The organism is Halalkalicoccus paucihalophilus (genome assembly GCF_001593955.1).
Lineage (GTDB): Archaea > Halobacteriota > Halobacteria > Halobacteriales > Halalkalicoccaceae > Halalkalicoccus > Halalkalicoccus paucihalophilus.
The window spans coordinates 114,349-170,662 of record NZ_LTAZ01000017.1; the positions used below are offsets into that span (position 1 = coordinate 114,349).

The window sequence follows — 56,314 nt, forward strand, 5'->3', positions numbered from 1 at the left end:
ACCTCGCCGTCTGTCATTGGAGCAAAGCGCCACTCACAGATGTCGTCATGCTCGAGAAGATACGAGTAGAAGTCCTCGCCATGTTCCGAGGGATCGAACTCCGTCACGACAGCCTCACGGGGATTCTCCTCGAAGTCCATCTTCACCTTCAGTGGGTACGTGCCTTTGTCCGAAACCCGGAGCAATGCCGTTGAGTATCCCAATTCACGATTGCCCGGCTCCGCATTTCGAATGAATCTGGCTTCGTCCGATGTGAGGCCGATCTCTTCGGCCCACTCGTCGCTCATATCCTCCTGATGGAAGATCTGTGTGGGCATATTCTCGAAGAGGACTTGGGCGTTGTCGGTCAGATGTGTGTTACCGTCGGCATCCTCACCGAAGAAGTCCTTGAACGACTGGGTCGCAACGCCCAGCGAGAGGTCCCAGTGACGTCCATGGCGGAACTTCTGATTCAACGATTTCTGGGCCAGCGAGTCCCGAAGCATATAGTGAAACTCGTCCATGAAGATGACCGACGGGATATCGATGGTTTTCACCATTTCGTAGAAGAGGTCGTAGACGACCTGCATCGTCAGCCCGATCGATGTACTGGCCTCCTGTTGCTGCATATCCACGTAGAAGAACGTCGAATCCTCGAGGTCGATGTCGGTCTGCTTGGTGAAGTGTTCGTACTCGCCGCCGGGCAGGAACGGCTGGATGTCGTTGTTGATGATGTCGACGGCCGTCACTTCCCGTTCCTCGACCTTCCGGTCGGAGGGTTCCTGACCGGGCTTTGAACGGACCCACTCTTCTGGGTTGTCGGTCATCTCATCGATAATCTCGATTGCATCGAGTGGCGTTGGGCAGTCACCGGAGTAGCCCTGTTCCCGACGATAGTCTGCCGAGTGGGTCTGTGGATCGTCTTCAATGCCGTAGCGTTCAGCGGCTTCTCGGATCGCCATGCGCCAGATGCCCTTCTTCTCGGCGAAGTCGAGGCCTTCGTCGGCGTAGTACATCTCGACGAAGTCCATACAGCCCTCAAGCCAGTGCTTGTACGGTGCCCCCCTCCCGATGGTCGCGAGCTTCTCTTCGGGGGTGGCCTCGATATGAAACGGGTTGATCCCAGTGTCGCCGCCCACAACGAGGCGCTCACCGTCATGCACGGTCGCGAGGTTCGCGTACTCCTGGAGGGGATCGATGATGATCGTCATGAGATCGTCGCGATAGACTGTGTTCAGTCGCCCCAGAATCTCCGTCGCAGTCGTGGTCTTCCCACCGCCCTTCTTCGTGAAGATCCCGAAGTCAAAGCCGGTCTTCCGGTTCCAGAGGTCCAAGTACAGCGGCTCGTTCGTGTGCATATTGATCCCGAATTCGACGCCATTCGGTTCGTGCAGGTTTCGGGAGGTCCACGGGAACTCGCGAGCGACACCGTCGGCGAACATCATGATCGGCTCCTCGAGCTTGTCGTCGCATGCAGGCGCGACTGACTGCCAGCCTTCGAAGTGATGAGCTGTCTCCTGACGGGCTTCGGCCCCTTCATCGTTCATCATCGAGTTGATGTGGTCGATGGTGCGACCGAGCGCTTCGGGGTCGTCGCTGCGCAGTTCGATGTGAGTGTTCGTCTCAAAGAGGTCGTACTCAGAGTCTTGGTTCGCCTCGACCATCTCCTGGGCCTCGTCGTGCTGTTTCCGGTACGTTTGGAGAAACATCGGGAGACGCGAATCCTCGGCTTTCTCCTTTTTATCCTTCAGTTGGTCTTCAGTGTCCGAGAGTTCGATTTCGGCGTGCTGTTGGTCGATCGGGTTGATGTGCGTCGCAACGTTGACCGCGACGCCGGGTTCATGCTCGCGAAGAATCGGCTCGAGAATGCCCATCTTCGGGACGGCCGGCCATTCGCGGATCGAGAGTGTCTTGCTGTAGACGGCGTTGTCGATCGTGATCCAGTTCTCGTTGCCCCGGTAAATGCTGTCCTTAGGACCAACGACCGTCTGGTAGTGGTCGACCAGCTGTTCTTTGGTGAGAATGACGTCGGCGACCGGGTTGTCGTTGATCTTCGCAATGCGCTGGGCAAACGAATTGGCAGCGCTCTTCGCCGTATCGACGATATTGTCGTCGCTGGCTACGTCGAATTGATCACTACGATCGGGGACAGTATGGTGATCACCGTCGTCCCCCTGGCCGCCTATCTGGGATGTCTCACTGGGCGCTTCAGGTTCAACAGTGCCGTTGAACTCGCCAAGCGGCCCGTTAGGGAGGTCGCGAAGGTGATCGTGGTCGACACCGTACATCGCCGTTCCCTCACTGGAGGTCGGCTTCGGTGAGAGCCGGACGACGTCGCCAAAGTCAGCGTTCGCGTAGGCATTGGCCGCCTGATAGTGATCGGCGAAGACTTGCGAGAGCTCCGTCGAGGAGAGAATCCGTGTGCTGATGTCCTCGATCGTCCGGAGGTCCAACTCAAGCGTCTCGAGTTTGTTCTCGAGACGTTCGACCATCACTTGCGTGTGGTCGCCCTCCTGGCGAAGATCACGGAGCTCTTTGTGCTTCCAGAGCCGACCTAACAAGGGGACGTTCACCATCCCGCCGCCCGCCTCAACGTTATCCCCCGTGACGACGTCCTCCGGCTCGATCTTGACCGTGACGTAGTAATTGCGCTTCAGGGTAGTGACATCGTACAGATCGATCACATCCTGGCGCTCATCAGCGAGGTCAGCGCCGACCAAGAGACCAAGATCCTCGCGATTGATCTCTCCATTGCGAGCCTTCCGGTAGGCCGTATCGATATCGCCGTGTTTCGCAGCGAGTTCATCAAGCAGTTCCTGCTCGCGATCATCGTAGGTACCCATCCGGTCACCATAGTCGACGGCGCGCATCTTCGAGGTGAACTGCGTCCGAGCGGTAACCGATGAGTCGATGACGTTCGCGAGCCGTTCGACACGACGTGTCCAGTGGCCTTCGTCGGCGACGGCCATCGCTGCTGGGCGAATCTTGATTGCGCCGATCACGCCGCCGTCTGCTGTCTCAATCGCCGGCGAATTGTGGAATGGACGAGCGATCTGGACGGCATCCTGCGAGCGCTCCTCCTCGTCGACACCGATTCCACGGACGTTTCGGATGATTGGGAGCCGAACGATACGACCGGGAAGTGTGTCGTTAGTGGGCTGTTCCTTCGTACTGCCATTTCGTGCACTAAGCATAGTGTGTTGTCGAGTATGATGGGTAATGCGTCGGCGCAGGTGTTCGTGGACCGAGAGGTGATTCGGCGTGTGAAACGAGGCGATGATCGAACCGACGAACATGCAGACTGCAAGCGCGTAGACCGGACTTCGGTAGCCTGGTGGGACGTACATATCCGCGGCAAACCACGTCATTGCGGCTGTACCACCGCCAGCGTAGATCGCGACTTTCGAGATGCCAGCGATTCGTTGGCCGGTTAATCGATTGGGAAGGACTTTGCGTCTATCCGCTGCGCGTTGCTGATCAGTTCTGGTGCTCACGATGAATCAGAGCTATTGCTTCGAAGGCGACGATAGCGCTCACGCCGTCGGGCGTCGATACTGCCGGCATCTCGTTGACTGCGAGGAGGCCCCGATCGTCGAGGTGTGGTTGATCGAGAGTGAGACTGCGAGTAGTTCGTCAGTCGTGACTGAGTTGATGAACCGCCATCAGTTGCCGCCTGGCCACGGCGAGAGCGCGTTGTTGACTTCGCGGCCGTGTCCCGTCGTTGCTGGCGCTTGCTGTTGGATCGACCGCGAGTGAATCGCGAGACGGGATTGATGTAGCCGCCACCGCGTTTCAATCGAGAGGTATCCCCGCGTGACGGCAGGACCCGCCGGGCCGTGTTCATGCCTGCCGACAACACTGAGCCCTTCGTGATGATCGCGACCAACGATCCTCCAAGGAACGACGTCTGGATCGTCAGCGGCAGGACGACCGCGAGGATGATCACACCGATCGTCACCGCCATGTTCGCGAGCGAGCCCGCAGCGCCCATGCCGAAGTCAAACCCAACGTGGTAGCCGATCGAGAGTAGGAGTGCTGTCGGCCAGTTCATCACGAGCAGGCCGATGTACTGCCAGAACAGCACCGAGAACGCTGCTTTCGACGTTCGCGGTCCAAAGTACATCCCGACGAGGATGATCGGGAGGATCGTCGGCATGAGAAATAACACTGCGTGGCGGATCCCGTGGATCAACGCCAACATCAACCCGACATTCCAACTCGCGAGATAGACTCCGAGACCGACCGCCAGTGGCCCGGCGTTCAGTTTGATGTTCTCCTCGGAGAAGGGATTATTCGGATCGCCACTGGCGAGGATCTCCTCACCCTGTGGGAGGAACCACATCGTCACGGCATCCGAAACGTGGTGAAGCAACGACGCGACGTTCCAACTCAGCATTACTAATGCGCCCGCGCCGAACATTGCCAAGAGAACTGACCAGACGCGTTGGCCGGTCATCGGCGAAAACGGCACGACAAAGAGAGTGAAGAAGATGAAGCCGATGATCATGAACTGAAACGCCGGGGGCAAGATCATCTGCAGGTAGACCTCTTCGTAGAGGTCGCTGTACGTATCGCCAACGGGCTGGCCGAGGATGCCGTGCCACCCATCGTTTTCGGGTGTCGGCGTCCCCAACATGTCGTTGATCACTTCGTCAACGATGTAGACGGTCGCTCCACGGAGCTGATCACGGAGCCACTCGGCGAGATCCTTGGCGTTTTCTTCGGGCGAAAGACTTGGCCCGATGCTACCCGTTCCTCCACCGCCACCAATTTGGGGTGTGCCACTGCCGTTCTCGGCGCTAGTTCCGTTGGTAGTATTGGTCGCGTTGTCCTCGGAGTCGTTGTTGATGGCCTCGAGGTCGACGTCACCTTCGTCGACGTCGATCGGGAGCTCTTCCAGATCCTCTGCTGTTACATTCGACTCGTCGTCATCCCCGTTTGAGGTGGTACTGTCACTCTCGTTGTCGTCGGTTAGATCACTTGCGTCGGTCTGAAGAACGATTCCGTCAGTATCGAGCGTAGCAGTCGTCTCTGAAGCAGCAGCGACAGGGCCAGCTATCGAAGTCATGGCAAGGCCCATGACGAGGACGATCACGACCAGCCGACGCGGGTTCAGTGGTATATTCATGGACGATCGGTCCGGGTAGCGAATCGCGAGGTTCGATAGACTGTGGTTAGTTGAGGACAGTTGAGCAGCTCTGACCACCGGCGCCGGCGATTTCGAAAGTCATTCCGAAGAACTGGGTGCCGACGACGAAGGCGATCGCTGCCCCGAACGACAGCAGGATCATCCCCAGCCCGATCGCGCTTTGACCGGCAAAGATGGGCGTGAGCGCCCACATAGCGACGCCGATCAGGAAGGCGAGAAACAACAGCATCGTGCCGTAGTTGATTAGCATCGTCTCGATCGAGATCAACAACTGTCCGGCGGGATCATCGCAGAACTCCTGGGCTGCAGCAGGTGTGCTCGCGATAACTAACAGGAGTCCAATGGCGGTTCCTGCCGCAAGGTACGCTGTTGGAACCCGTGTCGGACCCTGTAGCAGGTCCATCACGCGTGTGGTAAGTGGTTCTAGCAGTCTGTGATCGTCTGTCGGCTCGTCTTCGGAAAGGGTGTCGTCTGTCGATGACATGGAATTTCGAAGTCAGTGTGGTTCGTGTGGAATACTCTGGTTAGGGTTCGCTATTCGCCCTCCTTCGCTATTGTATCAGTATTAGTTTTCTATAAGTCTAGTACAATAGTCAGCAGTGATAAATCTTTGCTAAGACTAATAGGGCCGCGAACGAATGGCTCTGCAGAGCTCTGGTATCGAATCCATACTCACTCTTGATACAATGAAATCCAAATATCAACCACACTCCGACGACGAACCTAAGATTCTCCTCCCGGATGGCGGCCAAGCGGACGCTTCCGATGAGGACGAAATGAAATCCATTCTGATCGAAGTTCCACTCGAACAGTACGAAGAACTCTCGGAAACGAAAGAGACGAACGGGTTTACGTGGCGCGGGATGTTGCTGCACGCCCAGCGCTGTCTTCGGCGGGAACAGGAAACGGAGCGATAGCTCGCGCTTGAGTCGTCTTGCAGCCACGTTTCTCGCTCTATCTCATACAAAGATTAATATTAGAGTATTATTAGAACTAGAACAGCAATGGGATTTCTGAGTTCAACGAATGCCGGTGCCGCGAAAGTCATCGGGCTTGGAACAGTCGTCCTCGCGATCTTTGTCGTCGGCCAGTGGGGGATCCTTGCAGCCCTCTTTCTGGCTACTGCTGGTGGGGTTCTGTTTCTGGGCGCGGGTGATGAACTGCCTCGATTCAGTATTCGCAATTTCGGCTTGTTCGTGTTCTACTGGCTGTTTCTCCTCTTAGGAATTGGTGTTGGGATCGACTAACGTAGCGAACAGGACTCGATAGTAGACGATTCACAGACTCGATATACAATGATCTCACGACGGCAATTCGCGAAATTTCTCGGGAGTATCGGGACGCTGGTCTCCCTCTCCGGGTGTATCGGAACCCGCTGGTGGGAAGACGATAATGACGAGGGACGTCCCACCGGTCGTACCGATACCGAATCAGAGAAGAACACGTCTTCTGAGGGACCTGCTGATACTAGCAACGCTAGCGAACACGACACTGATGACAAGCGAAAGAACGCGAGTGAGACGACCAGTGAGGATAACACGGAACGCCAGCAGTATCCCGACGAGAATGCTACCCAGATCAATCGTAACGAGTACAACGAGACCTACGGGGAGTACGAGACCACTGCTCGCGATCCGAGTGCCGTCGAGATAACGGCCGATGCACAGCAGCCGACCGATGGCTCGTTGCTCGTCTCTGGTACAGTGGTGAACGTCAGCGACCGAGCAGTCGACGTCGTCGATATCGAGCTGGTCTTCTACGGAACGAACGACGCGTATCTCAGTGCCACACTCGTGACCGTCCGTGATCTCGAGTCGGGTGAGAGTCGCGAGTTCGAGACGCGACCAACCACTGGAACGATAGAGGGGAATATCGAACGAATCGAAGCGAATCGAACGGTCTACGACGTTACTGACTGAACGGGACGTCCCACTGATTCTGCTTGGTAAAGATGTTGTGCCAGCCGAACTCGTTCATGCGCTGGCGACCTGGAAACGATGATTGTTCGATCCCGGTCTCTGGATCAGGATGGGCACACCGGTTGCCCTCAAGGTAGATCCCATCGGCGGGAGCACCCCGGATCAGGACATGTGGCGTGAAGCCACCACGGTTATGATTGATGTACGGCTCAGGCTCGTACGGTCCAGCGTTCGCACCGTTGTGGTGGCGCTGGTCAACCACTCGCGTCGGCCGGATGATCGAGTTGCGGACAAGCATCGTTCCTCCCGCCCGCCATTGCCACCGCAGCGCGGATTCATCGTTCGCGCCACTCTCGTTCTCGCCGATCCTGTGCATATCGATCGGGTGGCTCGATGCGTGGGGACCGAAATCACACTCGATCGCGAGATAGCCTGCATCCGCGGTGCCGTACCCACAGATCGCATGGCGATACGCGTCAAACGCACACCGATAGATCGTCGGTGTCCCGCGATTGACGTCAATCGGATACCCAGCGGAGGTCATCATGCAGTTGTGCAGCGCGGAATAGAGAATCGACGGTGAGGCCGGTGACTCCCGACTGCCGACCATGATCCCAGTTGAAAAGCCCCAGAGTTCGCAGTTATCGAACTGACTACTGTCGGCTTGCATCGACACACCACGGGCATACCAGTCACTACGCCACCGTTCGCGTTCGGGGCGTGTCTCACCTGGTGCGAATGGAATATATCCGGGAATGACCGGTGAGGCAGTGTAGTTCCAGTGGGGACCGCGGATCGTCACGCCGGTGAGGCGACCGCCTTCCTCGAGTGTGAAGAGGGCGTTGCTCATCGCCGGTGAGCCACGACCTCGATCCGACGTTGCGAGGAGCGCACCCGAGCCGTCGTCCGAACGGCCCGACGCCACCGTTACATGGCGAAGTGTGAGGTTCCGGTCGCTTAGATCAATGCTCGCATCGCTCGGGATCCAGATAACGCGTCCCCCACCGCGAGTGATTTCCGCTTCGAGAGCGGCGGCTGACTCAACAACGACGTCAGCGTCCTCACGACGGACGTCTTGAAACGTGGGGCCGCCACTGAGGCCAGTTGTCGAACCGCTTAGACCGAGCAATTGGAGACAGCCAGCGCTGCCAGCGAGTGTTCCACCGGCTGCTGTCGCTGCCATCTGTTTGAGTAACTGGCGCCGATCCAGTAATGAGGAAGACGCCTCGCTGTTCATATTATATCAATATAATATTATACTAATAGCATATGTGCTCTGCGATTGGGTCCAAGTAAGACATGGATAGTGACAGTAGTGTACTACTTCTGACCTTGTGCAACAAGCACCTCTAAGACACGATTGTTGCACAAGGTATGCGATAGTCGGTTTATCGGAAAGAGCAGTTACGAACGGCACAACAATCTTGTATACAGGGCAGTATACAAAACACATGAGCAAGAGTATTCGCGTCAAAAACGATACCCACGCAGCCCTGTCTGCACTGAAAGGGGACGATGAGACATTCGACGAGTTGCTGTCGCGTCTCATTGAGGAACGTCGTGAATCAGTGCAGGACGGGGCTGGACTCTGGAAAGGAACTGATGCGGCTGAGAGCGCCCGCAAAGCACGTCGAGAGATGAAGGAAACCGTCGGCACTCGATGACACTCTACGATAGTAGCGTTCTTATCGAGTATCTCAACGGCACCACAGCTGCGGTCGACTACGTCCAAGACCATCTCGATGAACGTGCGATTGCACCACCGTTAGTGCTCTTTGAGATCTACCAAGGAGAGGTATTCAAATCAGGAGCAGCGGATTTCGATGCGGTTGACGAGGCACTTGAGTGGCTGACCATTATCGATGAGACAGCTGCCAGTGCACGATGTGCGGCTGAACTCCAGGTTGAACTGCAGCAAACCGGGGCGACGCTTGCTGCTCGCGATGCGTTCATCGCAGGGAGTGCGCGAGCGTATGGTGAACGACTCGTCGTCGGCGATGCTGATTTCGACGTGGAGGGAATTACTGACCTACTTGCTGTCGATTTTGTGTGATCTATACTACATCGTCGGCATAGTCCTCACACAGGTGTTTCTGATTTCGGAGCTCTCCTTCAGCACGTACACCATTGTGGTCGGGTGCCACTCGTCGTTGCCGAGGTAGAGTTTCCGGTCAGTCGTGTAGTAGTCCTGATCTCGCGTCAGTAGGCGTTTCGCCTGGACTCTTTCGCAGGTCTGCATCTGCTTTGGAACGGCATAGTTCAGACTACATTCGGCAACTGTTTTGAGAACGTGCTGGCTGTCGAACTCGCGGTCCATCACCATCTCACCGGCGTGAACAAATCGGCTATGAGTGTTCACACAGCGATGAGAACAGTCACAGTAACGGGTACACTCCGTTCGAAACCGCAGTGCGGACCTGCTGGTATCGGGATCGCTACCGCTCGACTGCCAGCCCCAGCACCGACCGTGGCAGGTGGTCCCGGACGGCGTCCACGGCGTCCGCGGGTTCGTCAAGTGAGACCAAGGGAACGGTGTGAACCGGCACGCCCACCATCCGCTCGATAACGTCGGGGTTGGTCCGCTCCGCGACGGTTGCCTCTTCGTACTTGTTTACCACGACGGCCCGGACCAGCACGTCGCGGCGTTCGAGTGCCTCGACGGTAAGCGCCGTGTGATTGAGCGTACCAAGTCCCGAGCGGGCGACGACGACTGCAGGCAGATCGAGGTCGGCCACCAGGTCAACGACTTCCTTGCCCTCGGTGAGTGGTACCCTGAGTCCGCCGATGCCTTCGACGACGCCGACGTCGGCGGTCGCGAGTTCGCGCTCACAGCCAGCGCGGATCTCCGCGTAGGAGATCGAGACGCCCTCCTGCTCTGCGGCGACTGCCGGCGCCAGGGCGGGTTCGAGCCGTTCGAGACAGACCGCGGCCCGCTCGTCGCCGCAGGCCTCGGCAATGAAGCCGGCGTCGTCGTCGGGCGGATAGCCCGTCTGCGCAGGCTTGATCCCGCAGGCGTCGAGACCCTCCCCGCGGAGCCACCCGACGAGGCCGGCCGTAACGACCGTCTTGCCGACGCCTGTGTCCGTCCCGACGACAGTAAACGACCTCATATTAGTCCTAGTGCCGAGCCCGCTGTCTGAAAGGCGGCGAGACAGGCGTCGACGTCCTCGGTGGTGTGGGTCGCCATGGGAGCGATCCGGATGCGACTCGTTCCTTCCAGTACCGTCGGTGGGCGAATCGCCGGCGCGATCACGTCGTGCTCGCGAAGGCGTTCACCCAACGCGAGCGCGTCCGCCCGATCGCCAACGACGACGGGGAGGATCTGGGTGTCGCCCCAGACTTCGTAGCCCATGGATCCGAGACCGTCGCGCAGTCGGTCGACGTTCGCCCAGAGCCGCTCGCGCTGGCGTTCGTCCTCCCGGGCGACCCGCAGGGCTTCCCGCGCGGCGCTGGCCGCCGGCGGTGCCAGCCCGGTCGAGAACACGAACGTCCGCGCGGCGTTCAGCAGATGCTCGACGAGTACCTCACTTCCGGCGACGTAGCCACCCTGGCTCCCCAGAGCCTTCGAGAGCGTGCCCATTTGTATGTGGACGCGGTCTTCGAGACCCTCACGCTGGACGATACCGCCACCGCTCTCGTAGAGGCCCGTCGCGTGAGCCTCGTCGACCATCACCCACGCGCCGTACCGCTCTGCCACGTCACAGATGTCGGCGATGGGGGCGACGTCGCCGCCCATACTGAATACCGAGTCCGTGAGCACGAGCCACTGCTCGTTGTCGCCGCCCTCGCGTTCGCGAAGCGCCATCGCCGCGGCCAGTGCCTCGGGATCGCAGTGGTCATAGACGACCGTCTCGGCTTCCGAGAGACGACAGCCGTCAATGATACTCGCGTGGTTGAGTTCGTCCGAGAAGACCACGTTCGGGTCGAGCGCCGTGATGGCCCCGACGTTGGTAGCGTATCCCGAGGAGAACACCAGCGCGCGTTCGGCGCGTTTCGCGTCCGCGAGGTCGCGTTCGAGCGCCCGATGGACACCGGTGTCGCCGGTGACGAGCCGGCTTGCGCCGGCGCCAGCCCCCACCTTGCGGGCGGCCTCAGCGGTCGCCGCCTGGACGCGCTCGTCGTGGGCCAGCCCGAGGTAGTTGTTCGCGGCGAAGACGATCTGCTCGTCGCCGTACTCCGGTTCGCTCCCCTTTGGGTCCGGGGCCATCTGGGCACGGGCAGTCACCGTGTCAACCGGCTGGAGGTCACGGTACAGGTCGTCGCTCTTCCGGGTAGCGACCCACGTGTCGGGGTCGAAGCCGTGGCTCGTGTCCGCTTCTGGCCCCGCGTCGGTCGAGGGCACCTCACCGCTCATCCTAGAAGCCCGGCATCAGCTCCGCCGGACCGAAGACGCCGTACTCACCGGCTCGGTTGCGCCGGACGCCGGATTTCAGGTAGCCGAGCGCCGGCCCGTTGACGTTCGCCTCCATGCTGGTGACGTCGTCCAGCTGGAAGGTGTTTGTCCCCGTCTCGCCGTCGAAGGTCCGGCCGGTTACGCGAACCGTCGTGGTCGTGGGCTTCTCGTCCGAGCACACGTCGAGGATACCGCCGACGGTCACGTCTTCGGCGTCGCAGATATCGGCCCGCTCAAGCAGGACGTCGTCGGCGTGTTCCATGTCGTGGAATTCCAGGACGCCGTCGTGTTTCTGGATGACTTCCTCGATTTCCTCGTCAGACAGCTCCCGGGCCGTCTTGATGTCGTAATCGGGCAGGTGGGCGATGTCCTCACGGACGGTGCCGCGGTTGTCCTCGTAACCGCTTTTGAGCCCGACGCCCCACCAGATTTCGACTTCCTCAATCTCGATGAACGACTGGGCGGCGAGTGCAGCCGCGCCCGTCAGAAAGCCCGGGGTCGCGCCGGCCCCGCAGATGAACGTGATGCCCGACTCCTCGAAGGAGTCGGTGCGCTCGTTGAGCATGTCGATGACGCGCGAACGCTTGAGTACGTCAATGAGCACGCCCTCGTAGTCGGCCTCGACGAAGCGGTCGGCAACGCGCGGAATGAAGTCGTGTTCGAAATTCGGCAGAGCGATGAGTACCGCGTCGACGTGCTCGCTTTCGGCAATCACGTCATCGATGGGCGTCTCCGTCGGTTCGGCCTGTCGGGAGGTCGCGACGCCCTCGTCACGGCCGGTCTGCTTGACTGCCGCCGCGCCGCCGTCGGTTCGTGTCTCGCCTTCGCTCTGGGGCTCGCTCGCGATGTTGCCTTCGGTTGCGGTAAGCAGTTCGTCCACGTCGAGACCCTCGTGGTCGACGGCGACGCCGTGACGGTCGCAGGCCACGACAGGCGTGAGGCTCTCCTTGTGCTGTGAGACTTCGAGCGTTCGTCGGCCGATACCACCCGTTCCGAGTACCGCGAAGTTGACATCATCCATGGCTGTAGTGTGTCGTGTATCGCTATCGAATTCGTGTTTCGTCCGGTTGATCGTGTGTTGTTCAGTCACCCATCTCGGCGTTGCTGGTGGCGGTACCCGCAGCTGTCTGTGGGTTGTCGTCGTCATCGTCAGCGCGGGCTTTCACTGCCCCGACGTCGAACTCGTTGGCGTCCATGTTGGGCCGCATGCCGGCCGCCTCCATCATCTTGATGTCGTCGCCCGGCGACTGGCCATCCGTGGTGAGGTAATCGCCCGTAAGGATGCCGTCCGCACCCGCCTCGAAGGGCAGATGCTGTTCGTCCTTCGAGAGGTTAACCTCGCGCCCGCCCGTTAGACGGACCCGCGCGTGGGGGTGCAACAGCCGGTAGACCGCGATGGTCCTGATTATCTCTTCGGTGGTGATGTTCGCGGAGTCGCCGAACTGCTCGCCCAGCGGCGTCCCCGCAACGGGGTTGAGGACGTTGACCGGCAGCGAGGAGATGCCTACGTCTTGGAGTGCGATGGCCGCTTCCACTCTGTCAGTGGGCGTCTCGCCCATGCCCAGGATGACGCCTGCACAGAGGTCCATGCCGGCCTCCTTGGCTATTTCGAGGGTTTTTACCCGGTCCTCAAAGGAGTGCGTTTCGACGATCTCCGGGAAGAAGCGTGGGGAGGTCTCGATGTTGTGGTTGTAGTGGTTGATGCCCTCCTCGGCGAGGATCTGGGCTTCTTCCTCGGTGAGAATGCCGAGGCTAGCGTCGACCTCCACATCGGTTTTGTCGCGCACGAGTCTAATGGCCCGGAGGACTTCCTCCCACTCACCGGGACGCTGTTCCTTGGAGACCCCCTTCTCGGCGACGACGATGCCAAATCGCTGCGCTCCGTCGCGTTCGGCTCGCTTTGCAGCCGTGAGTATTTCCATAGGATCCAGAAATCCATACGTATCGATTCCAGTATCAAAATGGACTGACTGCGCGCAGAACCCACAATCCTCGGCGCAGTTACCCGCTTTCGCATTGACGATCGAGCAGGCATCGACAGTACCGTCTCCAAATCGTGACCGCACATAATCCGCGGCTACTGCTAGGTCTTCAACAGGCTGTGCTAAAAGAGCTAATCCGTCTCGGCGGGTTAGCTGTTCACCTTCTACCACGCTCTGTACTGCAGTATTAATTGTCGTGTTGTCGATCTCGTCAACCACGTTCTGAAATCAGTTGACGAGAAGAAAAAAGTTAGCATGTAATTGATTAAATAAATATCTCTATATCTTATAAGTCTCTCCGTGGAATCGAAAAGCGGGCTGTGGTTGCTGGTGACGGCGACACTCATCGACTGGATCTCTCACATATGGTGATGGTCAAGGACAATCATATCGCCGAATTAGGGCTCAAATCCGTGATCGAATGGTTCCATGAGCAAGTGTCGTTTACCACGAGAATCGAGCTCGAAGTCGAGAATCTTGAGCAAGTATCTCGTGCCGTCGAGGCTGGTGCCGATATCGTCCTTCTGGACAATATGGATCCGGAAACGACCGCGGAGGCAGCCGATCGACTTCGGGACGTCGCCGCCGACATGGGCCGACAAGTGCTTGCGGAGGCCTCCGGTGATATTACCGTTGCGACAGTTCCTGACTACGCTGCGACTGGTGTTGACGTGATCTCGATGGGGAGCCTGGCTCATTCTGGTGGGACGCTTGATTACTCCGTCCAGACTGGATGAGAAACCAGGGCCGCGATAGTCCCCATGGACAGCCGTTGTCGAGAGTGGAACCTCTCAGGGAGGTCCGTGGCTAGAGCCGTCACCAACCGTTCACGGGACGTACCCGCGCTAGTAATCGTACCGCTCGAACAACTGTCTCTGTGAAGGTCATTCGTATGTATTTGAGAGTTCTCTTAGTGTGCTAGTTCGTCCTGTCTCATGCGAGCGACCCACGTTTCGAGAACGTGATGGGGCTAATAGCGAACGAGCTCGTCTTTTATGTCAGTACTATTCATTTCAATATATTGATAAATATCTAAATAAACAATACAGTTGACACTGTACGAATTAGTGCGGTTCACACCAACTCATGGTGCGTCGGTTGCTGACTGCCGACCCAACCGCTCTAGCTCAGAGCGGTTTTTCCGAGGAGAGGAGTGTTCGAACGCGTTTCGCGGATACCCTATCTCCGGACCGAAAACGAGCGCTTGGAGGACCAGATTGAGGAGTTGCGAAACTGGAAGGTCGACGAGAGCACGATCGAGGACCTCACCGGTAGGCTGCCCGGGAATACTGGAACACTATTCTTGGGGCAATCGAGATACGAGTCTAAGCGAAACCGATGACAGGTAATGGGGAGCCGCTTCACCCAGATGTGGGCGCTGCCGCGGTCGGGATAGGGGTTGGGGCCGTCCGCGACAGGTACAGCCACATACTGACGCCTTGTTAATGTTTCTGTAATATAGCATTTATTTATAAATTATCAGCTGTTACGGGATGAAAGGGCGACACTTCGGATAATGTGAGTAATCAGTAGTGACTGCCCAATCCGAAGCTGGAACCACTCACCAACTCCGGCGGTGTCTTGTGGTTCCAATCATGACAAGGTGTTCGTAGTCGATTCGTCTGTTGGTTGTGCGTCGAAAACCCCTCTGAGTCGGAGAGGTTCTCAGGAACGGTCGGGGTGGGTATGCGTGCAGCCAGGGGCTAGGCAGGCTGCAGTAACTCATAGCGCATCAATCGTATTAATTAATAGGTGTTTATCGACAAGGAGTTGACCAACCTTGTGCAATATCTGGCAAGTGAGAACGGGTAGTGTTGCACAAGGCCAGGAAAAGATAAATCCGGCAGCTAGCCGCCGGAGACGTCACTCTCTCGATCCCTCGTGACTACTGTTCCAGCGATGGGCTCTCGATCCGAGTTCTATCGTTCGCATTCAGAGCTCGGTCGATGAGCCTCCCGTGGGCCCGCCGGAGACGGTCGGACAGCGCCTGATGAGAGACCTCGAGCTCGTCGGCGAGTTCGGTGAGGGTGATCTCCCGTGGAACGTTATAGTAACCCATCTCCTTCGCTGTCACCAGCGATGTGTACTGTAATTCGGTCAGCCCGTGTACCGAGCCCTTGTTGCCCCCAAGGTCGTAGATCGCGTCGACAGTTGGCGAGAGCTCGTAGTCTTCACAACACACGTAGATCTTGGAAAGCGAGCTGTGGTCGGGACACATTATCTGAAACTCCCACGACTCGCCGCTGGTGCTCGCGGCCGTGATTTCGCCATCCTCCGTGAGTACCAGGCGAGCAACGGCTTCGGCTTCCTCGGCCCACTTTATCCGGTAAAGGCATTCGTCATCACAGTCAGCCACCGACGAGAACGCACTCACGGACGGATCAGCCACGAGCGCGTCCTCAAACGCCTCGAAATCCCCGGTGGCGACCCAGACGAACGACATGGTCGACTCCTCGTTCTGGCCGGCGAACCGTTCGACGCCGACGTGGAGTTCGGGCATCACATCGAAGGTGTGCGCCAGCGCGAACTGTTCAAGGGGTAATCGAAGTTCGATGATCGAGGCCATGGGATAGTCACAACTGGAAAGTGAATAAAGGTTCAGATCCCTCGGAAAACCTACTTCTGTCGTCAGCAATCGGTCAAGTTCTGATATGAATGAGATCAGGTCATCTCGTTGATCGTATAACTACGTTCACTTGCGTTCAGTGAACAGCGCCAACTTCAGGTTGATATAGAGTCATCGAGCCTTGCGGAACGACCGGCCCTGACCGTAGACGTAGTTGCACAAAGCTGATTCTATCTTTCCTTAATTATTGACATTTAATGAGTAATACTCTAAGAACTACTGCAGCCTGATGGCCCCGACTGCACGCATCCCTCTCTATTCTCAGTTATACGAGCCGTTCTATTCAGAGAGATTTTCCCCGCAAACCCAACAAGCGAACCGAATACGAACACAGTTTGTCAGAGGTGGAATCGAAAGATAGCGCGGGATTGGAGAGTGTTTCCGGCAAGCAGCTCTTGTACCGGAGCGTTCCTCACCGAGCGTATCGTAGACACGATGTTCTAGCCGTAGAGACCCAGCCCCTCCGCTGGAATCTCAGTCGTCGTCGTGTTTGAGGTCGTCGTCGTCGGCCTCACCGTTATGAAGGTCGTCGTCGGGACGCGAGATGTGGAACTCGTCCTCGTTCTCTTCAAGCGGGACGACGGCCTCGATGTCGGTCGGGCGGTCGGGTCCGGGCGGGGCGAACGAGCCGTCGGTCGGCGCGCCGACGTCTTCGAAACCGTAGGCGGGGTCCTCATCATCCTCATCGAAGAAGTCCCATTCCTCGTTTTCGTTACTATCGACGTGAGGCAATGAGACCAGCACAGTCGCCTCCGGGAGCCGGTCGAGCTCGCCCGTGACCGCATCCAACTCCTCATCTTGCAGGATTGGGACCTTAATGTTCTGGTGGAATCCCGGTTCGAGGTACCAACAATACTTTCAGCTCACGTAGCAGCGCTCACTAGATTATGTCCTATCTGTTCTGAAGAATACTGGGAGTTATGAACTGGGAGTCCGAACGCGACATGGCGAGGGACGTGGAAGAGAACCCCGAACTCTACGCCGCGCTGGCTGACAAAAGTGACGACGAGTAGCTTACGTATGCAGCAGTCCGTTTCTACTACATCCTCGAGGTAGCACCCCTCCACGTCATAAAGAGGATCCCGCTCGAATAATATAATTAGCAAGTTGACTATAGGCGAGTTGTTGATCTGTTTATCGTTGTGATTCTCGAAGAATCAGTGGCTCAATAGCAAGCGTCCGTTTAGCGACCGTCACGACCCGAGAGACGTACGCTGTAAATAAGAAAAAGGGAATGAGCGTTATTGCAAAGGCAGCTCCGACCAACCACGTGATGTTCTCGACACCAAGTACACTGCCTGTCAGTGTCGTTGCATCGACGACCGTAACCATGACACCCGCAACTGCGAGTGCGGGAATTGCCGCATACAAAATGAGCTGTGAGAGCGTTATCAGTGCCCACTCGAAATACAGCGTCTTGACGTGTTCCCGAGCCGGGCCAAACATCGAAAGGGCCACCTTCAATTCATTCAGGAGATCATTCTCAGGTTGGCCGAGATCCTCCTGGTGATCGTGGAGGAGACGCTCGACTTGGAAGATCTTCCACCCATAGTTGTAGTCAAGTGCCGCGTGCATGACGTCGAACGATCCGAATTGGGCCCCTTCTAACTCGTCGCGCACTACCTCAGAGTTACCGATCAGACTCTCGGTGAACTGATCGACCTCCCACCGAAGTTGATCACTCTCAATATCGCTGAGTCCATCTCGAACTGCCTCTGCTCGATCCTGTGAGGCATCAACGAGATTTCGAAGAAATGCCGATGGATCAGCAGGACTTGGCGCTCCAATCAGCTCTTCTGTATAATCACGGAAGTCCATCGAGTCTTCCATTCGGCCGCGTTGTTCGCCAAGTGGGCCATTCTCTTGGGAAATGACTAGCTGACCAATTGTCACGACAAGCGTCGTGCCTGTGACAACCACTGTGATCATCGTTGAAAACAGCGTTTCGATCGTGTCCCCCGAGCTAAGTTGGGGAATAAGTGGGGGCGGAAGAACTGTAACCGCAACTACGAACACGAGAAACATCGCGAGGGTCAACACACCGGTCACAACGAGGCGGTTTGCACTGAGCAGAACCCAGAGCTTGATGCGGCTTTCACCAGCCCGTTCGCGCATCGTATTAGCCGTACTAACGTCGACATCTTTGTCGACATTCGACTCGTCGATTTCAGAACTCATGCTGACTGCTCGTCCTCCAAACGGTCATCGCTGTTTCGAACGGGACGTTCGAAGACGAGATATTTGGTCCCGCCACTCGTGTAGTCGATTGTTTCGACGAGTCGCCACCCATCAGCAGCGAGTTTATTTATCTCGGTTTTTGGGTCCTCGGCTTCTTTCTTGGTATCGCCTCGGGGTGGTCTGAGCGTTTCGTATTCCCAGAATGTGTCGGATTCATCGTGCCGGTGACGACTCATGCACGGATTTACTGCTACCGCTGTCAAAAACCCCCTTCTCTTCTCCGTCTCTCTTCCCTTCTCTTCCATTCGCTAACTACCGTGAAACTGGGATTAGGGTGGTTGTTCGCCGGTTGCGGTGACGTTCATTGTATCGATAGTGGTTGAGTTGACGCTGTTGCTGGCAACTAGCGTCGAATTCTGGTTCGTAGGTACCCAGACGGAAACTGCGGTCTGACCTGAGTCAACACTGACTGTGCTATAGGACTGCCCAGATTCATCGATGACCGTTATCGTCGTCACGTTGCTGGCTTCGGGGGTTGATTCGAGAGTCGCGTCAGTACGGACGTGTTGCCCACCCCAGGGCTCATTGGTCGAGACTGTGTCGAACACTGGTGAGGCATCTGTGTCCGCTGTGACTGATGGACTGAGCGTCAGACAGCCACTGGTTGTGAGGACGACGACTACGAGAACTGCACTAAGTGTTTGAGCGGTACGGTGTGACATAGAAGCTACTCACTGGCCTTGTGAGAAACAGTTTTGGATTGTACAGCAACTCTGGTCTACCTCTCAGGTAAAATACAGGCCGGTCTTAGAACTCTTATCTGGGACACTATACAGAAATGGCACCCATCAACTGAGCCGTCTGCATGCGTGATCGTTCCCTCATGCTCAGTGAATAAATGGGCAATAAAGTCAATTGACCCTGTTCAGGTCATCTGATGCGACCGCTCTTCCTCCATTTCAGATAACAGAGTCACGTCTTCGACGGTGGGGTCGTCTTCAAACGCTGCTTCAAATGCGTCGAAGTCGTCGGTACGCACTCAAATGTAGAGGGGGTGATCTTGTCCGGATCATTAGACGGTCGACGCTATCTTAGAGATTATCAGCTCTCAGAGTTTTCATTGGCTTGAGGATTAGTCGTGGACCTCATCTCACGATCGACTAAATGGCCATGCGCTCGCCGAAGTCGCACAGAGAGTGCTTGATGTGAGACCTCGAACTCGTCTGCGAGCTCGCTCAAGGAGATCGCTCGTGGGATCTCGTAATAGCCCCGCTCGTTGGCCTCCGAAAGGGCCGTATGTTGTTGCTCCGAGAGTTCATTTTGTGACTCTTCGTTGCTATCGAGTTTGTAGATCGCATCGATAGTGAGCGAGAGTCCCTTCTCTTCACAGTTAACATAAATCTTTGAAAGATCGGCGTGCTCGGTGCACATTAATTGAAACTCCCAGGCTTTGCTACTCGTATTTATGGCTGCACTCCTGAGTACTGCGTCTTCATCCAATAAAATGTTGAGTACGTCTTTGACATCCTCAGCCCAGTGTAGCCGATAGAGGTGATCGTCACCGATTTCGCTGATCTTTGCGAATGATTTAATAGTTGGATCTTCTCTGAGTGTCTGCTCGAAGGTCTCAATGTCATTGGTATCGACCCAAGCAAAGGGGAGTACTGAATCAGTACTTCGACCCACAAATCGATCGATTTCAATATGGAGATCGGAGACTCCTTCTACAGTATGCGCCAGTGCAACCTGGTCAACAGGGATGCGGAATTCAATAATTGAGGCCATTAGTATATCAACAGCGTCTATCCGTATAGTGATTAGTACTTCGTGCGGCGCCAGCGTCTCTGTGATTTAATATCTCAAAAGTGAGTATTTTATTAATCTATATACAAAATATAATATTCTATTAATTATATTTAAATGAAAAGTATAATAAATACCGAACGCGTATCATCGGAAAAGGGATTTACTTCACAGTGTAGCCCAGTTCACGAACTGTAATTTTGACTCGCTCTTCGGCGAGTACATCCTCATCATATTTGATTTCTGCATCGCCGCTACCTTGGTCAACGTTCACTCCCATCACGCCGTCGAGCTCACTCAATGTATTGTCTATTTCTTGGAGATCTTCTTCTGAGTCGATTCCCTGTATACTGAACACGGCGGTACTCTGTGCCATCGGTTCTCGTAACTATCTAAGAGAGCACTGGTGATGACTCTACTGCCGGCCAAAAGAACACCGAAAAAAGTTAATTGTTTATCAAATCACTCACCGACATCAGGATCTGTCCCTAAGCGTGAGAGCAGTTTGTAGTTCGTGAGGATCGTTCTCCGAGAGAACTGCCTTGATTCGATAAGGAGGACGGTCTTTCGAACAAATAGGGAGACTATGAGAATCCGGTTAGTCCTCAGTCCAGTACATGAGTGCTTCTTTGGACTCACCACAGTTGGGGCACTCGTCGGGCAGTCCATCCTCAATACGGCCCATCTCGCCACAGTCTATGCAGCGCCACATGAGTTCTGCCTCCCCGAACTCTTTTCCTGAACGAGCATGTTCGACGCTCATGGCTTCGTATCCCTCACGCATCGTCACGTAAAAGCCCGCATTATCGAACCCCCGGATTTCACCAAGTTTGTCCCCTCCTTCGTTAAAAACCGGTTCCCCCATATTGAGACGTTCAATCTCCTCACTGGGAACCTCATCCGGAGTTTCCCCGCTATTTTCAGCCATGGAGGTGAGTTTGCCAGCTACCCATAAAACGGTATGGCAATAACCGACTTTCAGCTGTGGAATTGGCGAGACCGCCAGAATTACGTGAATACAGGCGCAAATTCTCGCCGTTCACGTGGGGATACGCGCCGTAAACTCTATTTTCGCCGCCACCATAGACCGCACTACCGGAGTTCCCACGTCGGCGAACGCGGTCGTTGACTGCACCGATGCTTTGCATCGACTCGTTCCGTGGTAAGAAATCCGGTGCGCGCACCGAACCACCCCGCCACGTCCCGGCCCACGGGTCGGACGCGAATGGCGGTACCCAAGAGGCTGAATACCCTCTCGCGGAGGGACGGTCGGTATTCCGTTCCGGTGAAACGCCCGGCGCGTCCGGGTGGGAAGACCGCTTTGACACGGCTATACGCACTGCAACGCACTCCCTCGGTAATAATTGGGAGGCAATCCATAACGGGACCACGCGAAAGCGTCCTTGCGTCCTGAGGAAACGTGCAACCTTGAACTCCCCTTCGGGGATTTCCGCGACTTTAGGCGCGGGAGACTGTCAATCTTGGACAGGCGTACTACACTGAAGTAGCGAGTGAGACACTGAACGTCCCCGCTTGTTGGACTGTCTCGAAGAGGTTGTCAGCGAGTTGTGGATAGGAGGAGAGTGAGCGCATATCAGTGGTATAGAATGACCCTGATTTGATTCTGGCGGGATCGATTGGGTTCCTGACTATCCGGCAGAAGACCGGAAAGTTGGACAGTAGAACTGAGGATACAACTTGATATACCTGCGAACGGCCGAAACATAGTGTCCACTTACAGGATTCTCTGAATCAAACTGTCGACCCTCTTCTGGTTGCTAATTAGCATCTCAGCGTTCTCTCAGTGCGGCACTACTAACCGTCTCTATAATTCTCAATTCTCTCTGGATGTGAATCGTCTTGTCTGTGGTAGACAATCACAAGACCTATAGACCGCAGTGGTGATGGTCTCTCTGTAGACGGTACCTCTGACATAGCTGCAGTCACCTGCAGCCGACGACACCGGCTACAGTGGATGAGCCCGAGACGGCCTGAGCACCCGGCTCAATTCCTGTTATTTGTCCCCAACGGACTCCGACACAGTAGTCTACCGCTGTAGTAGTACGTCTTATTACCCCTACCGGTTTTCAACATCGCCTCAAAACGTGTTGTGAGGGAGGATACTCCGCTTGTTGTGGAATCGTGACCTCTCACAGTCTCTGAGAGGGTAAAACCTTGTGCAGCAGTTGCCTTTCTGAATACGTCGTTGTTGCACAAGGCTATCTATTTGGATGACTCAGAGGTAAAATCGATCGAAACCGAGTTGAGAGTGTTTAATCTCGAGGGTACTGTAGAGCGCTCAGAGACAGTCGGTTGGTGCGAGTGTGCTCGATTCCTGCAATTCTGAATCAAAGGAGACAAGTTTTGCGTCATGACTTTGCGCACAGGAAAGAATCAAACAATCCAAGGGATACAATAGCGTCTCTCGCTGCAATCGGTTGGCATCCATCATATCCGAAGCGTCAGGGATCACAACCCGCACGTCGGCAGTGATCTCATCTTGGATTGCTTCGGCGCGTGGTAGCTCAAGACGCTGCTTTTTTGTCAGTACGGAGCGTAGCTCCATGAGGTTCATTGTCGACGTGAGAAACTCGTGATCGCTATCTAGTAACTCGACAGCGATAGCTCCTGTTTCAGGTTCATCGGTGGCCGCTGCAATGAAGATGTTTGTATCGAGAAAGAGCCTCATGGCTGTTCGCGAAGCTCGCGAACCTCCGATACGGAATCGATATCTAGGTCTGACGCCATTCCCTGCAGTCGCTGCCCGAGTGGCAATCGCTCATCAGAATCGGTGTCAGAGCGAGCAAACTCGTTCGCATCGTCAGCGTACACGCCCATATCCCACTAGATGACGGCCAGCTGTAAAACAGTTCGCCACCTGAAGCTGAGCAATTTTGTTCGGTCGCGCATTCAGCGGTTATTTGAAGGAGTACATCCTGCGTGGTAATCGTCCATATCAGTACTGGTTAGGAGATGATAGTGAAGCAGATCCTTATCCAGATCTTGTGTCTTTATTCATAGACGGGATCGATACAGCAAATATCTGGGATGGTATTCTCCTATGCTTTTCCAATACTGCTTCGAGCACTTTTCGAGTACCGAGTCGCAAATGCTCCTGGAATGTGGAATCTGTAATGTCGAACGATGACGCAATTTCTTCTCCCGTGCTGCGTCGCGGCCAATCAAAATATCCAGCATAGAACGCCACTTCGAGTACAGATCGCTGTCGATCGGTCAACTGCGTCTCCAGAACATCTTGTAACCCGACCGATGCGATCTCAGAATTTCTCGTTGAACGCTGAGAGACCAGTTCAAGACTCGAATAGCTGTCCTGAAACCCCTCCACCACACGTCGGATATCCGTATGGGGTGGGAAGACGACAACCATTTGATATTCGATATCTTCAATCATGACTTTCTGAATTCGACCACCGTACTCGGCTGCAAGCGAGTACGGCTGATCGCCGCTGACTTTAATTTCGAACTGCTGTGTAGGCGTCCCTGTCTCTACCTGTCGAACGTGTTCTACCGTCAGATATCCTTGAATCACCTTGAGGAATACAGTGATCTTCTGTTCTGGCTCAGTCAGATACACGAGTATACTCTCGTCTGCAAGTCGAATTAGATGATCAATAGTAATTTGGCCTATCTCTTCATCAGTTACTTCTACAAACGGTTGTGCGAACGCCTCTGAGCGAAAGACGAGTTCCACGGCCTGATCAGCGAACAACGCCGCCTGCTGTCGAAGCATAACGAGAATGTATCCAGTGACATCCTCCCCGCCGTGAACGGCGAGGCTTCCCACAGGACCGGTCCTGCTGAGTTGGGAGATTTACGGTTTGCATCCCGTCGTGATACGGGCCGTGCCACGCGGCCGTTACCCCTATCCGGAGAGGACTCGGGGTTACTTGGTTGTTTATTGACGGTATCCCACTGCGGTCGCCGAAGGGGATACCTTCGACCAACCGAGGGGAACCCCGATACTGTCTCATTAGAGTAGGCGGCACGGCCGCCTCGGTTGGTATCACAGACAGACTGTATTCACGTGAATCTACCGATGCGGCGATTCATCCCCACCCTAAAGAACGGGGTTTTCTCGCCTAATTCAGATAAGCCAATCAAACCCTTGTTCCCTAATTTCGAATGAGACCGCCTCGCCCTCAAACACCCGCTGGTAGTGTGTTTCCATTTTCTCAGCAGTCTCCTCCGACCACATCTCATAGATCGTCTTTCCCTCAACAGCCTCTGGTTCTGAGAATTCGGTTTGTGTTAGTCCATCTCCCCTCTAGGTACAATCAACGGGTGTGGACCACTCTGATATATGCTACAGCTGACTACCGGAACCCTCGGCGCACTCCAAGTAACGCCGTATTCTCGCTCTCTCCGATCGCTCCGAAACGGGGGTTCTCGCGCGCCTCGGGACAGTAGCGATACCGCACGTACGAGAGGATCACCTGCCGGATACTGAAGGGCCGAGTAGCGGGGAGAGTTACAACGAATCATAGCAGGACACCCCATGAGTCACCAACAACCCACTGGCGGATGGAATATGCCGAGGGTGTCCCATCTCCTCTATACCGTCATATCAGTATTGTTAGAGGGGGCTTACGGAGACGGCTCCGGACGAGTGCTCGCTCGAGATACGTATTACACTGCAAGCACGGGATGGCCGGCCCGTTAGAACGGTAGTTCGTTAGTCGTCAGCGAATGTGGGTTTCGTGATCGCGTCTGGGTTCTCGTCCTGTTGGTCGGCCACGGACTCGGCGGCCAGTTGCTTGAACTCCTCGCCGCCGTGTTCATCGGCAGCGTACTGTGCAAACTCAAGACCGCCGTTCGGGTCGTAGTTAAGCAGCCGATCCTTGAATGGCGAGGCTTCGACCCACATCGGGATAGAACCGCCTGTCGGGTGGTCGGACTGAGTCAGGGAAGCAAGGTCAACGAGAGCACGATCGAGGACCTCATCGGCAGGCTGCACGGGCAGTACTGGAACGATATTATTGGGACAATCGAGATACGAGTCTAAGCGAAACCGATGACAGGTAATGGGGAGCCGCTGCACCCAGATGTGGGCGCTGTCGCGGTCGGGATAGGGGTTGGGGCCGTCCGCGACAGGTACAGCCACATACTGACACCTTGTTAACCTTTCTGTAGTATCATATTTATTTATAAACCATCATCTGTTACGGAAGCGAGAGGGCGGCACCTTCGGATAGTGTGAGTAATCGCCAGTGACTGCCCGATTCGGAGCCGGAACCACTCACCAACTCCGGCGGTGTCTTGTGGTTCCAATCATGACAAGGTGTTCGTAGTCGATTCGTCTGTTGGTTGTGCGTCGAAAACCCCTCCGAGTCGAAGAGGTTCTCATGAACGGGTAGGGGTGGGGTTGTGTGCAGCCGGGAACCAGTCAGGCTGCACTAACTCTTAAAACTTTAACTATATTAATTAATAGGTTTTTATCAATAGTATATAGAATCGGGTAGCCTTGTGCAACGCTCGCTTTCCAGAGGCGCCGATGTTGGACAAGGCACATATCACTTGAAAAGTAGCCGTCTGAGAGTTGAAACCAGTGTTGAGACGACAGTACGTATCAGACAGAGCCAACAGCAGCCAAGAATACGACTATAATAGCAGCCGATGCGATATTCGGGTGCGTGGAGTTTATCATGCGGCCCCCGCTCCATGCATGATCATTAGGTGCAATGTATAATACTATCGGGATACTAAACTGGAAACAGTATCGTATGTCAATGAATATATATTGACAGGACGTGAATCGTGCCAACAGAGAATAGCAAATTTACAGCCAACTTGGTAGTATACTCACCGTCTTGCTATGTTCGGTGGGTTTCGTACGACCGTTAGGAAAGTCCCTGTTTTTGGATAATCTCGCGGACAGTCTCGGTATGTACTGTCGACAACTGAATAGTAGAAGCACCCTCTGATCGAAATCTGTAAAATGCTGTATTTTCCCGCTGCTATGGTCCACCAGATCAACCATACGGTCGACACTGTGAAATTTCTAAATTGAAGTGATACACACAGCCTTCAGCGTCACACTCAGATTTGTACCCAGGCCAAGGAACATACCAAAAACTGGATTAGCGATCAGTAATACTCAACATAGGTCGCTGTGACACACATCGATTCAGTATCTGCAGTTAGCAGCTAAGAACCGTCTGTCCACCGAGAAAGTCACTTCATTCGGTAATATTAACCGTATATCTACCGATGGAAAAATATGGAGCTCTGGCAATACCGTGCTGATGTTGAGCGCGTCGTGGATGGCGATACGCTTGATCTCCGTATCGATCTTGGATTCGGCGTGATACTCACGGGCGATGAAGCACGGGTCCGACTCCGTGACGTTGATACTGCGGAAATCTATGGCACATCCAAGGATAGCGAGGAGTACGCTGCTGGGCAACGACACAAAGAGTTCGTCAAGGAGTGGGTTGCCAACGGAACAGACCAAGAATGGCCATTTTTCATTGAAACTCGGAAAGATGACGAACGAGGCAAGTACGGGCGATGGCTTGCGGTTATTATCCGCCGCAGTGATCAAGCGGTCCTCAATGATGATCTCGTTGATGAGTTCGGCGACACAGTTCGTTCGTAGACTGGAAGGACTTCTTATCGCAGACGTGAGTATATTGAATGCTGAGCAAGTTATGGTACCTGTCAGCAGTCGGTGCTCTGACGGCGAAACGGTTGATCGGACGTTGGATCATAGCCGAGTCCATGAGTTTCCTATTCGACGAAACTGGCGATGAGCTACTGCAAGCGTGTCGAGCCACTCTCGAAGACGCCCTCCGCAGTCTCACGTACTTCTCGAAGGGGGAGTTCGACCACCTTGATGATCGCCGCTCGCGAGCAGTACCGCGGGCTGGGTGATTCGACAGTCGAACACCGATCGGCCGACGATGCCGTGGTCGTGACCGACAGCGGTGTCGCAACCGAAGCCGCCACGCAGGACGACGAAACGCTAATCACCATCCTGAACCTTGAGCTGCCAGAGCGGGGTGGCAAGAAGTACGTGCGCTGTGAGGGGTGTAGATGCGAACTGTTAACTGAACTTGGTGGACGCAACTCTTTTTCCCTCACTCTAACGACTGTCCGAACGTAACCCATTAATTTCAGTCAAACAAAGCGGCTAATCCACAAGCTAGAGAACTGCTCTTCGATAGCTAGTTGATAACTAATGGCTGACCACAGACCGGACAGACAGTTCCAGTATGGATTCGCTTGAGATCTACATGGCGGCCAGTCCACCCACAGACTGGACACTGAATCGGGGGTGACTGAGACATTGATTTACTTGTTATCGTCTCCCACACAAAAAACGTCGTGTTCTCTCTTGTGTTCGATTCTACACCCCAGCAACCACTACATATCCGTTAGAAGAGAAATGGAAACCGCAGTCTCTGACCGCTTACTCAACGATGAATGGTCCGGCGCGTTCAAGAACTTCATCGACAGTCAGCGCCTCGTCGAACGCGTTCGGGAAGCCAATCTCCCCGTTGAGCACGTTCAGGAACGACGTGTGGCGTGCTTCGACAGAGTGAATGCTGAGGGCCGGCGGGATCAGGTCTGCGTTCTCGATTAGCGGTGCGGCACCAGCGTATGCGCCAGTACCCGTTGCTTCGAGCAAGGCGGCAGTCTGGAGGAACTCCACGGGGTCTTCCGTTGCGGTACCGAAGTCGAACTCAGGCTCCTCGATCGTCTCACCGAGAACCTCGGCGTGGATCTCTTCGTGTTCCTGGATCACACGGAGATCGTCGAACGCCCGATCTTGCACCTCGCCACCAACAGCCTGCAGTGGGTCCGAACATCGGAGTCCCTGCTCACCGATCGTATCGAGGACTTCCTTGTAGAATCGGGCTTCAAGGAATTCGAGCGTTCGCGCGAAATTCAAAATGCCGATATCATCGAGCTCGTCTTCTTCATCCATCATCCCCATTGAATTTTCGTCGCTGTTGTCGCCGTGTTCGTCGGCGGCTGCTGGCATCGAAATTCCAAGGGCACCCGCCCCCGCAACAGCGAAGGTAGCCATGAACTTGCGACGTGAAGCGAGCTGGTCGGTGACAGTCGTTGTGAAGCGGCCGATTCCGGCCGGTCGGCTTCTGTGAGTTGTCGTTGGACATAGTCGTGTTGACGCAGCCCAACCAATGATTAGTCACTGGATAAACATTTTCTGAGGTCGGACCAAATTTAGCCAAAATTATCACTGGAGTTAATATATTATATTGACTGAAGACAGTACAAAATCATCCAATCCGGACTCATCAGACACGTGGTTCGTGTCAGCGCAGACGGTTAGTCCCACGTCACCCATGCCAGAAAGACGGTGGACTGTATAGGGATTCTTTTCGTTCCCTCCTGGAGACGTGATTATCGTCGGCGTCTCCAGTCTCAGTAGCGACAATCCAGTAGAGTGCTATATTTAATACTCAGTAGCATGCATCTAACGATAGGGTACACGCCTTGATGAGAGTGCAGGACTGAGGCCATAGTTGACTCCTGCGCTCCACCGCAGGCGCTTAGGCGTGCATGCCCTTCTCCAGAACACATCCAGAGAGCCACTTCGAGCCCCCCTTGTGACTCGAGAGACCGGTCATCCACACCTGGCACATATTATTAGCACCCGGAGAATCATATATATTAGTATCTTATCAGAAGTAGTATGATATAATACAATGATAGGATTACTGTGAAAACCATACCGAACGCTCTAGCCTCCTGGTAACTAATATGTATGTACTACTACTACTACTACTATTCATGGGGAGGGTCACCCTCCTACTCCCGGCCGTGGCCTCAGGGCCGGGAGGCTGCGTCATCTTCAGACTGTCAGTAGATGTCGAGACGGTGGTACTATCGGTGAGACACGGTCCAACGTGCACTCGTCACTAAAGTCCAATATTCGAAATTTATAATCAAAAATATTAAGTATGTTGACATAATAGTAATTGGTGGCGGTCGCCTCCCCTGTACGCCGCCACCGAGGGTACCTACCCCTTCGATCAGTGTTGGACCTCCCACGCCGGGAAGGTTTTTGACAGCACGTCAGATCTCACATCAGTGTCGCCATTAGTAACGCCTTCACTCTCGGCAAAGGTGACTGCTAGAGCTTCGATAATAGTCACACCAAATCGGCTGACGAAGATCATACTCGGGGTACTTGTTCGGCTGGTACTGCCGACCTTGTGCAGCATCGGTCATCCTGAAGGGAGATTGTTGCACAAGGTTTGCTTATCGAAGGTGCTGAGTGAGAGACGAAGACAGGCGATTCACTCAGCCAATTCACCCCCCGTCGATTCGGTCTTTGTGTCGTCTCCTCCGTCCTCCTCATCCGTGGACTCTTCAGCTGTCGATTCGCCGGTGGAGAGGGCGATATACTGCTCTTCCCACGCTTGACGAGCCTCGATCTCACGCTGGCCCCGGGCCGTCAGTCGATAATAATTTGACCGCCGATCGACCTCACCTTTCTCAATTAGTCCCTTGTTCCCGAGTGAATCGAGGTTCGGATAGAGTCGACCGTGATGAACCTCAGTCTCATAATAATCTTCGAGTTCGGCTTTGATTGCGAGACCATTTGGCTCGTCTCCACCAGCGATTACATACAGGATATCACGTTGGAAGCCAGTCAAATCGTCCATGATCTCGCTATCAACACCCAGACATACTAGTATTCAGACCATAGCAATCGACAGGGCCGTGGTAGGATGCTGGAACAACCGACTCACAGTCCACCGGTAGACTGGCTATTAGTAGAGTTGCAAGCAGTGTGCTCTCTCCGCTCTCCCGCTTTCCAGACCGTCTCGTAGTGTAGCGAAATGTGCTGTCTCTGGCGATCCTGATCCAACATTAAAGAAGGGTGACAACGGCTTCGCTGGCTAGGTAATCACTCAACGAGATCAAGCGTCGAGAGGAAAGGGGAGTCGGAACAGTCCCCAGCACACCGCGAACGTCGGTGGGCGGTGAGTGCAATCCTCTCTCGGTTTGACGGCATCACGGAGGGTCGTAACATGACCGAGCAGGTTGGTTTTTCCTCCGGAATGCCGTAGGACTACTCGGAGACGGATGTGTATTAGTATGAAGGAGGTACGGGGTAGTAAGAACACCGTACCAGTTGTTAGATGTTTATAGATAGTGTGACAGTTAGGGAGCGGAGACGTCACTCTGACGTTCCACCATCCGTTGCCGGGATCGCCTGCGTGAGCACGTCCCTCTGGTGCGTCGACTCTATTTCACCGTCCTCACGACGCTGCTGCTCGGCGTTTTCCCTCGGGAGGAAGAGGTTCGGGTTACCCAAAGATGGCTCATACCCGAGTCGATCGAGGATCAGCGGTGTGTGCGTCTCTGTGAGGTAGTCCGAGAGGCTTCCCATGACGCTCTCGATTGCGGCATAGGTGTCACGCCGAGGGATCGCTGGACGCCGACGGTAAGCGGGAGGTCATGGATTTCCCGACACATCGTGACTGTCCGCTTTTCTTTCGTCGAGAGGCTCGAGTCTGTATCGGAAATCTTCGAGAGGAGCCCTTCCGCGTCATCGATAATCTGATCAAGTTTGTCCTCGAGACGCTGCGGACGACCGCCATGGCGATACTCTCAAAGGGCGTGAGCGGACCGAGAACAAATAGTGCCCGTCGGCCGTCGGTTCGGTCTGCGAACGAGAACGACTGTACGGTCGAGGAGCACCTCCGTCACCGCCGAGCCATTTCAGCGCTCCCTTTGGAACCGGGATTCGAGGAAGCCTTGTGACATTCACCACGAATTACTACTGGCGATGGATATGGGAACCGGTGAAAAGGTATACGTACTCCAATACATAATTATAGATTATGTCTAATGGACTGAGCCAGCCACGACTGCCAGACGAACCGCCCGAACGGGGCGAGAGCGCCTACCCCAATATCGCCGACGATCCCGTGCCAGACGTCCCGACTGCGATCGAGATCGACCTCGGACTCGATCCCGTCGCCTACCGATACGAGAGCTGGTCCGAGATGGCTGGCGGGTGGGGGGAGATACTCCGATCAACGGCTGCGACCGTGCCGGATCCTGATCATGAACGCATCCGGAACGTCACCCCGTTGGTGTCGCTCTTGGACGTCGAGGCTCTGGTAGAACGGATGATGCTGTCCGGGGAAGTCATCGCGCCTCGCGAACGCACCGGTGCCATGAGAGAATCCCCGCCGCCGTGAATAGACGGGGATATCTAGCCGCGGCCCGGGAACCGGTCCCGCCTGGCGGACAAGTGAGCCATCAGAGAAATCGACTCTTGGAATCGGATGACTGACTCGCTACTGACAGCGGCACCCCGACGCCGCCTTTCATTCTCATCCGTCACCCTGTCAGTTCAGGCGCGCATGTGCGAGACAGCGATTCGGCGGTCATACCTTACTAAAAGAAGGGATCGGGAAAGGGAAATTAGGTGTCCTTACCGCCGTCTGTCGCGACTTCAGCGTTGATGAGTGCATCCATCTCAGCGGCTGCGTCTGACGTGATCTTCACCCGTTCGTCGCTGTCATCCTGCTCTTGGTCCCGGATCTGATCGTCCTGCTGGGCATGGTCGGAATCAGTCGATCGAGAAGCGGTCTGTATCCGTGGCTGAGGGGTGGAACCCTCTGATTCGCCAAGGATCTTCTTACCACCTGCTGTGTTGCGGAACCTGAACCCGTCTTGGTTGGCGATCTCGTGAGTGAGATCGCCAACGTGACTTGTCGAGTAGGCGCCGTCGAGAACCGAAGACTGAATCTCGGAAGCTGACATAGCAGTCTTAGCACAGGAGTGGCCGCGAGTCGCTGATGAGGGTGACCCCATCAACGGGATATCAGTCCTTGTAATCGATTTCGAACGTCATCGGCGGATTCGTACAATTCGTTGTCAACCGGAGCAAGTACTTCTGTAATGGTTTTCGACCCACCTTGTGTTTCGACCTCACGGTCGCCGTGAGCGCTGATAAGTTCATCAGTGGTCGTCGGATAGTCGTGATTTTCGAGCTCTTCATCCAGCTCACCGAGCTGTTCGCTGGGCTCAGTATCTATTGGTTCGGGTTCGTCAGCGCGGTCACGCGACTCTCGGAGTTCCCGTTCTCGCTGGCGTCGTTCTTCATCATCCGCTTGGTTGTCTCGTGCGTTTTTGTCATCTGCCATCCTCCGATTTACGAGCGAGAGCGGGATAAGAGTGTGGCCGTTCGCCAGTCGGTTCCTCTCAAATTCACCTCTCAGCCGAGTACCCGGTATCAACCACCAGGTCAGGTAGTATGCGCATGCACTGAGCAGCTGATTCAGCGTAGCTCACTCGAATTCGAGAGTTCCAGTATAGCTAATTGTTCTCCTACTTCTCCCCCAATACAATCCGCGAATGTGCTATTGATTCAGATGAGTGCTCGATTTGATAGCGCTGGCTACGGAACGGAGCATCGATAAAAGTGGAGTCATGTGTCAGTGTCGCCAATAGGCGAGGGACTGAAGCAGGTATTAGGCGCGAACGACGATGGTCGCTCGGGGGCCCTTACGAGCCTGTTCGATGTCTGTACCTTTTTCGAAGTCCGGGCCGCCAACGTCCTTCATGTGGAAGAAAACGCCATCATCCGAATCCTCAGTGGAAATAAAGCCGTTTCTACTATCTACACTACTACTGTACTAAAATAGGGTTGTTCGTCGTTGTTACTAGAATAGCCTTGCTTACGTGGCTCGCTCTCGCGGACTATTCTCGTCGATAAACGGTTAGACTGTTCCGATCACCCCTCGCTGGGTCTCTCGCAATTCCCCTAATCACAACGATGTGATACTGCCCTGCTACGTCTGGATCAACGACAACGGACTTCTTCCCCCACTGCTTCTTCACGTCGACGTCTCTTTTCCAATATCGGCGAAGAAAGCCATGACACGAGCCACAGTCTGCGTGTGCGGCTTTGTGCGTTCTGCACTGGAATCCCTTTGTGATCGTCTGGTTATCGATGATGAAGCCAGCAGGTTCCCTTCTCGGCGTAATCGTGTACGTCTCGTGTGATGAACCGTGCACGTTCTTGGTCGTCAGTTCACGATCTGTGATGTGCTCGGAGAGCCTACAGTTGTGTTCCAACGGTGTACCGGTAGTCTGGGAGACCGCGTCGTCGGGATCGGCGCCCTCATCGGGTGTCTCCTCGGACGGTGCGTCCAGATCCTGGGTTGGGTCTTCGATGTCGGTGTTCGCAGATGTGATCCGTCTCCACTACCTTCTGACACCTCAGATATCTCAAAAACCCTCGTATTATCGTTGTATAGTGTATCGTCGACAAAGCGCATAGTAGCCAGCTCCAAGAGCAAGTGAGACCCCATAACAGACGACAATAAAGGGCACCCAGTAGAGTCGGAAGCCAAAATTCCGAACTTTGGGGAGGATATCTCCGATGACCGTCATGCAGACAAACAGGACGTATCCCGGGAGTGCAAGCGGGGAAAATAATCGCGAGTCAATATCGCTCAGAGCAAGCGGAAAGACCAACAGTGCGAAACTCACCCAAACGGCGGGCGCGATGATGATCTTTCTGAGAGTAATGCGTTCACCCATCATGCAGTTCGCTGGATCCCATTCTGGTCGAGCAGCTGTTCGGTTATTGTCGTGGTCCACCGGAGTTGCGTCTCGAGATCGAGCAGGAACTCCGTCGACTCAATGAGAAAGCCTAGAGCCCCTATATCGCGCTGGACCTTCTGAATAAGCATCCCAGTGTCCCGGTCGGTATCGTGAATGTCCGCCATTGTAAACCGATGAAAACGCATCGTCCGAGGCACGTGATTCTCGTTCATATAGTCGATGACGTATTCTGCGGTGTCGATTGCTCTTTCTCCATGTGCTTCCGTCAGGAGGAGTACTTGCCCAATCCACCGACGATGCGTGTTGAATAGCCCGCGAGAACGGTGGAGGTCGATCACGACGTCCGGATCGGTATCCTTGACGACACCCCAGATCGCACGAGCGAGAGCGCTTTCAGGTTTCTGTCCGCTGGGAAATAATCGGTTGAGGTCGCCATCCGGTCCTCGGCGGCTGTTTCGTTCGATAGCGACGATATTGGCCAGCGGGATCACAAGTAATCGACCCGCGTCGAGCTCCCAGTTCGTGGCGTTGGCCGCAACCCGATAACCGTTGACCTCATTGCCGTGCATCCCACCAATAACCACCGCTGTCGGACCCTCCTTGGAGCCGTTGACTTCGTAGACCCCCGTCTCGCGGTTGGTTCCTTCCATGAGGGTCTCGACGATTCGATCCTGATTGAGCGCGTCCGTGGCGCGTTTGAGTGAACGCTCCGGGGAGTGTTGGCATGATCGAAGTGCCGCCACACCGGCAATCAGTGCGCCAGTCAGGGTGGTAGCCCCGACTGGAAGGAGGGTTCGGTATCTCACTAGTAGAGACTTCAGTGTGAGCTTCAATAAGACTCCCGTAGTTCAGTTCTTATTGAAACGATTATCTACTGAGGATTGGTTTCCTCGAAACAGATAGCAGCGGCAACAGAAGTATACTGACGCCATCGTTGAACAGAGGATTCTACTACTCGATACTGGTAGAAATGACGAGTAGAGACAGGCCAAGTCTCCATGGACAACCGTTGTCGGGAGTGGGACCTCTCAGGGGGGTCCGTGGCTAGAGCCGTCAACAGCCGTTCACGGATGTACCCGCTAGTAATCGTACCGCACAATCAACCGCTTGTGTGGGGAATGGATGAGTTCCTGTTAGAGGGTTGACCCGCTCTCGCGGGGATTAGGACCCGGGGACATCACTCGCCACCGACGTCAGCAGTCTCCGGAGCATTCGTCTCGAGTGTGGTCTCTCCGGGGATCTCGGACTCTTCGGGAAGGATGACGCGCCGTTCCTTGGGTCCGTCCATGCCGCGTGCGTCCCCGTCAACAGCGGCACGCCACCCGCCGCCCTCGCCGCGATACCACGGGTCATAATGGTGCATCCGCAGGGAGTTCCAGGCCGGATCTTCGTTTTCCTCCTCGGCAGTCCCCTCCAGTAGCGGCGAGGCCGGGTTTCGGTCCTGTTCAAAGGTCTCGGGGGTAAGGTCGGTGATCTGGTAGGCCGACAGCGATTCTCCGTAAAACTCCGCAGTCGCCTGGTAGAACATCATGATTTCGTCCTCGGTCACAATCGGCCGGCCGCCGGGTCGCGAAGCGTCGGGACGGCCCTCGATCACACCGGGTTGATGTCGTGAGCCGTCCAGTCGCCGTCGAGGTCGTCGCTGTAGTACGCATAGGCATCCTCGTTCCTGTCACCGGCGATCGACCACCAGCGGTCCTCCCACCGGAAAAACACGTGGTCGGTCACACCATGGCCGAATTCGGCAGGGTCGTATGCGGGACCGACGTCGGTCCACTCAGTCGGGAACTCTTCGGCCCGGTAGAGAGGGACGACGGCGTCGTTGCGGCCCTCCTCGGTCGTCATGTAGTACTCGCCGTCCCATTTGAACACGTACGGGAAAGAAAGGTGCCAGTCACGCTCAAGGACGACCTCCTCGTACTCCCACGAAACGCCGCCGTCCGGGCTAGTTGCATGGGAGATCAGGCCCCCGACGCCGGCCTCAAGGAACATGTGCCACTCGCCGTCTTCGACGAACAGAAACGGGTTTGCGACGAAGAGTGGCTCGTCAAGGTCCGTCACGTCCTCGGCGGTCGACAATCCGGTGTTGACCGCCGGATCGGACTCCGGTTCCAGCGGCCCGACGCCGGTTTCCGGATAGGGGTACGTGGGGATCGTCTCATCCCACGCCGGCGGCGACTCTGGCTCGCTCTCGATCTCCTCACTTCCCCTCGTCGACCCGGTCTCCTCAGCTGGGAGGCCAGGTAGTCCCTCCTCCTCCGTCTGGCTGGTACAGCCCGCCAGCCCGGCCAGCATGACGCCGAGACTCCCCCAAAAATTCTCGCCGTTGATCAGAGACTATCATGTTTATATGGGATTTTCGAGATCGCGTTCAGTTTAGCTTCCTTTTACGCAGTCATCATCCTCATCGTCACTATCATTGCTGTCGCCATCGTCGATCGAGCCCTCGTCATCGTCGTCACCGGCATCACTATCGCCATCATCAACAGAATCATCCTCGTCGTCGTCCGACACATCAATTTCAAAGACAGTCTCTTGGACGCCGTTTTCTGCGTCACTCATGATTCCGAGCGTCTGTTCTTGGTCACGCACTTCAACGTCGAACATCACGGCGTCCGTCGGCTCGCCCGCCATGAGTTCGATCACGACCTCGCCATCGGCATTCGTCTCGTGTGTCTCCGTACCTTCCTCCTCAACGGTACCGGGCCCCCAAAGCGTTACGGGCTCACCCTCGACAGGGTCGCCATCCTGACCGACCACGCGGATGATCCCGGTTGCCTTGTTGTTGGTGTCGAGTGTCACACTCACTTCAGCCCCGGTATCATCAACAGTGACCGGAGTGGCCGCTGGACCGGTGACATCGTCGTGATTGACGATGACGTCGTACTCGCCGCTCTCGATGTCGAACGAAACCGTGCCATCGCTATCGGTGTCGCCGCTCGCAACTTCGTCCCCACCGTCGGACGCAACGACGCTTACGTTCGCGTCCCCAACGGGATCGTCGTTCTCGTCGCGGACGGTCACGATGACCGTATTCTCCTCGTCTCCCTGCGAATCTTCTGTCTCCATTTCGGCCGTGATGTCCGTATCCCCATCGACCTCAAAAGACGTATCCTCTGAAGCCTCCTCGTAACCGGGAATATCGTAGACGTTATACGAATATTCGCCTTCTTGACTCACCTCCCACGTTGCTTGACCGTCTTCATCGAGTTCTCGTTCGCCGATAATATCCCCATCCGCACTGCCGATGATCGTCGCTTTTCCTTCGAGTGGATTGCCATCCTGATCGACAGCGGTGAGTGTGATTACGTAGTCCGAGTTGTCGTTGTTCTGGGCGAAACTAGCTGTTGAGAGACCAGCGATGCCAGTCGCAGCGACAAGACCGGTTTTCAGGATTGTCCGTCGGCGATGCGTTCCGTCCGATTTGCTATTAGTTCGAAGCATCGGGTTCGTAATGACTCCCACAAACGTGGCAAATAAATCCTATTAAACCATTTGTTGTTTATACAAATTCATTGATCACCGACCAACAACATTGTACATAGATAGATTCGAATACGCATCGACGAGATCGTATTTGTCGCCTCAGCGGGCAGACTCTCTGGTGGCCCCATCTCCTGATATGAACTCTCGATAGTCTTTCATTGTCCCAGAAGGGCCAAACGTGGCTATCACTGCCTTGTGCAACAGTTACCGATCAGTAGCTCTCGATGTTGCACAAGGTACTATCTGACTGAGTACGCCGTGGTGTGACGGACAATTACAGGTGATACTTGACTTCGTGATGCTACTTGGGCCGGTTTTCAGCTGAATGTCTACGAAAACGGCAGCTACGTTGGAAGTTCTACTACACTACTTCACCAGAAACTCGTCGGCCTTAGAGGTCGCGAGCTTGAACGGTTTTGCGGTCGTTGTCAGCTGCTCGTTGGGCTGCCGCCTCGAGGAGCTCCTCGACTTCCTCGTCGAGTGCGTCGTAGAAATCCGACGACACATTGTGGTCAGTGAGCGCCTCCTTGACCGCCGACTGAACGATGAGATCTGCCATCAGCTACTGTTACAGAGGGTGCTACTGTATGCTTTCTGCTTGGGATAGCATGAAAGAGCATCAGTAGAACCGCTCTGGAGGACGTATGAAGTTACTGGAGTTGCCCGCTCAAGACAGGCAATACGCGTCCACCAACTTCAACAGTGATACCGTCTGTCGATTGAGATGCTCGGAGGCGAAGCAGTGAGGGACGGTTCATCTCGTATCCCTGTTCGACAGTCACCTCGATCTCATCAGCATCAAAATAATCGTACTGGACGAGATAGGCTGCGAGACATCCGTTCGAGGAGCCGGTCGCAGGATCCTCCGGGACGCCGCCACAGTCGGCAAAGACACGGACGTTCAGGTCGTTGTCGTCGTACGTCTCGGGAGCGAACACGAGGAGATTCACATTGCCGAGCGGATCGATAAGATCGTTGTAGTATGAGTCCAGTTGCGTCTCCGCTCGCTGAACGGCATCGAGGGACGTCAGCGAGACAATAACGGTTGGAAGCCCTGTCGACACGACACGAATTGGGTACGAGTCGTCAATATCGATCTGATCGAGCCCAAGGACATCTGCGATCAGCTCCGGTGTAAGCTCCTCTTCAAATGATGGCTGGATTTGTTTCATCCAGTAGAGTTCGTCATCGTCGTCTGCTTCGACCCAGACGGGGATCTCGCCCACTCCAAGGTTGAGTGCGAGTTGGTCTGGCCGATCGTCTGTGAGATACTCACGAATCACGAACGCCGTGCCCAGTGTTGGGTGACCGGCAAACGGGATCTCCTCGGCGGGGTCGAAGATACGGACGTCATACTCACCAACAGTTGTGTCGGCCGATTCGATGAAGGTGGCTTCGGAGAAGTTTGTCTCGCGGGTGAACGCAAGCATCTCATCGGTGGAGAGGTTGGACGCCTCGTGAACGACTGCTAATTGATTGCCGGCGTACTTCTTCTGTGCGAATACATCGACGATATGGACGGGGTTGGTTGGCATCTCTGTCACTCTATTCGTGAACGTGAAGGGATACTGTATCGGTCGAAAGACGAGGTCTGAGTTTATTGAGCTTCACTCATCGATACGTATTCTCTCTCGAGTACCGATTCCAGCCCTCTATAGCCGAATCATGACATTCCATAAGCATTTTTCTCATATATATTTGAATCGCCATTAGATGGTGGTGCTCTATCTGCTGCTTTGGCTCTCACCTTCGATCTCTCATGTATAGGCGACTCTCCGACCCATTGTAAATTGACTAACATCTTTTATAGTAGTCGGGAATAGACGGTTTGAGTGAGGCACATAGATGAACCAAACAGCCACGACTGAATCGGCCCGAGAATCGATGCACTCGCTGCAAGATCACTGGCGACTGTTGTTAGCGATGGGGATCATCATCGTCGGCCTCGGTATCTTAGCGATTCTTTCTCCATTAGTCGCCGGCTTATCTGCAACCGTCGCACTGGGGGCACTCTTAATCATTGGTGCAGTCGTTCATGCAGCCCACGTGTTTACCGTGCAGGGGTGGAAAGGACGCACGGCTCAGGCTGTCTTAGCAGTCGTGTACCTACTGGCTGGCCTCGCACTCGTCGGTAACCCTGCAGCAGGATTAGCTACTCTCACCGTGTTATTAGTCGCGTTCTTCTTTGTTGACGGGCTCATCGAAGTATATGGTGGACTCAAACTCCGTCCTGAGACGAACTGGCAGTGGATGGTCGCAAGTGGCGCCATCTCAATCGTCCTTGCCGGTCTTATCTGGGTGACGTTGCCCTTTGCTATTGTGTGGGTCGTTGGTCTTCTTTTCGGCATCAATCTACTTACAACAGGTATCTCGATGATCGAGATCGCTTTCGGTGGCCGGAGTGCCAGTAAAGAAGGGAGGGCACCTGCTGGCGAGCCACGTGGCGCCTAATGGTGCCTTACGCATTTTGCTTTAAATCGGATGCCTTCGAGTTATTCGGAAGTGGCACTCTGAGGCAGATACCAGCAGTGATCAAAAGAGAAAATCGATTGAGATTTACTTACTACTCACGGGTGTGAGATCAATCCGCCTGACACACGCATCTTGAACAGCCTCTCGTGTGTAGAGTAAGGGGAAATACTCCCCGTTAACAAACATATCGAGTAAATTGTCGTAGAACGGGCTCTCAGGATCGCCGGATTGACCAGGTACGTTCATTGCTAGTGAATTATTCCATTCACCAACGTCAATGATCATTTGCCATGACCCTCCATACGTTAGCTGGAACTCATCGTTGTGGCCAGCTCGCCCCACCGTATAGTTCCCTCCGCCCATCGGTTTTGGGCCGACATTCAGCGTCTCAGCACTCTCTTCGTCAACAGCAGGTGACAGGGCATGTTCAAAGAGCGCATGCTTCAGATCACCCCACTTCCACTCGTCCCGGTTCTCACCGAGTCGGTCTTCGACGTCATCGATCAGTGATGAGCAGATAGACGTCCTCAACGAACAGCTCCGAGCGCAACGCACTGAGAAGTGAGAGAAGAGTACGCCGGCTCTATCGATGGCACTCCGGTCTTTCTCGGGTGCAGTAGTGACGATCCGTATGTCACCGCTGCTCGTATTCACGAGACGGCACGCGTGTTCGAACGGCTCGATGGTGACGTAACGAGCCGACTCTACGAGGGATTAGGGCACGCCATCAACGACGATGAAATCAAGACCATCGATACACTCATCGACCAACTCGTTTGAATAGTCGGTCCAAGGTTGTTGAGACCACCCCAGACGGGAGCGGTAGTACCGATCGTGAACTCCTTGATTTTGCCCGGTTTGATGACCATACCAAGGATGAGTGAGAGAGATCAACAGTAGCTTGAGTTATGAAACAATCTGGACGAAAAGCGAAGAAGTTTCCGGCAATACGCTGATTTGCTGGTTCGCAGTAGTTCGTGCATGCCAATCGAGGACAACGACGAACTTCGACGGACTCTCGGCTTCGACCGAGTGGCAGTCATCGGCGCATCGACGTCCTACGAGAAGGCAGCACACATCGTGCCAGCGACCTTCAGCGCCATGGCTACGAAATTAGCCCGGTCAATCCGACGGCGGACGAGATATTCGGGAAACAGGCCGCCGATACACTGGCCGATGTTCCAGACCCCATCGATATCGTTGAAATCTTCCGGCCGAACGAAGAGGTTCCTGAGATCGTCGAACAGGCGCTGGCTCGTGACGACGTGAAAGCGATTTGGATGCAACTCGGGATAGGAAATGACGAGGCGACACGAGTGGCGGAAGCAACTGGATTGGATGTTGTCCAAGACCACTGCATGAAGGTCGAACACGGCCAGCTTATTCGTCATCCAATGGATTGACCTCGGAGACTGGTCTGAGGATGATATCTGACTGATCACACATGGTGTGATACGCTCACGAAGCCAGCACCGACGAACCCGTTTCTACTCCCTCCCTTACTACTACACCAGGGTAGGGCTGTTCGGAGTTGTGACTAGGAGCGAAGGGCGTACCCGGGGTAGTTGTCGTCGACGATGCTCCTTGTTGTTCTCCCGTTGTTAGGACATCACACTTCCTGTGGGGGAGGTTGCTCAATATCCCGATCACAACGATCGTGATACCGGTCAGCTGCTTCCTCGTCAACCACCACGAGTTTCTTCCCGCGTCGCTTCGTCTGTTCGACGTCGTCTTTCCCCAGCTTTGAGAGGAAGTTCATGACGCGGGCCACAGTTTGCGTGTGGGGCTTCGAGCCTTCGGCGGCGGTGATGACCTTCGTGATCGTCTGGCTATCGAGCACGAGCCCAGCAGGCGCTTCGTCATGGTACGAAGGTCCGCCCCTCTCCGTCACTGTGCGTACCCCTGACGCTTGGAACGACAGTTGAAAGCTCGCTCCAGATCACTCTTGATAATTATTCCTACTATTCTGCAGTGATTATCATCGTAATACTGTAGAATACTAGTAGAAAAGTGCCGGTAACGCGAGCGCAACGCCATTAGTCCACCCAAAGCCATACTGCAACGGGTACTCACCTCCACTGCCTCTACCGGAACCATCCGTCACGTCGTATTTCTCAAGCATGAGACCGTTGCGGTCGAACACCTCTCGATTGAGATCAAGCCATCGGCCGGCAACCATCTCTGCGAGTCTCTCGTGGCCGTACTGATGGAGACCGACAGACGCCATCCAGTGGAGCGGTGCCCAGCCATTCGGTGCGTCCCACTGCTCACCCGACTCCGTCAGCGTTGTCACCAGTCCACCGGAATGGAGAAAGCGTTCCTTAAGATGTGCTGCGACTTTGGCTGCCTGTTCTTCCGTAGCCATTCGACAGAAGAGGGGGACGACCGCCGCAAGTGACCACGTCTCGGTTCGACATTTCTTGGACCAGCTGTAATCGAAATAAAATCCCGCTTCGTCGTCCCAACAGAGTTCATCGACCGCTTGCCGCCGCCTTTCTGCGGTCCGAGCATATTTTTCGGCGTGTTCCTGATTTCCGAACGTTCGCTCCCACCGCGAGAGCTTGTTCTCCATCGCGTAACACAACGCGTTCAGATCAACCGGGAGTAGTTTCGTCGTCCGGATTGTCGCTAGATCGTCTTGGTCCGTAAGCCACCGACTGCTGAAATCCCAGCCTGACTCACAGGCTGCCCGGACGTCTCGGTAGAGTTGGCGATTCTCTCTCTCGGATGTTTCTGCGAGGGTGACGTCCTCTCGGTACGATTCTTCACGTGGGGCAGCGCGGTCATCCCAGTACCGGTTGAGTACGGCTTGCTCGGTATGGACGACGCGACGGAACGCCGGCTCGGTGTCGGTCACCTCCTCCGAGCCGTCCATCCAGAACTCGTACTCGCGTCGTAGTTCCGGGAGATACGATCGGACTGCTTCAATCCCGCGTTCACTCTCGAGGATGTCGAGGAGGTGGCAGAACATCGGCGGGTGCGATCGGCTTGCATAGTAGAGACGGTTTCCGTTCGGGACACAGCCATACTGATCAATAAGTGCCGCACAATTCTCAGCGAGATCAGCAATGAGGTTGATACGCCCTGTAACAGCTAATCCGATAGCGGCGAAGTACGTATCCCAGTAGTAGGACTCTCGGAATCGTCCACCGGCGATCACGTACCGACGTGGAACAGATAACCGCGTACTCCACTCCTGTTCCTCGCTGGGATCCCTGATGAGATGCGTCCAGAGCTCGTCGATATACCATTCCATCGAAACCGTTGAGGGGTCGGCTGCAGCGACGGGATCTTCTGGGAGCGTGAACGACTCGGCGACAAACTCTCTCATATCGAAATCAGGCTCTGTGTGCTCACGCTCAAATCGCTCTCTGATCTCGGCAAGCTCACGATCGGGAACGGCGTCGACGAACGTCTTTGAGTCACTGAACGTCCCCGATTGTTGGACTGTCTTGAAGAGGTCGCCAGCAAGTTGGGGATAAGAGGAGAGTGAGCGCATATCACTGATATAGAACGGCCCTGATTTGATTCTGGCGGGATTGATTGGGTTCCTGACTATCCGGCGAAGACTTGAGGGTTAAACACCAGACCCACCCTTTGCCTTGGCGACAAAGTATGACTTCGCCGGTGTTGAAGTTCCAGTGATTGCTCTTTACGACCTACTGTGGATCCAGAGACAAACGATCGACTTCAGGTACAAATCTCTTCTATCATGCACGATATTTGTAGTAGTACCGTTGAATACTTAACAGCGGTGAAGACACGTGAATCCCCCGCTGAGCGCGGGGGAGATGACCAGTCGTACGTGGCCCGAATCAGCGAATCCGATATTAGCTACGATAATCGGTCGCTAATCCAGATTAGGATACAGCATTCTCTACCATTATAGTTTGGGTAGAATTTAATGGGATTACCCCTTGTATGGCCTTGTTCTCATTTAGGTGTAGGATGCCAAGCGTTTTGTGTTTGTATAAATAATAATGTTGAATACGATGACTTCACCAGAACGGACGGATCGAACACGAGAACAGGGAATCGAGTTCGGGACTCTTGCAGAGGACCTCACCACAGTAGAGTACCCAGCAGCTTGTACGGAGTTGATCGATACATATGGTGATGAGACCTTACTGCTTCCAAATGGTTCTCAGTCGTTGCGAAACGTGCTTGAGCCACTTCAGGGCGAACAGTTTGATTCATCTGCGGACGTCCGACAGGCCATTATCGGGTTAGTGAATAAGAAGGCGATCGGCCGCGAAGGGTATAGTGATCGAACACCACCCGCACTCGGTGAAGATCATGATCGAGAACCCGAGTCATTCTAAACAGTTATAGTGAACGTAGCGATCGCGCGGCTCATAAAATCGAGGAGATTCTTGAGCGAGCACAAGCCCGCTCTCTTTTTGTTCAATACAGGCAGTCCTGTTTGCTCTATCACTTCGTTTAGCTGCAGCAATCAGTAGCCACTGAACGGTCAGTGGCCGGTTGCTTTCCCGTTCTTGATTGCCGTCGCACTCAGACAGCTGGGACAGCCATAGAGCGTCCCGTCGTTGTCAGCGAACACGCGGTGGAAATCGGCGGTCACGTGCTGGCCACACCCGTCACACTGGGGCATACCTCTAGTAGAGTATTTCTTATTCATCAATTTTGGGATACAATGTAGAGCGGACGGCGTGAGCGATGCCACAGCAGAGTACTAATATTGTTGAATATCGAGACGTGTATTCGGAGATGATCTAGGAGAAGGATCTTTTCTGTGGATCGTTAGCGATTCACTTCCGGATTGTGTGGCCAGTAGTAAGATAGTTCAATTGTAATTAGGATGTATACAAGATTCGTAACTACAAATAGATATTTATATCAGTGATGCAAATATCAATTCTCAGAACGATGAACAGCACTGACCGGCAGTATCCGAAATGGTACTGTAATGAGTGTGGCACACTGCTTCAGATTTCTCCTTGTCCGCACTGTCGGACTCGTGAGGATGTCACCGAAGAATCAATCACTAGCTGATCAACCTTCCGAACCAATCTGCCGAGCACGAAGCCAACAGGCGCTTTCCTAGCGTAATCGCGAACGATGAATCGAGCGCGGTCCCGATTAATCCTCAGTTCATGTACTTCCGTTAACGCGCGCTGTGAGTGGATTGGGACGTACCTCAACGGGATTGCCGACGAATGAACTAACACCGTTTGATTACCTGGAAGAGAGACTGGCTTATTCTATTACAGACGACGCTATGGTCACGTGAATAAGTCCTTGGAGACCTGTTGACTCTTAGTGGGTCGAGATCATAAAGACCGAGTGGAGTCGATTTTCAACTGACGAACAGCCGCCGTTCGGCCCGCTCGTGGCGCATCCCTTGGACATCGATCAGGGGCGTACACGAGCGGAGCTGTTCTAGGTCTCGGTCGGCAGACTCGCGCTCGACGCTCTCGATGACTGGAAACAGGTCGTGGAGGATACGCTGGATCTCCGTGTGTCCCAACCGGAGGAGACGTTGGGCTGCACCTAAGAGACCGGTGACGAAGGCGTAGCCACACACCAGTCGGGCGTCGTATTCGGAGACGCCTTTCGTGGCGGATACGACGCCCAACACGGTGGGGTAATGTCCGCGTGCTTCGTCGCCGACTCGCTCGGCGTAGCGATCGACGAACGCGTGTTCATCGGCGACGACGTCGAGCAGTCGTTTACCCGACGTCAGGGAGCTCTCGCGGAACTCACGTGCGAGTAGCGTCGCGTGCAACCGGTCGTCGACCCGAGCGAGACGGTCAACGTCCCCCTGGCGGGCGGCGCAATGGGCGGCCGAGAGCGCGACCATATCACAAGGCCCGACCTGTCCGTAGAGGTAGTCCGAAAGGAGTTCGCGCAGGTCTTCGCCTGTCTCGACACGTCCCTCCTCGGCGAACGACTCGAACCCGTAGGAGATGGTATAAGAGCCGACCGGCAGAAACGAGTCGGCGAGTCTGAGCGCCGAGAGCAAGCCACTCTCGTCGATCATCCGTGCTTACCGTGGCGGTGTTCGTGGGAGTGACTTGCTGTAGAGCCATGCGCGTGCGAGCCATCGGCGCCGTGATTCTCGTTCGCGTCGTCGAAGAGCTCGGGATCGACCAGTTCGACGCCGATCTCGGCGCCGTCGGGCAGATCCTCTCGAAGGGTCCGATCCATCAATCGACGCTCGCCGACGACCGGGACCAGGAGGTCGTCGTCGCGGATCGCGAGTTCCCAATGCTGATTACCCATGTGGTGGCCCAATTCGAGGGCGTTCTTCCAGCTGATCTCCGGTAGCGAGACTACGAGTGCCTCCCGTCGATCGAACTCGACGACGACCATCCGCTCGTCGCTCGCCACGAGTACGTCACCCGGTTCGAGGTCGGTATCCCCGAGAACGACCCCCAGATCGGTGCCATCCGAGAGTTCGGTCTTGAACCGCGAGCGGTTTCGCTCGCGCTCACTCACAGTGATCCGTTCGAGGGTTCCACCTTCCTCGTGGCGCTGCCGTTGCTCGGCCATTTCCTCGACGCTCCCGAGGATCTCGCGGGCGACGATCACGGCCGGGCCTCCGGGATCTCGGATCCTAATCGTGCGGTACGAACCGCGGCCCAAGCCTCGCGAAGTGCGTCGGTCACGGGTGCGCGCTGGTCGCCGAGGGCGCGGACGATAACACCCCGATCGTCGGGGGACCGTGTCACGCCGGCGTGAACGGCCGACTGATCGTCGTCGATCCGATCGTGAATCCGATCCGTGATCACTTCTGTATTCTCGATTCCCAGCGCGTACAGGGACCCAATGACCGCGAACTCGCCGAGAACGCCAGGAGATTGGGGCGAGCGCTCATCGGGTGCGAGATCGAGCGAATCCTGTAATAGGGGTGTTCCGTTGGACGCGTCGACGCGCAGTTGGGAGCGGTACCGATCGTAGGCGAACCGTTCGCCACGGGCCAATCGTCCAGAAACGACGACGTCCGAAAACAGCACCGTACCACCCTCGTGGAGCGTCACGTCAGCTGTCTGTAGACACCGCGTCCCTTCATGAAGGATCACCGGCTCGGGCAGGTACTCGAGGTACGCGCCCTCTCCGATATCGAGCTCGACTCCAAGTTGGGCGTAGTTGCGCTCCATCGACTGGACTTTCGTTGCGCTCTGGGCGGTAATACGGGCTTTCGCGTCCGGTTTCGCCTCCACCCGGGTGCGGTGGCGATCGCCCTGAGCGACCCCACCGGTCGGCGTCTGCACACACCGGGTGAGCAGCCCCGGTTCGGGGTCGTGATACAGCCCGCGGGTGAGGTGAAACGGGACCTCGACGTACTCGTGGATCGCGCGGGTCGTCCCCTCGACGTCGGGCGCGAGTGTGAGTTCCAGAACGCCGTCCTTGCCGGGCGAGCCCGCAGGGGTCGGGAGTTTCTCAGTGGCGTAGCCCTCGAAGGCAGCGGGCACCGACTCGGCCATCAAAACAGCACCCGATCTTCGATGTCCGCGATCACGTCGTCGATCCCGTCGCCCGTCTTGCAGTTCGTGAAAATAGAGGGCCCCTCACGGACGTCCGCTGCGTCCGAACGCATCACGTCTAGATCCGCGCCGACGTGTTCGGCCAAATCGGTCTTGTTGATTACCAGCAGGTCGGCCTCGACGACGCCCGGTCCGCGTTTTCGGGGGATGTCGTCGCCCTCCGCTGTCGAGATGACGAAGGCGTAGTAGTCGGCCAGTTCGGGGTTGAACGTCGCCGCGAGGTTGTCCCCGCCGCTCTCCAGCAACACGAGATCGAGGTCGGGGTACTCCTCGAGAAACGAATCGATTGCTGCGAGGTTCATCGAGGGGTCCTCCCTGATTCCGGTGTGTGGGCAGGCGCCGGTCTCGACGCCGACGACAAGATCCTCGGGGATCTCGCCCGCAAAGGAGCGCTTGAACTGCTCTGCGTCCTCCTGGGTGAGGATGTCGTTTGCGATGACGCCGATCTCCAATCCTGAGTCCTTGAGCTTCGGGACGAGCCGTTTGATCAGCGCTGTCTTCCCTGAGCCAACGGGTCCGCCGATTCCCACGGTGGGTACGTCCCGGTGGGTGGGCGGGCTGCTCATTCGGCCTCACCCCCTTCGTCGCCGTCCAGTCGAATTGGATCGTGGACGGTCACGAGCTTCGTCCCGTCGGGAAAGACGGGCTCGACCTGGACCATGTCGATCATCTCCGGGATCCCCTTCATCACGTCCGCGCGGCTGAGCAACTGGGTCGCCTCCGAACGCAATTCGGCGACGCTTTTGCCCTCCCGGGCGCCCTCGCAGACCCAGTCCGCGATGTAGGCGACTGATTCGGGGTGGTTCAGCGGCACGCCGCGCTCCCTGCGCCGGCGGGCCATCTGTGCGACGTTGAATAGTGTGAGGCGTTCTTCCTCTTTGGGTGTTAGGTTCATTAGTTGTGGATAGTGGTAGAGTGGTGGGAGTTTCAGAGCAGGTATCGCTGGGTCAGGGGTAGTTCCTCGGCGGGCTCGGAGGTGACCGGCTCGCCGTCGATGAACACCTCGAAGGTCTCGGAATCGACTTTGAGGTCCTCCGGGCAGTACGTGTTGTGAACCATGTCGCTCTTTGTGAGCGGGCGAGTGTCCTTGACGGGCACGACCTCCGACTGGAGGTCATAGTCGTCGCCGACGCCGGCCTCGGCGGCCGCGTTGCTGACGAAGGTCATGCTGGTGGCGTAGGGGACACTCCCGTTCGCGCCGAACCAGGGACGCTGACGTTTGGGCTCGCAGGTCATCAGCGAGCCGTTTGCCTCGCCCATGTTCGCCGAGGCAGGATACCCCCCTTTCAGAACCCACTCGGGTTTGATCCCAAAGAAAGCGGGCTCCCAGAGGGCGACGTCCGCGAGTTTGCCGGGTTCGAGCGACCCCACGTGATCGCTGATCCCGGCGGTGATCGCGGCGTTGATTGTGTATTTGGCGATATATCGCAGGATGCGACTGTTGTCGTTGTCCGTTCCCTCATCGCCCGGCAGCGGGCCGCGCTGGCGTTTCATCTTATCGGCGGTCTGCCACGTGCGGTTGATCAACTCGGCCTGCCGGCCCATCGCCATCGAGTCGGTCGCCATCATGCTGATCGCGCCGGTGTCATGTAGGACGTCCTCGGCCCCCAGCGTCTCCGCACGGATGCGCGACTCGGCGAAGGCGACGTCCTCCGGTACATCGGGGTTGAGGTGATGGCAGACCATCACCATATCCAGATGCTCGTCGAACGTGTTCTCGGTGAAGGGCATCGAGGGGTTCGTCGAGGACGCCAGCATGTTGGGGTGGGCGACGAGTTCGAGGACGTCCGGGGCGTGGCCGCCGCCGGCACCCTCGATGTGGAAGGTGTGGATAGTCCGCCCGTCGATGGCGTCGAAGGTCTGCTCGACGAAACCCGCCTCGTTCAGGGTGTCCGTATGGAGACAGACCTGCACGTCGGTCTCCTCGGCGACCGAGAGACAGGTGTCGATCGCGGCGGGGGTCGCCCCCCAGTCCTCGTGGACCTTTAGCCCACAGGCGCCGGCCTCGATCTGTTCGATCAAGGGGGCGGGCTGGCTTGCGTTGCCCTTCCCGTAGACGCCGACGTTGACGGGCCAGTCGTCGGCCGCCCGCAGCAGCATCTCGATGTTCCGGGGTCCGGGCGTAGCGGTGGTCGCCCCGCCGCCAAAGCCGCCACCCATCATAGTCGTGATCCCGCTGGCGATGGCGTGGTCCGCGAGCTGTGGTGTGTTGAAGTGGACGTGGATGTCGAGCGCGCCCGGCGTCGCGATCAGTCCCTCGCTGGGGATCGCGTCGGTGCTCGACCCGACGATCAGTCCTTCGTCGACGCCGTCCATCGTCTCGGGGTTGCCCGCCGATCCGAAGCCGACGATCCGGCCATCCTTGATGCCGAGATCACCCTTCTCGATCCCCAAAATGGGGTCGATCACGGTGACGTTCGTCAGCACCCAGTCGAGCGCGCCCTCGGCGCTCGTGACCCCGGATGTCATCCCCATGCTGTCACGCAGGGTCTTCCCGCCACCGAAGACGCTCTCGTCGCCTTTCGTGGTGTGATCTCGCTCGACCTCGGCGATCAACTCCGTATCGGCCAGCCGGAGCCGGTCGCCCTCGCTGGGTCCGTACAGCCGTGTGTACCGATCGCGGTCTATCTCGCTCATTACTCCGCTCCTCCGAAGTCGCCCTCACGGGCGCGTTCGAGTGCGTTTTCGCGGTTTGCGTCGAGATCACCCGAGACGAGCCTGTGCATGCCAAAGACCCGACGTTCGCCGCCGATCGCCACCAGATCGACCTCTTGGCGGTCGCCCGGCTCGAACCGGATCGCGGTGCCCGCAGGCACGTCCAGACGCATTCCATACGCGGCCTTCCGATCGAACGCGAGCCCCGGATTGACCTCGAAGAAATGGAAATGCGAACCGACCTGGACGGGCCTGTCGCCCGTGTTTTCGACGGCGACGGTCGCCGTCTCGCGGCCCTCGTTGATCGTCACCGTTCCTTCAGCCGGGAGCAATTCGCCCGGTTTCACGTTCCGCCCCTCCACAATCGTCCGATCATGGAGCCTCCTTTCGCGAGCCCGCTTATATTGATTGGCGTCGATGAAATATTTGTCCAGCCTACGACGCTGAATACGTGATAGTTACCGTTATTCGTGATTATAGAGGACATTCATACGAATCGATCGAGACTGGGCGGATCATTGCGGCCGTTCGTCTACCGGCAGTGATCGCCTCATAGCGATCCCGATTCGATGATCAGTTTCCCGACCCATCGAACGGCCGTTTCTGGACGGATATTCAGTTGATTTCAGCATATTATAGGGTCATTATAGAGTTATGGCTGCGTTAATGAATAGAAAGGAGTCCGTAGACAATCTTTTTATACATAGGTCGGAACCGACTTGACGTCATCAATGAGTGGACGAACAATCAATGATATCGAATATTAGAACAAATAGCGATGAATAATTTGTTTTCTACTGGTCGTTCATCGACCCGACGAGCGTTCCTCGCCGCGGGGGCCACTGGAATCACGGCGACCGCGGGCTGTACGGGCAGTGCCCGACAGGACGCGGATGTCGTTCGGATCGGCGTCCTCGAGGATCGCTCCGGCGGCTTTGCGCTCAACGGCACCTCGAAGTGGCAGACTAGCGTGCTCGCCATCGAGGAGCTCAACGAGGCGGGCGGCATTCTGGGCAAGGAGATCGAGCTGTTCGACCCCGACCCCCAGTCGGACAATCAGCGCTACCAGGAGCTGACCCGACGGCTCATCCAGCGCGAAGAGGTCGACGCGCTCTGGGCGGGCTATTCGAGCGCCGCCCGCGAGACGATCCGGCCGCTGATCAACCAGTACGAGCAGCTGTACTTCTACACGACCCAGTACGAGGGCGGGGTCTGCGACAGCACAATCTTCCCGGTGGGCGCGACCGCCCGCCAGCAGCTCGGCGCGGTCGTTCCCCATCTGATTGAGGAGTACGGTCCCCGTATTTATACCATCGCCGCCGACTACAACTTCGGGCAGATCTCCGGGGACTGGGTGCGGATCCTCGCCGAGGAAAACGGCGCGGAAGTGATCGGCGAGGAGTTCATTCCGCTGGACGTCTCGCAGTTCGGCTCGACGATCAACAGGATCCAGGAGGCCGACCCGGACTTTGTGATGTCGATGCTGGTCGGCCAGAACCACACCTCCTTTTACAATCAACGCGCCTCCGCCGGACTCGACATACCGATCGGGAGTTCGACGACGATGGCCCAAGGCTACGAGCATCGCCGGCTGAACCCGCCCGCACTCGCTGATATGTATGTTGGGGTCAACTACATGGAGGAGGTCGACACCGAGGCCAGCAACGCGTTCGTCGAGCGCTTTTACGACCGGTGGCCCGACGCGCCCTACCTCAACCAGGAGGCCCAGAACAACTACTTCTCAATCCACATGTACGCCGAGGCCGCAGAACGCGCCGGGACGACCGATCAGGAGGCGGTGATCGAGGAGTTAGAAAAGGGCGTCGAGATCGAGGCCCCGGAAGGCACGATCGAACTCGACGGCGACACCCATCACATGAACCACCACATGCGAATCGGGCATGCCGACTCGAATCACGACCTGAGCTTCGGCAACGAGCAGTACATCGGGGCGGGCTTCCTCCAGGAGGTGGGCTGTTCGCTGCCCGACGACCCCGAGACGACCCAGTACCTCCCCGCGGAGGTTTACGACCTATGATATACGACACGCTCAACCTGTTGTTCCAGTTCCTGGATAGCTTCGCCTTCATCGTGCTCGCGACCGTCGGCTTGGCGGTCATCTTCGGCATGATGGGCATCATCAACCTCGCCCACGGCGAGTTCATCCTCGTCGGGGCCTACGGGACGACCCTCTCGTATGGGGCGGGCCTCCCGCTCGCACTGGCGATGGGCGTCGGCGTCCTCGCGACCACCGTCTTCGGGCTCGTCCTCGAACGAACGGTGATGAGACGGCTCTATCATCGGCCGCTGGACTCGATGGTCGCTACGTGGGGCCTGAGCCTCGTTACGGTCCAACTCGCACGGATCGGCTTCGGTAACACGCTGTCGCAGGTCGGGACACCGCTGGGAAGCATCTCATATGGCGCGTTTTCGTACTCGGCCTACCGGGTCGTGCTCGCGGGGATCGCCGTCGCGGTCCTCGTTAGCCTGTACTGGCTGTTCATGTACACCGAGTTCGGAACGCAAGCCCGCGCGACGATGGAGGACGAGCCCACGGCGCGGAGCATGGGCGTCGATACCGGTCGAATCTACCTCGGGACCTTCGGCCTGGGCTCGGCGCTCGCCGGACTAACGGGGGCGCTGTACGCCCCGACGATCACGATGACGCCCGAACTCGGCGCGTCCTTTCTCGTCGAGGCGTTCGTCACCGTCGTCGTCGGCGGCTCCTCGGTGCTCGTGGGTACCTCGCTTGCAGGTGGTTTCCTCGGAGTGGTGAACGCCACCTTCACCAACCTCGCAGGCACGTTCATCGGCCAAGTCGCGATGCTGCTTGCGGCGATCCTCGCGATCCGCCTGCTCCCGGAGGGTATCACCGGCCTGATCGACTCGTGGCGTGCGAAGCGCGCGGAGGGCGGCCAATGAGTCTCAGAACTGTCCTTGACGGCCCCAATACCCGCGGGACCTCCGACCGATTCTGGGCGGCCTTCGGGCTCGCGGTTGTCGCGCTTCTTGGCTACCCGCTGGTGGCCTCGACGTACGCGGTCGCCAACGCCGCGCTGTTTCTCCTCTATGCGATTCTCGGCCTCAGCCTCTGTGTGATTTGGGGCTACTGCGGGATCCTCAGCTTCGGGCAGGTCGCCTTCTTCGGAATCGGGGGCTATACTTTCGGGATCGTCGGCATCAACCTCTCTACGACTACTGGTACGGCGCTTGGCCTGCTCACGGGCGTCGGGGTCGCCACCCTGTTTGCGTTCGTGCTCGGCTACTTCATGTTCTACGGCGGGGTTCGAGACGTGTACGTCACGATCATGACACTCGTGGTCGCGCTGGTGGTCCACACGTTCATGGGCCAGACCGCCGGCAGCGAGTGGGCGATCGGCGAGGCAGCGTTGGGGGGATTCGACGGGATGACGAACATCCCCAACCTCATGCTTGGTGGGATTGAGCTGATCGATACGGCCTTCTATTATGTGGTGCTCCTCGTGCTTCTCGGGACGTATCTCGGGCTGCGCGCGCTGGTCAACAGCGACTTCGGCCGGGCGATGGTCGCGGTCCGCGAGGACGAGGAGCGTACCGAACTGCTCGGCTACGACACCAAACGGATCAAGCTCCTCGTGTTCACGCTCGGAGGCGCGCTCGCGGGCCTCTCCGGCGTGCTGTACGCCTCCTGGGGCAACTACATGAACCCCGCCGTCTTCGGGATCACCTTCGCCGCCCTCCCGGTGGTGTGGGTCAGCGTTGGCGGCCGGGACTCCCTGTTGGGTGCGATCGGTGCGACCTACGCCATCGAGTGGTTCTCCCAGCAGCTCTCGATCACCGGCAGCGAGTACGCGCTGGTCGTCGTCGGCGGGCTGTTGCTGGTGACGATCCTCTGGCTGCCCAAGGGCGTCGCCCCGGCGGTCGCCGACTGGCTGAGCGAAAAGCAAAGTAGTCCGTCCATTCGCGGTCACGAGGAGGTGGCTGACTGATGGCTGCCGAACCAGAACCGTTGCTCGCGACCGACGCGCTGCGAAAGGAGTTCGGCGGGCTGACCGCGACAGACGACGTTTCTCTCACCGTCTCGCCGGGCGAACGGCGGTGTCTGATCGGGCCCAACGGCGCGGGCAAGTCGACGCTGCTCTCGCTGATCACCGGCCAGCTCGATCCCAACGCAGGGTCGATCCGTTTCGCCGGCGAGGCGATCGACGGGCTCTCGCCCCACGAGCGCATCGATCGGGGCCTCAGCGTGAAGTTCCAGGTGCCGAGCGTCTACGGGGAGTTCAGCACTCGGGAGAACCTCCGGTTGGCGCTCCAACGCCGCGTTTCAGGCGAGGAACTCGAGGACGCGATCGTGGATTCGCTGTCGCGATTCGATCTCGCTGACGAGGAGTACGTCGAGGCTAACGCGCTCTCGCACGGACAGAAGCAACGACTGGAGATCGCGATGGCGAGTGCACTCGATCCCGCGCTCTTGTTGCTCGACGAGCCCGTCGCGGGCCTCTCGGTTGAGGAGACCCAGCGGATCGCCGACCTGCTGATCGATCTCAACGAGTCGGTGGGCGTCGCGTTGCTCGTCATCGAACACGACATGAAGTTCGTCCGCGCGCTCGCCGAGCGGGTGACCGTGCTTCATCAGGGCTCGATCCTCATCGAAGGGGAGATGGAGAACGTCGCCGACGATCCAGCGGTCCGGAACGTCTATCTGGGGGAGGAGGTCTGATGCTCGCGATCGAGGACCTCCACGCCTCCTACGACTCGACACCCGTCCTCCGCGGGGTCGACCTCTCCGTGGATGAGGGCGAGATCGTTGGCGTGATCGGGAAGAACGGCGCGGGCAAGACCACGCTGATGAAAAGCGTCATCGGCCTGCTCGAACCCGACTCGGGGACGATCCAGTTCGATGGGCGGGACGTGACGGACGAGCCGTCCGACGCCCGCGCCCGCGGCGGCATGGGCTACATCCCGCAGAGACGGGACGTCTTTCCCTCCCTGACCGTCGAGGAGAACCTCCGGATGGGCGAGTCGATCAACGAGGGCGGCGAGGCGCGCTACGACGCGGTCTACGAGTACTTCCCGATCCTCGAGGAACGCCGGGAGCAGAAGGCGGGGACGATGAGCGGCGGCCAACAGCAGATGCTCGCGGTCGGCCGGGCGCTCGTGGGCAGTCCCGATTTGCTCCTGTTGGACGAACCCTCGGAGGGCGTCCAGCCCTCGATCGTCGCGGAGATGAGCGAGACGATCGGGCAGATGAGCGAGGAGACGGAGACCACCGTGCTGTTCGTCGAGCAGAACCTCTCGGTGATCGACGCGCTCGCCGAGCGGTGTTACGTTATGGAGAAGGGACGTATCGTTGAGGAACTGGCGGCTGTCGAGCACGAGACGGTCGCGACGCATCTCGCGGTGTAGCAGGCGGAGACGGATTTCGGGCGGAGGTCTGACGAGAACTGCTACATCCGCTCACACGACAGATACCGACGCGCCGCCGGGATGGTCAGCGGGATCACATCGGGATCGACGATCACCTCGAATAACCGAACGGTCGCGGGTGGGCGAAGCCCCTGGGATTCCAGCAGGGACCGATCCGTCAGGACGTCCCGAACGGTCCCGTCCGCCGCGATCGACCCGTTCCGTCCGACGAGGACGACCCGTTTTGCGACCTTGGGGATGAGGTCGAGCGAGGGAGTGAACACGAGCACAGTCCCGTCGTGATCGTCCAGCAGGCCGAGGATTCTCTCGCGATATTGAGCGTCGACCGCCCCCAGGGGCTCGTTGAGGAGGAGGACCTCGGGATCGAAGGAGAACACGCTTGCCACGGCAGCGCGTTGTTTCTCGCCGCCAGAGAGCCGGAACGGTGGCCGATCCACTTTACCGACCGGAATCACGTCGAAAAGTAGTTTCAGATCATCTGGATGGGGATCGTCCGCTTCCATTCATTTTGGCGAGAAGTCAGTCAAGCGCTCAACGGTGGCTCTCGCTATCTTGGATTATCGTGACGTCGGCAGAGATGGTCGGTCGGTGCTTCTGGGTGTTGGCGGGGGTGTCCGCTTGTGAGCAGACGACACACAGCGTTGGCCATACTCTTTGACGACGTCGACGTCAATTCCGAGGTCGTCCGCGACCGTTTCTGGACTCTCCCCTCTATCGATCAATCCTAATAGAATCTGATCGAGTAAGTCGTAGGGCGCACCAAGGTCCTCAGCATCGGTCTGTCCGGCCCAGAACCCGGCGGTCGGCTCCTTCTCGATGATTCGTTTCGGTACACCAACGTACGGTGCGAGGGCCCGAACCTCGGTCTTATAGAGGTCCCCCAGGGGGTACAGGTCTGCCCCACCGTCACCGTATTTCGTAAAATAGCCAAGCAGGAGTTCTGACCGGTTCGCCGTTCCGAGCACGAGCGACGAACGCGTGTTTGCTGCGTAGTATGCACAGACCATCCGAAACCGTGCAATGGTGTTCCCGCTCACCACCTGATCATCGGTTGGTCCAATCGTCGATTTCACCAACTCTGTGAACAGGTCGAGCAGCCCCTGGAGATGAATTTCTTGGTACTCAATTCCCAAGCCATCCGCGATCGTCCGGGTGTCGATGGCGTTGAGGTCCTCAG

The 56,314-nt window shown here is 56.6% G+C and carries 56 protein-coding genes and 6 pseudogenes (2 of these 62 running past the window's edge); 17 read left to right on the forward strand and 45 right to left on the reverse strand.

Annotation, left to right across the window (positions count from 1 at the left end; translation table 11 throughout):
• The 3 genes from HAPAU_RS18460 to HAPAU_RS18470 form a co-directional block, all read right to left on the reverse strand.
• Positions 1-3,347, reverse strand: partial view of a VirB4 family type IV secretion system protein gene (locus tag HAPAU_RS18460; protein WP_245634246.1) — the 5' portion only. Its footprint begins 106 nt before the window's first position; only the first 3,347 of its 3,453 coding nucleotides appear in the window; it begins with the start codon at positions 3,345-3,347; its stop codon lies beyond the left edge, outside the window.
• Between the two features lie 122 nt (positions 3,348-3,469).
• The gene (locus HAPAU_RS18465) at positions 3,470-5,107 is read right to left on the reverse strand and encodes a hypothetical protein (RefSeq protein ID WP_066385586.1); all 1,638 of its coding nucleotides are present in this window, start codon (positions 5,105-5,107) and stop codon (positions 3,470-3,472) included.
• A 46-nt stretch (positions 5,108-5,153) separates the two neighbouring features.
• On the reverse strand, positions 5,154-5,612 hold the full coding sequence (locus HAPAU_RS18470; RefSeq protein WP_245634247.1) for a hypothetical protein: 459 nt from the start codon (positions 5,610-5,612) through the stop codon (positions 5,154-5,156).
• Between the two features lie 154 nt (positions 5,613-5,766).
• On the opposite strand from HAPAU_RS18470, the gene HAPAU_RS18475 reads away from it, so the two are divergent.
• The 3 genes from HAPAU_RS18475 to HAPAU_RS18485 all read left to right on the forward strand — a co-directional run bounded on the left by HAPAU_RS18475 (position 5,767) and on the right by HAPAU_RS18485 (position 7,047).
• The gene (locus HAPAU_RS18475; protein ID WP_157078561.1) at positions 5,767-6,045 is read left to right on the forward strand and encodes a hypothetical protein; all 279 of its coding nucleotides are present in this window, start codon (positions 5,767-5,769) and stop codon (positions 6,043-6,045) included.
• Between the two features lie 87 nt (positions 6,046-6,132).
• A complete protein-coding gene (locus tag HAPAU_RS18480) occupies positions 6,133-6,375 on the forward strand; it encodes a hypothetical protein (protein WP_066385590.1) in 243 nt (80 codons plus the stop codon).
• A gap of 48 nt (positions 6,376-6,423) precedes the next feature.
• Complete coding sequence (locus HAPAU_RS18485; protein WP_066385591.1) at positions 6,424-7,047, forward strand: FxLYD domain-containing protein; 624 nt, start codon at positions 6,424-6,426, stop codon at positions 7,045-7,047.
• On the opposite strand, the gene HAPAU_RS18490 is transcribed toward HAPAU_RS18485, so the two are convergent.
• Entirely contained in the window at positions 7,037-8,284 is a 1,248-nt protein-coding gene (locus HAPAU_RS18490; protein WP_245634248.1) for a hypothetical protein, read from the reverse strand. The genes HAPAU_RS18485 and HAPAU_RS18490 overlap by 11 nt on opposite strands.
• 214 nt (positions 8,285-8,498) lie before the next feature.
• Between HAPAU_RS18490 and HAPAU_RS20575 the strand changes: the two genes are divergently transcribed.
• Entirely contained in the window at positions 8,499-8,711 is a 213-nt protein-coding gene (locus HAPAU_RS20575; RefSeq protein WP_084383935.1) for an antitoxin VapB family protein, read from the forward strand.
• A complete protein-coding gene (locus HAPAU_RS18495; protein WP_066385593.1) occupies positions 8,708-9,100 on the forward strand; it encodes a PIN domain-containing protein in 393 nt (130 codons plus the stop codon). The genes HAPAU_RS20575 and HAPAU_RS18495 overlap by 4 nt, the downstream gene beginning before the upstream one ends.
• Before the next feature lie 6 nt (positions 9,101-9,106).
• Here the strand turns inward: HAPAU_RS18495 and HAPAU_RS18500 are convergent, their stop codons facing one another.
• The 5 genes from HAPAU_RS18500 to bioB all read right to left on the reverse strand — a co-directional run bounded on the left by HAPAU_RS18500 (position 9,107) and on the right by bioB (position 13,641).
• Positions 9,107-9,364 carry a hypothetical protein gene (locus HAPAU_RS18500; RefSeq protein ID WP_157078562.1) on the reverse strand — a complete coding sequence of 86 codons (258 nt, stop codon included), beginning with the start codon at positions 9,362-9,364 and terminating at the stop codon, positions 9,107-9,109.
• 118 nt (positions 9,365-9,482) lie between these two features.
• Positions 9,483-10,157 (reverse strand): dethiobiotin synthase, encoded by a 675-nt coding sequence (gene bioD, locus HAPAU_RS18505; RefSeq protein WP_066385595.1) that lies wholly within the window; start codon positions 10,155-10,157, stop codon positions 9,483-9,485.
• Complete coding sequence (locus HAPAU_RS18510) at positions 10,154-11,401, reverse strand: aminotransferase class I/II-fold pyridoxal phosphate-dependent enzyme (protein WP_066385597.1); 1,248 nt, start codon at positions 11,399-11,401, stop codon at positions 10,154-10,156. Before HAPAU_RS18510 ends, bioD begins: the two co-directional genes overlap by 4 nt.
• Position 11,402: 1 nt before the next feature.
• A complete protein-coding gene (locus tag HAPAU_RS18515) occupies positions 11,403-12,461 on the reverse strand; it encodes a transcriptional regulator (RefSeq protein WP_066385599.1) in 1,059 nt (352 codons plus the stop codon).
• Between the two features lie 61 nt (positions 12,462-12,522).
• Positions 12,523-13,641: a biotin synthase BioB gene (gene bioB, locus HAPAU_RS18520; RefSeq protein WP_066385601.1), complete on the reverse strand. Its 1,119-nt coding sequence runs from the start codon at positions 13,639-13,641 to the stop codon at positions 12,523-12,525.
• Positions 13,642-13,718: 77 nt separating this feature from the next.
• On the opposite strand from bioB, the pseudogene HAPAU_RS18525 reads away from it, so the two are divergent.
• Positions 13,719-14,159, forward strand: a pseudogene (locus tag HAPAU_RS18525) (carboxylating nicotinate-nucleotide diphosphorylase); the annotation flags it as partial.
• A 1,148-nt stretch (positions 14,160-15,307) separates the two neighbouring features.
• Here HAPAU_RS18525 and HAPAU_RS18535 read toward each other — a convergent pair.
• The 11 genes and pseudogenes from HAPAU_RS18535 to HAPAU_RS18580 all read right to left on the reverse strand — a co-directional run bounded on the left by HAPAU_RS18535 (position 15,308) and on the right by HAPAU_RS18580 (position 24,914).
• Positions 15,308-15,988 (reverse strand): helix-turn-helix domain-containing protein, encoded by a 681-nt coding sequence (locus HAPAU_RS18535; protein WP_066385605.1) that lies wholly within the window; start codon positions 15,986-15,988, stop codon positions 15,308-15,310.
• 534 nt (positions 15,989-16,522) lie between these two features.
• Entirely contained in the window at positions 16,523-16,837 is a 315-nt protein-coding gene (locus HAPAU_RS18540; RefSeq protein ID WP_245634249.1) for a hypothetical protein, read from the reverse strand.
• A gap of 345 nt (positions 16,838-17,182) precedes the next feature.
• A complete protein-coding gene (locus HAPAU_RS18545) occupies positions 17,183-18,226 on the reverse strand; it encodes a hypothetical protein (RefSeq protein ID WP_066385606.1) in 1,044 nt (347 codons plus the stop codon).
• Positions 18,223-18,462 carry a DUF4177 domain-containing protein gene (locus HAPAU_RS18550; RefSeq protein WP_066385870.1) on the reverse strand — a complete coding sequence of 80 codons (240 nt, stop codon included), beginning with the start codon at positions 18,460-18,462 and terminating at the stop codon, positions 18,223-18,225. Before HAPAU_RS18550 ends, HAPAU_RS18545 begins: the two co-directional genes overlap by 4 nt.
• Positions 18,463-19,327: 865 nt before the next feature.
• A complete protein-coding gene (locus HAPAU_RS18555) occupies positions 19,328-20,011 on the reverse strand; it encodes a helix-turn-helix domain-containing protein (RefSeq protein WP_066385608.1) in 684 nt (227 codons plus the stop codon).
• Between the two features lie 181 nt (positions 20,012-20,192).
• Entirely contained in the window at positions 20,193-20,405 is a 213-nt protein-coding gene (locus tag HAPAU_RS18560; RefSeq protein WP_066385610.1) for a heavy-metal-associated domain-containing protein, read from the reverse strand.
• A gap of 222 nt (positions 20,406-20,627) precedes the next feature.
• The gene (locus HAPAU_RS18565) at positions 20,628-20,957 is read right to left on the reverse strand and encodes a DUF7130 family rubredoxin-like protein (RefSeq protein ID WP_066385612.1); all 330 of its coding nucleotides are present in this window, start codon (positions 20,955-20,957) and stop codon (positions 20,628-20,630) included.
• 1,371 nt (positions 20,958-22,328) lie between these two features.
• Complete coding sequence (locus HAPAU_RS18570) at positions 22,329-22,718, reverse strand: type II toxin-antitoxin system VapC family toxin (protein ID WP_066385615.1); 390 nt, start codon at positions 22,716-22,718, stop codon at positions 22,329-22,331.
• Positions 22,719-23,021: 303 nt separating this feature from the next.
• The gene (locus HAPAU_RS18575) at positions 23,022-23,834 is read right to left on the reverse strand and encodes a bacterio-opsin activator domain-containing protein (protein WP_066385616.1); all 813 of its coding nucleotides are present in this window, start codon (positions 23,832-23,834) and stop codon (positions 23,022-23,024) included.
• A 300-nt stretch (positions 23,835-24,134) separates the two neighbouring features.
• Positions 24,135-24,269, reverse strand: a pseudogene (locus HAPAU_RS23160) (hypothetical protein); the annotation flags it as partial.
• Between the two features lie 453 nt (positions 24,270-24,722).
• Positions 24,723-24,914, reverse strand: a complete 192-nt coding sequence (locus tag HAPAU_RS18580; protein WP_066385617.1) for a hypothetical protein — start codon at positions 24,912-24,914, stop codon at positions 24,723-24,725.
• 1,353 nt (positions 24,915-26,267) lie between these two features.
• Between HAPAU_RS18580 and HAPAU_RS18585 the strand changes: the two genes are divergently transcribed.
• Together HAPAU_RS18585 and HAPAU_RS18590 are read left to right on the forward strand one after the other, a co-directional pair.
• On the forward strand, positions 26,268-26,645 hold the full coding sequence (locus tag HAPAU_RS18585; protein WP_066385618.1) for a thermonuclease family protein: 378 nt from the start codon (positions 26,268-26,270) through the stop codon (positions 26,643-26,645).
• Between the two features lie 237 nt (positions 26,646-26,882).
• Positions 26,883-27,152, forward strand: coding sequence for a hypothetical protein (locus HAPAU_RS18590; RefSeq protein ID WP_245634250.1), 270 nt, complete (start codon positions 26,883-26,885; stop codon positions 27,150-27,152).
• Between the two features lie 306 nt (positions 27,153-27,458).
• Here the strand turns inward: HAPAU_RS18590 and HAPAU_RS18595 are convergent, their stop codons facing one another.
• The 3 genes and pseudogenes from HAPAU_RS18595 to HAPAU_RS18605 form a co-directional block, all read right to left on the reverse strand.
• The gene (locus HAPAU_RS18595; RefSeq protein WP_245634251.1) at positions 27,459-28,079 is read right to left on the reverse strand and encodes a ferritin-like domain-containing protein; all 621 of its coding nucleotides are present in this window, start codon (positions 28,077-28,079) and stop codon (positions 27,459-27,461) included.
• Between the two features lie 1,339 nt (positions 28,080-29,418).
• Positions 29,419-29,685 (reverse strand): annotated as a pseudogene (locus HAPAU_RS18600) (PadR family transcriptional regulator); the annotation flags it as partial.
• A 518-nt stretch (positions 29,686-30,203) separates the two neighbouring features.
• Positions 30,204-30,416, reverse strand: a complete 213-nt coding sequence (locus tag HAPAU_RS18605; RefSeq protein ID WP_066385623.1) for a hypothetical protein — start codon at positions 30,414-30,416, stop codon at positions 30,204-30,206.
• A 454-nt stretch (positions 30,417-30,870) separates the two neighbouring features.
• Between HAPAU_RS18605 and HAPAU_RS18615 the strand changes: the two genes are divergently transcribed.
• Positions 30,871-31,233 (forward strand): hypothetical protein, encoded by a 363-nt coding sequence (locus tag HAPAU_RS18615; protein ID WP_066385626.1) that lies wholly within the window; start codon positions 30,871-30,873, stop codon positions 31,231-31,233.
• A 226-nt stretch (positions 31,234-31,459) separates the two neighbouring features.
• On the opposite strand, the gene HAPAU_RS18620 is transcribed toward HAPAU_RS18615, so the two are convergent.
• The 9 genes and pseudogenes from HAPAU_RS18620 to HAPAU_RS18655 all read right to left on the reverse strand — a co-directional run bounded on the left by HAPAU_RS18620 (position 31,460) and on the right by HAPAU_RS18655 (position 38,631).
• Positions 31,460-31,801: a hypothetical protein gene (locus HAPAU_RS18620; RefSeq protein ID WP_066385627.1), complete on the reverse strand. Its 342-nt coding sequence runs from the start codon at positions 31,799-31,801 to the stop codon at positions 31,460-31,462.
• 50 nt (positions 31,802-31,851) lie between these two features.
• Positions 31,852-32,184, reverse strand: a complete 333-nt coding sequence (locus HAPAU_RS20585; RefSeq protein WP_084383899.1) for a DUF5789 family protein — start codon at positions 32,182-32,184, stop codon at positions 31,852-31,854.
• Positions 32,185-32,511: 327 nt separating this feature from the next.
• Positions 32,512-32,649 (reverse strand): annotated as a pseudogene (locus HAPAU_RS21335) (cold-shock protein); the annotation flags it as partial.
• 936 nt (positions 32,650-33,585) lie between these two features.
• Positions 33,586-34,416: a succinylglutamate desuccinylase/aspartoacylase family protein gene (locus HAPAU_RS18635; RefSeq protein ID WP_245634252.1), complete on the reverse strand. Its 831-nt coding sequence runs from the start codon at positions 34,414-34,416 to the stop codon at positions 33,586-33,588.
• 371 nt (positions 34,417-34,787) lie between these two features.
• Positions 34,788-35,207, reverse strand: a complete 420-nt coding sequence (locus tag HAPAU_RS22645) for a glucosamine inositolphosphorylceramide transferase family protein (RefSeq protein WP_449267245.1) — start codon at positions 35,205-35,207, stop codon at positions 34,788-34,790.
• Positions 35,204-35,905, reverse strand: coding sequence for a glucosamine inositolphosphorylceramide transferase family protein (locus tag HAPAU_RS18640; protein WP_245634254.1), 702 nt, complete (start codon positions 35,903-35,905; stop codon positions 35,204-35,206). Before HAPAU_RS18640 ends, HAPAU_RS22645 begins: the two co-directional genes overlap by 4 nt.
• 81 nt (positions 35,906-35,986) lie before the next feature.
• Positions 35,987-37,054, reverse strand: a complete 1,068-nt coding sequence (locus HAPAU_RS18645) for a carboxypeptidase-like regulatory domain-containing protein (protein WP_066385636.1) — start codon at positions 37,052-37,054, stop codon at positions 35,987-35,989.
• Between the two features lie 433 nt (positions 37,055-37,487).
• Positions 37,488-37,655, reverse strand: coding sequence for a DNA-binding protein (locus HAPAU_RS18650; RefSeq protein ID WP_066385637.1), 168 nt, complete (start codon positions 37,653-37,655; stop codon positions 37,488-37,490).
• A 91-nt stretch (positions 37,656-37,746) separates the two neighbouring features.
• A complete protein-coding gene (locus HAPAU_RS18655) occupies positions 37,747-38,631 on the reverse strand; it encodes a PhzF family phenazine biosynthesis protein (protein ID WP_066385871.1) in 885 nt (294 codons plus the stop codon).
• A 310-nt stretch (positions 38,632-38,941) separates the two neighbouring features.
• Between HAPAU_RS18655 and HAPAU_RS18660 the strand changes: the two genes are divergently transcribed.
• A complete protein-coding gene (locus HAPAU_RS18660) occupies positions 38,942-39,547 on the forward strand; it encodes an HdeD family acid-resistance protein (protein ID WP_245634255.1) in 606 nt (201 codons plus the stop codon).
• Positions 39,548-39,652: 105 nt separating this feature from the next.
• Here the strand turns inward: HAPAU_RS18660 and HAPAU_RS20590 are convergent, their stop codons facing one another.
• A complete protein-coding gene (locus HAPAU_RS20590; RefSeq protein WP_245634256.1) occupies positions 39,653-40,099 on the reverse strand; it encodes a penicillin acylase family protein in 447 nt (148 codons plus the stop codon).
• A 450-nt stretch (positions 40,100-40,549) separates the two neighbouring features.
• On the opposite strand from HAPAU_RS20590, the pseudogene HAPAU_RS20595 reads away from it, so the two are divergent.
• Positions 40,550-40,971: pseudogene (locus tag HAPAU_RS20595) on the forward strand (CoA-binding protein).
• 206 nt (positions 40,972-41,177) lie between these two features.
• Here the strand turns inward: HAPAU_RS20595 and HAPAU_RS18680 are convergent.
• Together HAPAU_RS18680 and treF are read right to left on the reverse strand one after the other, a co-directional pair.
• A complete protein-coding gene (locus tag HAPAU_RS18680; RefSeq protein WP_245634257.1) occupies positions 41,178-41,408 on the reverse strand; it encodes a hypothetical protein in 231 nt (76 codons plus the stop codon).
• 159 nt (positions 41,409-41,567) lie between these two features.
• Positions 41,568-43,067 (reverse strand): alpha,alpha-trehalase TreF, encoded by a 1,500-nt coding sequence (treF, locus tag HAPAU_RS18685; protein WP_066385649.1) that lies wholly within the window; start codon positions 43,065-43,067, stop codon positions 41,568-41,570.
• A gap of 493 nt (positions 43,068-43,560) precedes the next feature.
• Here treF and HAPAU_RS20600 point away from each other — a divergent pair, with 493 nt between their 5' ends.
• Positions 43,561-43,890, forward strand: coding sequence for a DUF5789 family protein (locus HAPAU_RS20600; protein WP_084383936.1), 330 nt, complete (start codon positions 43,561-43,563; stop codon positions 43,888-43,890).
• A gap of 149 nt (positions 43,891-44,039) precedes the next feature.
• Here HAPAU_RS20600 and HAPAU_RS21950 read toward each other — a convergent pair whose 3' ends face one another.
• The 8 genes from HAPAU_RS21950 to HAPAU_RS18720 all read right to left on the reverse strand — a co-directional run bounded on the left by HAPAU_RS21950 (position 44,040) and on the right by HAPAU_RS18720 (position 50,078).
• Complete coding sequence (locus tag HAPAU_RS21950; protein ID WP_169802692.1) at positions 44,040-44,180, reverse strand: DUF7563 family protein; 141 nt, start codon at positions 44,178-44,180, stop codon at positions 44,040-44,042.
• Between the two features lie 705 nt (positions 44,181-44,885).
• Positions 44,886-45,566: an urease accessory protein UreF gene (locus HAPAU_RS18690; protein WP_394327303.1), complete on the reverse strand. Its 681-nt coding sequence runs from the start codon at positions 45,564-45,566 to the stop codon at positions 44,886-44,888.
• Positions 45,566-46,120: an urease accessory protein UreE gene (locus HAPAU_RS18695; RefSeq protein ID WP_066385651.1), complete on the reverse strand. Its 555-nt coding sequence runs from the start codon at positions 46,118-46,120 to the stop codon at positions 45,566-45,568. The genes HAPAU_RS18690 and HAPAU_RS18695 overlap by 1 nt, the downstream gene beginning before the upstream one ends.
• The gene (locus HAPAU_RS18700) at positions 46,117-47,016 is read right to left on the reverse strand and encodes an urease accessory protein UreD (RefSeq protein WP_066385653.1); all 900 of its coding nucleotides are present in this window, start codon (positions 47,014-47,016) and stop codon (positions 46,117-46,119) included. Before HAPAU_RS18700 ends, HAPAU_RS18695 begins: the two co-directional genes overlap by 4 nt.
• Positions 47,016-47,642, reverse strand: a complete 627-nt coding sequence (gene ureG / locus HAPAU_RS18705) for an urease accessory protein UreG (protein ID WP_066385654.1) — start codon at positions 47,640-47,642, stop codon at positions 47,016-47,018. Before ureG ends, HAPAU_RS18700 begins: the two co-directional genes overlap by 1 nt.
• Positions 47,639-47,971 carry an urease subunit gamma gene (locus HAPAU_RS18710; protein ID WP_066385655.1) on the reverse strand — a complete coding sequence of 111 codons (333 nt, stop codon included), beginning with the start codon at positions 47,969-47,971 and terminating at the stop codon, positions 47,639-47,641. Before HAPAU_RS18710 ends, ureG begins: the two co-directional genes overlap by 4 nt.
• A gap of 32 nt (positions 47,972-48,003) precedes the next feature.
• A complete protein-coding gene (ureC, locus tag HAPAU_RS18715) occupies positions 48,004-49,713 on the reverse strand; it encodes an urease subunit alpha (RefSeq protein ID WP_066385657.1) in 1,710 nt (569 codons plus the stop codon).
• Positions 49,713-50,078 (reverse strand): urease subunit beta, encoded by a 366-nt coding sequence (locus tag HAPAU_RS18720; protein ID WP_066385873.1) that lies wholly within the window; start codon positions 50,076-50,078, stop codon positions 49,713-49,715. The genes ureC and HAPAU_RS18720 overlap by 1 nt, the downstream gene beginning before the upstream one ends.
• Positions 50,079-50,509: 431 nt before the next feature.
• On the opposite strand from HAPAU_RS18720, the gene HAPAU_RS18725 reads away from it, so the two are divergent.
• The 5 genes from HAPAU_RS18725 to HAPAU_RS18745 are packed head-to-tail and all read left to right on the forward strand — an operon-like array spanning position 50,510 to position 55,116.
• On the forward strand, positions 50,510-51,769 hold the full coding sequence (locus HAPAU_RS18725) for an urea ABC transporter substrate-binding protein (RefSeq protein ID WP_066385659.1): 1,260 nt from the start codon (positions 50,510-50,512) through the stop codon (positions 51,767-51,769).
• Positions 51,766-52,653 (forward strand): urea ABC transporter, permease protein UrtB, encoded by an 888-nt coding sequence (gene urtB / locus HAPAU_RS18730; RefSeq protein ID WP_066385660.1) that lies wholly within the window; start codon positions 51,766-51,768, stop codon positions 52,651-52,653. Before HAPAU_RS18725 ends, urtB begins: the two co-directional genes overlap by 4 nt.
• Positions 52,650-53,699 carry an ABC transporter permease subunit gene (locus HAPAU_RS18735; RefSeq protein WP_066385662.1) on the forward strand — a complete coding sequence of 350 codons (1,050 nt, stop codon included), beginning with the start codon at positions 52,650-52,652 and terminating at the stop codon, positions 53,697-53,699. Before urtB ends, HAPAU_RS18735 begins: the two co-directional genes overlap by 4 nt.
• Positions 53,699-54,430, forward strand: coding sequence for an ABC transporter ATP-binding protein (locus HAPAU_RS18740; RefSeq protein ID WP_066385663.1), 732 nt, complete (start codon positions 53,699-53,701; stop codon positions 54,428-54,430). The genes HAPAU_RS18735 and HAPAU_RS18740 overlap by 1 nt, the downstream gene beginning before the upstream one ends.
• Complete coding sequence (locus HAPAU_RS18745) at positions 54,430-55,116, forward strand: ABC transporter ATP-binding protein (protein WP_066385668.1); 687 nt, start codon at positions 54,430-54,432, stop codon at positions 55,114-55,116. The genes HAPAU_RS18740 and HAPAU_RS18745 overlap by 1 nt, the downstream gene beginning before the upstream one ends.
• 41 nt (positions 55,117-55,157) lie before the next feature.
• Here HAPAU_RS18745 and HAPAU_RS18750 read toward each other — a convergent pair.
• Positions 55,158-55,574: pseudogene (locus tag HAPAU_RS18750) on the reverse strand (energy-coupling factor ABC transporter ATP-binding protein); the annotation flags it as partial.
• A gap of 120 nt (positions 55,575-55,694) precedes the next feature.
• Positions 55,695-56,314, reverse strand: partial view of an NAD+ synthase gene (locus HAPAU_RS18755; protein WP_066385670.1) — the 3' portion only. Its footprint extends 253 nt past the window's final position; only the last 620 of its 873 coding nucleotides appear in the window; its start codon lies beyond the right edge, outside the window; its stop codon occupies positions 55,695-55,697.

What these genes read in the sequence shown, in the direction of transcription:
- HAPAU_RS18465 (WP_066385586.1), bottom strand. Translation starts at nt 5,107, where the DNA reads ATGAATATACCACTGAACCCGCGTCGGCTGGTCGTGATCGTCCTCGTC.
- HAPAU_RS18470 (WP_245634247.1), bottom strand. Translation starts at nt 5,612, where the DNA reads ATGTCATCGACAGACGACACCCTTTCCGAAGACGAGCCGACAGACGAT.
- HAPAU_RS18475 (WP_157078561.1), top strand. Translation starts at nt 5,767, where the DNA reads ATGGCTCTGCAGAGCTCTGGTATCGAATCCATACTCACTCTTGATACA.
- HAPAU_RS18480 (WP_066385590.1), top strand. Translation starts at nt 6,133, where the DNA reads ATGGGATTTCTGAGTTCAACGAATGCCGGTGCCGCGAAAGTCATCGGG.
- HAPAU_RS18485 (WP_066385591.1), top strand. Translation starts at nt 6,424, where the DNA reads ATGATCTCACGACGGCAATTCGCGAAATTTCTCGGGAGTATCGGGACG.
- HAPAU_RS18490 (WP_245634248.1), bottom strand. Translation starts at nt 8,284, where the DNA reads ATGAACAGCGAGGCGTCTTCCTCATTACTGGATCGGCGCCAGTTACTC.
- HAPAU_RS20575 (WP_084383935.1), top strand. Translation starts at nt 8,499, where the DNA reads ATGAGCAAGAGTATTCGCGTCAAAAACGATACCCACGCAGCCCTGTCT.
- HAPAU_RS18495 (WP_066385593.1), top strand. Translation starts at nt 8,708, where the DNA reads ATGACACTCTACGATAGTAGCGTTCTTATCGAGTATCTCAACGGCACC.
- HAPAU_RS18500 (WP_157078562.1), bottom strand. Translation starts at nt 9,364, where the DNA reads ATGGACCGCGAGTTCGACAGCCAGCACGTTCTCAAAACAGTTGCCGAA.
- bioD (WP_066385595.1), bottom strand. Translation starts at nt 10,157, where the DNA reads ATGAGGTCGTTTACTGTCGTCGGGACGGACACAGGCGTCGGCAAGACG.
- HAPAU_RS18510 (WP_066385597.1), bottom strand. Translation starts at nt 11,401, where the DNA reads ATGAGCGGTGAGGTGCCCTCGACCGACGCGGGGCCAGAAGCGGACACG.
- HAPAU_RS18515 (WP_066385599.1), bottom strand. Translation starts at nt 12,461, where the DNA reads ATGGATGATGTCAACTTCGCGGTACTCGGAACGGGTGGTATCGGCCGA.
- HAPAU_RS18535 (WP_066385605.1), bottom strand. Translation starts at nt 15,988, where the DNA reads ATGGCCTCGATCATCGAACTTCGATTACCCCTTGAACAGTTCGCGCTG.
- HAPAU_RS18545 (WP_066385606.1), bottom strand. Translation starts at nt 18,226, where the DNA reads ATGAGTTCTGAAATCGACGAGTCGAATGTCGACAAAGATGTCGACGTT.
- HAPAU_RS18550 (WP_066385870.1), bottom strand. Translation starts at nt 18,462, where the DNA reads ATGAGTCGTCACCGGCACGATGAATCCGACACATTCTGGGAATACGAA.
- HAPAU_RS18555 (WP_066385608.1), bottom strand. Translation starts at nt 20,011, where the DNA reads ATGGCCTCAATTATTGAATTCCGCATCCCTGTTGACCAGGTTGCACTG.
- HAPAU_RS18560 (WP_066385610.1), bottom strand. Translation starts at nt 20,405, where the DNA reads ATGGCACAGAGTACCGCCGTGTTCAGTATACAGGGAATCGACTCAGAA.
- HAPAU_RS18565 (WP_066385612.1), bottom strand. Translation starts at nt 20,957, where the DNA reads ATGGCTGAAAATAGCGGGGAAACTCCGGATGAGGTTCCCAGTGAGGAG.
- HAPAU_RS18570 (WP_066385615.1), bottom strand. Translation starts at nt 22,718, where the DNA reads ATGAGGCTCTTTCTCGATACAAACATCTTCATTGCAGCGGCCACCGAT.
- HAPAU_RS18580 (WP_066385617.1), bottom strand. Translation starts at nt 24,914, where the DNA reads ATGTGGGTCGAAGCCTCGCCATTCAAGGATCGGCTGCTTAACTACGAC.
- HAPAU_RS18585 (WP_066385618.1), top strand. Translation starts at nt 26,268, where the DNA reads ATGGAGCTCTGGCAATACCGTGCTGATGTTGAGCGCGTCGTGGATGGC.
- HAPAU_RS18590 (WP_245634250.1), top strand. Translation starts at nt 26,883, where the DNA reads ATGATCGCCGCTCGCGAGCAGTACCGCGGGCTGGGTGATTCGACAGTC.
- HAPAU_RS18595 (WP_245634251.1), bottom strand. Translation starts at nt 28,079, where the DNA reads ATGGCTACCTTCGCTGTTGCGGGGGCGGGTGCCCTTGGAATTTCGATG.
- HAPAU_RS18605 (WP_066385623.1), bottom strand. Translation starts at nt 30,416, where the DNA reads ATGGGAAGCCTCTCGGACTACCTCACAGAGACGCACACACCGCTGATC.
- HAPAU_RS18615 (WP_066385626.1), top strand. Translation starts at nt 30,871, where the DNA reads ATGTCTAATGGACTGAGCCAGCCACGACTGCCAGACGAACCGCCCGAA.
- HAPAU_RS18620 (WP_066385627.1), bottom strand. Translation starts at nt 31,801, where the DNA reads ATGTCAGCTTCCGAGATTCAGTCTTCGGTTCTCGACGGCGCCTACTCG.
- HAPAU_RS20585 (WP_084383899.1), bottom strand. Translation starts at nt 32,184, where the DNA reads ATGGCAGATGACAAAAACGCACGAGACAACCAAGCGGATGATGAAGAA.
- HAPAU_RS18640 (WP_245634254.1), bottom strand. Translation starts at nt 35,905, where the DNA reads ATGCTGGCCGGGCTGGCGGGCTGTACCAGCCAGACGGAGGAGGAGGGA.
- HAPAU_RS18645 (WP_066385636.1), bottom strand. Translation starts at nt 37,054, where the DNA reads ATGCTTCGAACTAATAGCAAATCGGACGGAACGCATCGCCGACGGACA.
- HAPAU_RS18650 (WP_066385637.1), bottom strand. Translation starts at nt 37,655, where the DNA reads ATGGCAGATCTCATCGTTCAGTCGGCGGTCAAGGAGGCGCTCACTGAC.
- HAPAU_RS18655 (WP_066385871.1), bottom strand. Translation starts at nt 38,631, where the DNA reads ATGCCAACCAACCCCGTCCATATCGTCGATGTATTCGCACAGAAGAAG.
- HAPAU_RS18660 (WP_245634255.1), top strand. Translation starts at nt 38,942, where the DNA reads ATGAACCAAACAGCCACGACTGAATCGGCCCGAGAATCGATGCACTCG.
- treF (WP_066385649.1), bottom strand. Translation starts at nt 43,067, where the DNA reads ATGCGCTCACTCTCCTCTTATCCCCAACTTGCTGGCGACCTCTTCAAG.
- HAPAU_RS20600 (WP_084383936.1), top strand. Translation starts at nt 43,561, where the DNA reads ATGACTTCACCAGAACGGACGGATCGAACACGAGAACAGGGAATCGAG.
- HAPAU_RS21950 (WP_169802692.1), bottom strand. Translation starts at nt 44,180, where the DNA reads ATGCCCCAGTGTGACGGGTGTGGCCAGCACGTGACCGCCGATTTCCAC.
- HAPAU_RS18700 (WP_066385653.1), bottom strand. Translation starts at nt 47,016, where the DNA reads ATGGCCGAGTCGGTGCCCGCTGCCTTCGAGGGCTACGCCACTGAGAAA.
- ureG (WP_066385654.1), bottom strand. Translation starts at nt 47,642, where the DNA reads ATGAGCAGCCCGCCCACCCACCGGGACGTACCCACCGTGGGAATCGGC.
- HAPAU_RS18710 (WP_066385655.1), bottom strand. Translation starts at nt 47,971, where the DNA reads ATGAACCTAACACCCAAAGAGGAAGAACGCCTCACACTATTCAACGTC.
- ureC (WP_066385657.1), bottom strand. Translation starts at nt 49,713, where the DNA reads ATGAGCGAGATAGACCGCGATCGGTACACACGGCTGTACGGACCCAGC.
- HAPAU_RS18725 (WP_066385659.1), top strand. Translation starts at nt 50,510, where the DNA reads ATGAATAATTTGTTTTCTACTGGTCGTTCATCGACCCGACGAGCGTTC.
- urtB (WP_066385660.1), top strand. Translation starts at nt 51,766, where the DNA reads ATGATATACGACACGCTCAACCTGTTGTTCCAGTTCCTGGATAGCTTC.
- HAPAU_RS18735 (WP_066385662.1), top strand. Translation starts at nt 52,650, where the DNA reads ATGAGTCTCAGAACTGTCCTTGACGGCCCCAATACCCGCGGGACCTCC.
- HAPAU_RS18740 (WP_066385663.1), top strand. Translation starts at nt 53,699, where the DNA reads ATGGCTGCCGAACCAGAACCGTTGCTCGCGACCGACGCGCTGCGAAAG.
- HAPAU_RS18745 (WP_066385668.1), top strand. Translation starts at nt 54,430, where the DNA reads ATGCTCGCGATCGAGGACCTCCACGCCTCCTACGACTCGACACCCGTC.